Source organism: Stutzerimonas stutzeri (genome assembly GCF_002909485.1).
In the GTDB taxonomy this organism is placed as follows: Bacteria; Pseudomonadota; Gammaproteobacteria; order Pseudomonadales; family Pseudomonadaceae; genus Stutzerimonas; species Stutzerimonas stutzeri_AH.
The window spans coordinates 1-56,029 of record NZ_PPXG01000010.1 but is presented as its reverse complement, the minus strand read 5'-3'; the positions used below and the strand labels follow the sequence as shown (position 1 = coordinate 56,029).

The window sequence follows — 56,029 nt, the reverse complement described above, 5'->3', positions numbered from 1 at the left end:
ATATTCAGGCCGAAGCGATCGCCTGCTATCGGATCTTCATCAGTGGCTTGCTGGACATCACCGATAACTTGCGCGAAGGCCAGGTCGCCCCTCCGGCCAATGTGTTGCGTTATGACGGCGACGATCCCTATCTGGTAGTCGCTGCAGACAAGGGTACGGCGAGTTTTTCCGACATCGCCAATGGGATTGCTGCCGAGTATGACTTCTGGCTCGGTGATGCGTTTGCTTCGGGCGGCTCAGCAGGCTACGACCACAAGAAGATGGGCATCACCGCGCGCGGCGCCTGGGTTTCCGTGCAACGCCATTTCCGCGAACGCGGCATCAATGTGCAAACCGATGTCATCAGTGTCATCGGCGTAGGTGATATGGCGGGCGACGTGTTCGGCAACGGTTTGCTGATGTCCGAAACCCTGCAACTGGTCGCGGCGTTCAACCATCTGCACATCTTCATCGATCCCAATCCCGACCCTGCGCGCAGTTTCATCGAGCGCAAGCGCCTGTTCGACTTGCCGCGCTCGTCGTGGACCGATTACGACGCCTCGTTGATCTCCGAAGGCGGTGGCATCTTCCCGCGGTCGGCCAAGCGGGTGGCGATCACGCCACAGATGAAAGAGCGCTTCGCCATCGAGGCGGATCAGCTTACGCCGGCTGAACTGATCCATGCGCTGCTCAAGGCACCGGTGGACCTGTTGTGGAACGGCGGTATTGGGACCTATGTGAAGAGCAGCGGCGAGAGCCACGCCGAAGTCGGCGACAAGGCCAACGATGCGGTGCGGGTCAATGGCGCCGATCTGCGCGCCAAGGTAGTGGGTGAGGGCGGCAACCTCGGCATGACCCAGCTGGGACGCGTCGAGTACGCGCTGCATGGTGGCTCGAGCAATACCGACTTCATCGACAATGCCGGCGGCGTCGATTGCTCGGATCATGAAGTGAACATCAAGATCCTGCTCAACGAGGTGGTCAGTGCCGGTGACATGACCGCCAAGCAGCGCGATCAACTGCTGTTCGAAATGACCGACGCCGTGGCCGAGCTGGTGCTGCAGAACAACTACAAGCAGACCCAGGCGCTTTCTCAGGCGCAGCATCGTTCGCGTGAACGGGCGGCTGAGTACGTTCGGCTGATCAATGCGCTGGAATCTGCCGGCCAGCTCGACCGGGCACTCGAATTTCTGCCGACCGATGAAGCTCTTGCCGAGCGTGCGACGATCGGCAAGGGGCTGACCCGACCAGAGCTATCGGTGCTGATCTCCTACAGCAAGATAGAACTCAAGAAGGCGTTGCTCGATTCGCGCGTGCCGGATGACGATTACCTTGCTCGGGAAATGGACAGTGCGTTTCCGCAGCAGTTGGCTGAGCGTTTCCGCGAGGCGATGCTGCAGCACCGCCTCAAGCGCGAAATCGTTGCCACCCAGATCGCCAATGATCTGGTCAACAACATGGGCATCACCTTCGTCCAGCGCTTGAACGAGGCAACCGGCATGAGCGCGGCGAATGTCGCCGGCGCCTATGTCATCGTGCGCGATATCTTCCACCTGCCTCATTGGTTCCGGCAGATCGAGGCGCTGGATCATAAGGTGCCCGCCGAGCTGCAACTGGCCCTGATGGATGAGCTGATGCGCCTGGGCCGCCGCGCGACGCGCTGGTTCCTGCGCAATCGTCGTAGCGAGTTGGATGCCGCACGCGACGTCGCTCATTTTGGTCCGCGGGTAGCCGCCCTCGGTCTGAAGCTCGATGAGCTGCTGCAGGGGTCGACCCGTGACCGTTGGCAGGAGCGCTATCAGCGTTACACCGAAGCAGGTGTTCCGGAGCTACTGGCGCGCATGGTAGCTGGCACCAGCCATCTGTACACGCTGCTGCCGATTCTCGAGGCCGCTGACGAAACCGGCCAGGTGCCCGCGCAGGTGGCGGCAACCTACTTTGCCGTCGGTGGCGCGCTGGAGCTTCCCTGGTATCTGCACCTGTTGACCAATCTGCCCGTGGCCAACAATTGGCAGGCCCTGGCGCGTGAAAGCTTCCGCGACGACCTCGACTCACAGCAGCGCAGCATCACGGTATCGGTGCTGCAGATGGAGAACGGTCCGGAGGCGATCAGCGAGCGGGTCGACGCCTGGTTGTCTCAGCGACCAGTACTGCTGGAGCGCTGGCGCTCGATGCTGGCCGAGCTGCGCGCTGCCAGCGGCAACGACTACGCCATCTATGCAGTCGCCAGTCGCGAGCTGCAAGGGCTGGCGCAGTCGGTAGGGCATGGCTGACGGCCGTGAGATTCCTTCTGCGGACGATTTGTCCGCAGAAGGTCAGGCCTCAGGCGATCAGACAGCGCACCGTCCCTCAGGACGGTGCGCTGTTTTTGCGTTGTAGGTCTGAGTTAAACGGTATTAAGAGTCGGAGGTTTAGTCTTGCGCCGGTAGCCCGACCTTAAAGCGAGTGATCTGCGGCAGATCACGCAGATAGCGGATCAAGTCCGGTGCTCCAGCCAGCTTCAAACCCTCGCCTATAGCATTGGCTGTGGGATCGCGCTTTTCCAGCAAAAGCAGCTCCGAGTTGCTGGCGTCGCGCAACAGCGTCAAGCGAGCGTAGGGGACTTGGCTGTCGAGAAGCAGGGCCATGAATTCACGATCGCTCCAAGCCTGAGCTGGCATGGTCACGGCGTGATATTCCGCGTCCAGCGCATGAATGCCCGCACGGTCGAGCCGGTAGTCGGTTACGTCCGCTGGTAGCATCACTTCCAGGCCGCGAAGCCTTGCATAGGCTACAGCGCAGGCAAAGGCTTCGAGGTGGTATTCGCCAGCCCAGTAAAGGCGCTCGCCGAGCCAGCTTGCCTGGCGTACGTCAATCGGTAAGCCTTTGTCGAAACCGGGCAGGGCGGTGCCGAGCGTCCGCAGAAAATCCTTGTAGCTGATGATGCGCACCTGTCGGCAGGCCGACGTGGTGGCGAACGCTTCGAAGGTGGGGTAGCTCGACTGGTCCTTACACTGCCCTCCAAAACCGTCGATCTGACGCAGGTCAAGCTGCGACTGAACGCAATCCTTGCTGATGAGACGGGTCAGTGCGCTATGAGCACGCGCCTTGTCTTCCTGCACCGGGCCGGAAAGAGCACTGCGCGGCAGTTCAAGCAGGCGCTGCAGGCAGGGCCCGTCGTTCCAGAAGATGCTTGGTTCAGGCTCGGGCATTCGAGTGAAAGGCAGCTGCAAACTGCTAGCTCTTTCCTGAATGGGAAGCGAAGCCTTGGAGCGCAGCCCGAGGCGTTGCGCAAGTCTGGCGATTTGAGATGTCAGTAAAGGCATGGGCTCGGGCAGGCTCATCATGATGCTTGAGCTCTCAGGGCTACGGCCGAAGTGTGGCAGACCCGCAGCAATAGCGCACGGGCTTTGAGCCACCTGCGGCTCGATCCTGTCCTGTAAGCCTGGCCGATTATCGGGTGTCGATGTGGCAATATCGCTGAATAGATCATTGAGGAGCCTCCATGCCAAATCTGGTGCTGGATATCGCGCTGTCCGCCGAACGAATGAAAGCGGTGTATCAGGGCCATGCGAATCGAGTCCTGATTCGAAGCCGCGACGGGACGCGAGTCAGCCTTCCTGCACATCATTTACGCCCGTTTCTGACACATGAAGGCGTATATGGTTCCTTCGAGATTGAATTTGACGGGCAAGGTCAACTACTACGCTTGCGCCGTCTTAAATAGTCGCTGATGCAGTGCGGCATTTCGTACTGCTGGCCACCGCTGAACTTACCTTGGGCTGCTATACTCCGCGTCCACATTTACCGAGACTTTAGGCTGCGTATGTATAACCTGGCCCGCCAGCTTTTGTTCAAGTTATCTCCGGAAACTTCCCATGAACTTTCCCTCGAGCTGATTGGCGCAGGTGGCCGTCTCGGGCTCAATTCAATGTTTAGCAAGTCGCCGGCAACTTTGCCGGTACGGGTGATGGGGCTGGATTTCCCCAATCCTGTTGGCCTGGCCGCAGGCCTGGACAAGAACGGCGAGGCTATCCGTGGTCTTTCGCAGCTCGGCTTCGGCTTCATCGAAGTGGGAACCGTGACGCCGCGCCCGCAACCGGGCAATCCCAAGCCGCGGATATTCCGGCTGCCGGAGGCCGAAGCGATCATCAATCGCATGGGTTTCAACAACCATGGAGTCGATGCACTTCTGGCTCGGGTAGAGGCCGCCAAGTTCAAGGGCGTGCTGGGTATCAATATTGGCAAGAATTTCGATACCCCCGTCGAGCGTGCGGATGAGGATTACCTGCTGTGTCTGGACAAGGTCTATCACCATGCCAGCTACGTCACCGTAAACGTCAGCTCGCCGAATACGCCCGGTTTGCGCAGCCTGCAATTCGGCGACTCGCTCAAGCAATTGCTCGAGGCGCTCAGGCTGCGCCGTGAGGATCTCGAGATCATGCATGGCAAACGGGTCCCGTTGGCCATCAAAATCGCTCCTGACATGACCGATGAAGAAACCGCTCTGGTAGGGGAGACGGTATTCCAGGCCGGGATGGATGCGATCATCGCCACCAATACCACCCTCGGCCGAGAAGGCGTCGCCGGGTTGGCGCATGCCGACGAAGCAGGCGGTCTTTCTGGTGCCCCTGTGCGAGACAAGAGCACCCATACCGTCAGGGTTCTGGCTCAGACGCTCGGGGGGCGGCTGCCGATCATTGCGGTGGGCGGTATCACCGAGGGCCGGCACGCGGCAGAGAAGATTGAGGCGGGCGCCAGCCTGGTCCAGCTTTACTCAGGTTTCATCTACAAGGGGCCGGCATTGATCCGCGAGGCGGTGGATGCCATTGCGGCGCTGCGCTCACAAGCGCGTTGAGCGCTCTGGCTGCTGAGTTGGGGCTCCTTGTGGAGCCCCTGGGCTTTTAGCCCGCCGCCCGGGTCGGGCGTGCTGTTTCAAGTCGGATGGATCGGTGGGTCAGCCGACCGCGTGGAGTTCGTTGAGTCTATGTAGACCGGCTGTGCCGGTCAGGCCATCCCAGTTGTCGCCGCGACCCTCCCGCCAGCCGTTAATCCAGGCTTGGCGAACGTTGGGATGGGAAAAGGGACAGAGGTCGCGAGATTTGCCATGTATGCCGTGTTGATAACCGCGCAGAAATGCTCGTTCCATCGGATCACGCTTGAGTCTTCTCATTGGGTATTGCCCTCAGTGGTTGACTGGTGTTCCTGTGGCCTCATGGCGAGGCCGGGCAGATAGACTGCCAATGAAGCGCGCTGCCGGCGTGGCGCGCCTCGCCGGCATCATTGCGATGCCGGCCTGAGGTAAGTTCTAACCCAATGGCCTAGAGGCTGGAATGATCGTTTTGTCATAAGTAGGTAACGAATCTATGGTTCTACCCATAAGCCGGTGAAGGCGAGACGTGTAAAGCCCATTGCTGAGCTGCTTTCACCGCTGCCCTGAGGTTTTTTTCGTTCCTTTCTTTTTATTTTTTTTGCTGGGCTTGTTCCGACGAAAGGGTCGTGACGGTCCGACGCACCTTTTGTGGAAAAGCCATGACCGATCGCCGTGAACTGATCCTTACCTGTCCCAAGGGGCTCGAAGGCCTGCTGCTTGAAGAAGCCACCGCATTAGGGCTGGAGGAGGCTCGCGAGCAGACTTCAGCCATCCGCGGCTTTGCTGGGCTTGAGGTGGCCTACCGACTGTGCCTTTGGTCGCGCCTGGCTAACCGCGTGCTGTTGGTGATCAGTCGCTTTCCGACGACCGATGCCGAGACGCTCTACCAGGGCGTTCATGCGGTCGACTGGGCGGACCATATGCTGCCGCAGGGCAGTCTGGCCGTAGAGTTCAGCGGTCGCGGCTCCGGTATCGACAACACTCATTTCGGTGCGCTCAAGGTAAAGGATGCAATCGTTGATCGGTTGCGCACTGCTTCGGGCGAGCGCCCGAACATTGATAAGCTCGATCCGGATTTGCGCGTGCATCTGCGCCTCGACAAGGGGCAAGCCGTGCTCTCGCTGGATCTGTCCGGACACAGTCTGCATCAGCGTGGCTACAGGCTGCAGCAGGGCGTCGCACCACTCAAGGAAAACCTCGCTGCCGCAATTCTGATCCGTGCGGGCTGGCCACGTATTGCCGCTGCTGGTGGTGCGCTGGCGGACCCCATGTGCGGCGTCGGCACCTTTCTTGTTGAAGCAGCAATGATGGCGGCAGACATTGCACCGAACCTCAAGCGCGAGCGTTGGGGGTTCAGCTCGTGGCTGGGGCACGTCCCAGCACTTTGGACCCGTCTACATGGCGAAGCACTAGAACGTGCAGAGGCAGGGCTGGCGAAACCACCATTGTGGATTCGTGGCTATGAGGCCGACCCGCGACTCATTCAGCCGGGCCGCAACAACATCGAGCGTGCTGGGCTGGCGAACTGGATCAAGGTCTACCAGGGCGATGTCGGTGACTTCGAGCCGCGCCCGGACCAGAATCAGAAGGGCTTGGTCATCTGTAATCCGCCTTACGGCGAGCGCCTGGGCGACGAAGCGAGTCTCCTTTATCTCTATCAGAATCTCGGTGAACGTTTGCGCCAGGCATGTTTGGGGTGGGAGGCGGCTGTGTTCACTGCTGCGCCAGATCTCGGCAAGCGCATGGGCATCCGCAGCCACAAGCAATATGCCTTCTGGAACGGTGCGCTGCCGTGCAAGCTACTATTGATCAAGGTCGAGCTGGATCAGTTCGTCACCGGCCAGCGCAGCACCGCAAGCGAGGAGCATCATGCTCAGCAGCAGGCGCCAGTGGAGCAAGCGCGCCTCAGTGAAGGCGGGCAGATGTTTGCCAATCGCCTGCAGAAGAACCTACGCCAACTTGGCAAATGGGCACGTCGCGAGGGCATCGAGTGCTATCGCCTGTATGACGCCGACATGCCGGAATATGCGCTGGCAATCGATCTGTATCGCGACTGGGTGCACGTACAGGAGTACGCTCCGCCACGCTCCATCGACCCGGAAAAAGCGCAGATACGCTTGCTGGACGCCTTGGCGGCGATTCCGCAAGCGCTGGGTATTGCGCGTGAGAAGGTGGTGGTCAAGCGTCGCGAGCGTCAGACCGGCACGCGTCAGTACGAGCGCCAGGCCTCTCAGGGGGAGTTTCTTGAAGTCGCAGAGGGTGGCGTCAAGTTGTTGGTCAATCTTACCGATTACCTCGATACCGGACTGTTCCTCGACCATCGCCCACTGCGCCTGCGCATCCAGCGTGAAGCGGCCGGCAAGCGTTTTCTCAACCTGTTTTGCTACACCGCGACTGCCACGGTGCACGCTGCCAAAGGCGGTGCGCGCAGTACCACCAGCGTCGACCTTTCGAAAACCTATCTCGATTGGGCGCGCCGCAACCTCTCGCTAAACGGGCTTTCGGACCGACAGCGACTGGAGCAGGGGGACGTGATGGCCTGGTTGGAAGAGGATCGTGATGAATACGACCTTATCTTCATCGACCCACCGACCTTCTCCAACTCCAAGCGCATGGAAGGTGTGTTCGACGTGCAGCGGGATCACTTGGCTTTGCTCGATCTCGCCATGGCGCGGCTGGCGCCGGGCGGGACACTGTATTTCTCCAACAACTTTCGCAAGTTCGTGCTGGATGCGAGCCTGAGCGATCGCTATGCCGTTGAGGAAATTACTGCCGCAACGCTGGATGAGGATTTCCGTCGCAATCCGCGGATCCACCGCGCCTGGAAGTTGCAGGCACGGTGATAGTGTCTACAGCTGGTCTGCCGCCGGCTTCGTAAATGGCTGCTTAGCGCTGAAGGCAGGCCACCGGGCCTGCCTGGTTCGCAGCCTCAGCGCTGTGCGGTGCTCTCGCTGCGCTGGTTGTACAGGCTTACCAGTACCTGGTCGAGAATCGACGAGGCGCCCCAAGGGCGGGGATGGTTCAGGATGGCGACAACTGCCCAGACATTACCGTCACCGTCGCGACTGTAACCTGCGATAGCGCGGACATTGTTCAGGGTGCCCGTTTTGATATGCGCCTTTCCTGCGACCGGCGTATTGCGAAGGCGTTTACGCATGGTGCCGTCCACGGCGGCCAGCGGCATCGATGAGATGAACTCGGCAGAGTAAGGGCTACGCCAGGCGGCCTGTAGCAAGCTGCCAAATTCTCGCGCGCTGACGCGTTCAGCACGCGAGAGCCCCGAGCCGTTCTCGATCACCAGGTGCGGGGAAATGAGCCCTTTCTTCGCCAGCCACTGGCGGATGACCCGTTGTGCCGCCTTGGCGTCATCACCATCTGCCTCGTTACGGAACTCCGCACCAAGGCTTAGGAATAGCTGCTTGGCCATGGTGTTGTTGCTGTACTTGTTGACGTCGCGAATGATCTCGGTGAGATCCGGGGAATAGGCTCTGGCCAGCAGGCGCGCTTTGCTGGGTACTGTGGCGACGCGGTCACGGCCCAGGATGCTGCCGCCGAGTTCACCCCAAATGGCGCGAACGGCACCTGCGGCATAGCGTTCATGATCCAGCAGTGCCAGGTAGGTCTGGGCGCTGCAGCCGTCGGCGAGTTTGCCCGTAACCACCACAGTGACACCATCACCATCTGGAACCGGGTTATAGAGCACCTCGGGCCAGCCGGGGCATTTGGCTGCAGGCAGCGCTTGCACGCGGTTGTCGATGCGCACGCTGGCAATGGGGGGCTCGATCGCGATGTTAACCTTGCCGCCATCGTTGCGGACGATGAAGCGCAGCGCCTTGAGGTTGACCAGAAGCGAGTCCGGACCGACCAGAAACGGTTTGTTCTGATCACCTCCGTCATCATCGAATATCGGCAGGTTGGGCTGGACGAAGTGGCTGCGGTCCAGTACGAGGTCACCGGTGACCTTATTCACCCCATTGGCGCGTAGATCACGTAGCAGCAACCAGAGCTTCTCCATGTTCAGCTTTGGATCGCCGCCGCCTTTCAGGTAAAGGTTGCCGTTGAGCGTGCCGTCCACCAAAGGACCGTCGGCATAGAACTCGGTTTTCCACTGATGATTAGGTCCGAGCAGATCAAGTGCCGCAAAAGTGGTGATCAGCTTCATGGTTGACGCAGGATTGACCGACACATCCGCATTGATGAAGGTCGGCACGCCGTCGCCGGTGAGTGGCAATATCACCACCGAGAGTGCATCACTGTTGATTTTATTGGCCTTCAGCGCCTGCTCGACGCGGGCTGGCAGCGTTTGATTAACGCCGGCTGCGTGCAGTGGAAGGGCCATTGGTAAAACGAGCGCGAAGAGGCTGATGCCGCGAAAAATCCGGTTCATGGACGAGCGCCTCTGGGCAGGCACGAGGAGTGACTGGCAATACGATTTTGCATGCGATTTCCCACTACTCTAAGGGAACGAATGCGGGCCATTATGCCCGGGCTGTAGAGGCGCTGTGCCGCTATCCGATAAGCGTAGCTGTGCCAGCTGGGTTACTGCAAAAAATAGATGCACAAGAGGCACTGCGATGGCGTCGCTAGTTTTCGTCGATCATCGCCTTAGTACAGGGTTACTGTTAGAGTGCGCGCCGTCATCAAGTAAAAATAGGATCGATCCAATGGCTACAAATCGTTCGCGTCGTCTGCGCAAGAAACTCTGTGTCGATGAGTTCCAGGAACTGGGCTTCGAGATCAATCTCACCTATCGCGAAGGGATCGAAAGCAAGGCTGTGGATGACTTCCTCGAAGCCTTCATTGATGAAGCCATGGAAGCCAACGAACTCGGCTACATCGGTGGCGAAGACTATGGTTTTGTCTGCCTGGGCCGCCGTGGATCAGTCAGCGAAGAGCAGCGTGCGGCGGTGGATGCCTGGCTGAAAGGTCGCACCGAGCTGGCTGAGTACAGTGTTAGCCCGCTGATGGATGTGTGGTACCCGGAAAACCCGATCAGGACTCAGGCGTAGGTTTCTCGTCAGATTCTGGTGCTGCCGGCTGGGTTTTCCTGAGCGATCGCCTAGCCAGCAGTATGTGAAGCCAGTGCATCAACGTAGCGATCAATAATGCCACAGCCACGCCAATGGCAGCATTTATGAGCCGTATCTGTGGCAGATTCCAGTCCTGGGCTAGGGTTTCCGCCAGCAGCAGAAACAGCAGTGTCGTCTGCAGCACGAACAGCCCGTAGTGATTTGCCTGAAATGCCCTGCCGAGCACCACGAGCGGCAGCAGGATCATCACCATCAAGGGCGGGTCGGCCAAGCCATGGCCGATATAGATCAGAATGGCTGCGGCGGCCAGTATCCCCAGGGCTGCCTGCAGTGCCCGCACAAAGCTGCGCTCTAGATCCATCTGCAACGTGGTGAATACAGCCAGGGTTAGCCAATAGCCTCTCGGCAGTTGAGCCATATTGACGATGACGCCCCCCAACGCCCCGGCCAGCATGTAGGTCAACGCATGCACACGCCATTGCCGGATAGGCGTCCGCCTGGCATGTCGTCGCAACACCCGCAGGATGCTCATCAGTCGGGGCATGTACGGCCACATCCGTAAACCATGCATCCCGCGCATCCCGAATGCCAGCAAGGTCACCCAAAGTCCCCCAAGCGCGAACAGCATGGCAATCGCATAAGGATTGTTGAAATCGCCTATGCCGTATTGCCCTTGGCCGAGACACAGACAGATCGCCAAGCCGATGCCGAGCTTGCCGGCTTCGCTTCCGTAGCGTTGCAGCCAGGCCAGCAGCAGGCCATAGAATGCGAACAGGCCGAGACTGATCAGTGGATGGGTTGCCGACCAGAAACCCAGTCCGGCGCTACCGGCTCCCAAGGCTATGAGCAGCAGCATGCGCAGCATACCGAAGCGATGGAGGGGATTGGCCTTGGCAGCCTGAAACGCGCCTACTGTCGCCCACAGGAAGCCTGGATGGCCACTGAACAACCCAAGTAGTAATGGCAAGGCGCAACCGAAGCCGGCAACCATGGCCGCGCCCCAGGCGGGGCGAGCAGGATGCCAATGGATGCTTTCTCGCAGCAGGCGCTTCACGTGGTCAAACCGGGCTGGAGCGGCCGGTCATCTCACCGGCCATTTCCGTGGCATAGCTGTCGGTCATGCCAGCGATGAAGTCGATCATTCGCAGGAAGGACTGATAGAGCGGCAGGTCCGGCGAAGGCGCGCTACGACCCAAAAGGTCGAGGATTCGCTGGTTCTTGAACGAAGGGGTGCCGCCGCGATGCCGCTCCAGGGCTGCGCCGCAGAAAGCGTTTAACAATATCTCCAGCGTCGTGTAGGCACCAATCTCGTGCAGAGTCTTACGCTTATCCTGGAAGATCTTCTCCCGGGCCATCGCTTTCGCTTGCAGCACGCAGTCCTTAGCAGGACCGTGCATGTGTTCAACGAGATCGCCTGTTAGCTCACCACGCAGCAAACTGCGCTGCTGCTCGACGAACGCGGCCGCCGCAGCATTGGTCAGGTGTTCGATGGCCTTGCCGCGCAGAATAGCTAACTTGCGCCGCCTTGAGTCATTGGGGCCTAGCTGGCGATAGGTTTCCGGGATGTCATCGCCGACCAGCGCGAGTAGCAGCGCCTCGACTTCCGAATAGTCAAGCAGCTCCATCTCGAGGCCATCCTCAAGATCGATCAGCCCGTAACAAATGTCGTCTGCCGCTTCCATTAGGTAAACGAGCGGATGGCGTGCCCAGCGTTGGTCCGCTACCTTGGGCAGGTTGAGCTTCTGTGCGATCTGCTCAAGTAATGGCTGTTCGTTCTGATAGCAGCCGAACTTGTGCTTCTTGTAGCCGAGCGCCTCCGCGTGTCGGGAGGTCCATGGATACTTGAGGTAGGTGCCAAGCGTGGCATAGGTCAGCCGCGTCCCACCGTCGAACTGGTGATATTCCAGCTGCGTGAGCACGCGAAAGCCCTGGGCGTTGCCCTCAAAGTTGAGGAAGTCCGCGCGCTGTGCGTCGCTCATGTCGTCGAGCCATCCCCGGCCAGCTGCTTGCTGGAACCAGCAGCGAATGGCGTCTTCACCGGAGTGGCCGAAGGGTGGGTTGCCAATGTCGTGAGCCAGGCAGGCAGACTGGACGACCATGCCAAGGTCCGCAGGGCTGCACCATTCAGGTAGGTCTTCACGCAATACTTCGCCGACACGCATGCCCAGCGATCGGCCTACGCAGCTGACTTCAAGCGAATGGGTGAGGCGGGTATGGATGTGGTCGTTGCTCGATACCGGATGAACCTGTGTCTTGCGCCCGAGGCGGCGGAAAGCTCCGGAGAAAATGATGCGGTCGTGATCCTTGTGAAACGGACTGCGGCCTAGTTCGTCGCTGCTTTGAGCAGATTTACCGAGTCGTTCGCGGGTGAGCAATGTGTGCCAGTCCAAGGACCATCTCCGTATTGCCATAATCGGGCTGGGGGGAAACTATCATAACCGCCATGACCCCGATGGGTACTAATCGCACTAGTGAGCGGGAAGGTACCCTCAATACGCACAGCAACGCCCCGGCCGATATGGCCGGAGCGGGCTGTTTATGAAGAGGTTCAGGCTCGACGGTATTAGCGCTACCTTCCGCGCAATTTTTGCTGGCGTTTGATCAGTGGATAAAGCGTCAGTGCGACCCGAGCCAATTTCCCGATCTTTCCCATTCGCCGACCGAAGAGCGCCAACACCACTGTCGCTGCAACCATCATCGGACCTTTTCCCGAAGAAGGCTCGGATGATGGGTTGTGTGAGGTCATGAAACTCCTCACATGCTGCAAAGGATGAGACAGAGGCTGCACGTGGTAAAGCATCTGCTGGCGATGCATTTCCATACGCAGTCTCACAAGATCCTTGCGCATGCTCAGATTATTAGACGTGCTCAACGGTCCGCTCATGGCAGTAATCGCTCCCGATTGCGTTCCAGCTCTTCCAGGGTTGCCTGGAACGGCGCGGCGCATTGTTTGGCGAGGGAAACTGCACGACTTATGCAGATGATCATGACCACTGCGTAAGTTGCGCAGAGTCCAAGAATCGCAGCCATCCGATGGGTTTCCCAGAAGGCGATGACGATCGCTGCTGAAAGACCAACTAGAACCAGCAGCCCTAGAATAAGGCTGACACCAGCCAGGAGAAATAGCCGAAACGTACGTGCTTTCTCTTCCTGTAGCTCAATGCCTACGAGCTCGAGGTGGCCCTGCAGCAGACCGACGAATGCGCCGCCCAGCTTTTTCAGCGATGGCTTAGGGGCCTCGGCGCCGGGCTTCGCTTCCATTGGTGTCTCTCCCATCAGCGACGTGAAATCAGGCCAAGCAGGAAACCGACGCCGGCAGCGATGCCGATCGATTGCCACGGGTGTGTATGTACATATTCCTCTGTGCACTGGATGGCAGCTTGGCCTTGATCACGCATCGAAGATTCCCGTTCTTTTAGCATCTCGCGAGCTTTGGCAATGTTCGCGTTAATCTTGCCGCGCAGCTCTTCAGTTTGGCCGCCTGCAGTTTCCTGGGTGTGCTTGAGCAAGCGCTCGGTATCACCGATGAGAGTATGAAATTCCTCAATCAGCGCGTTTTGTGCGGCCTGCAGGTTACGACGGTGGGCGGACGTATCGATTAGCGGACGGTTGCTTCCAGCAGGACCCTCAGGGATCGGGGTGTTGTCGTTTGTGCCGAAAGTGGACTCGGTAGACATTCGCAGCTCCTTCATGAATCTTGCAGGGACGAAAGGTCCGTTGCCTAAAGTTTCGAGCGTAGCGTTGGCGCAAGGTTCCCTGTTTCGTTAGCACCGGTTGGTAGGCGTGCAGAGTGTAGTGTTGGCGTCACCGTCGCGCCTATTAACTTCAAAGCGTCCTGGCAAAAGAAAACCCGCCGGAGCGGGTTTTCCTATCTACAACACGCTAAGTGCCGTAGCCGCATTTACATCAGCGGAATGGTGTAGCTGACGATCAGACGGTTTTCGTCGACGTTGGTGCCGCGGTTGTAGTTGTTGCGAGCAGTCGCGTTACGCCATTTGACGTTCAGGTTCTTCAGCGTACCTTCCTGGAAGGTGTAACCGATATCCATGTCGCGCTCCCACTGCTTGCCTTCGGTGCCATTCGCGCGCTCGAAGTTGTCGCCAGTGATATAGCGGGTCATAAATGTCAGGCCAGGCACACCAATGGAGGCGAAGTTGAAGTCATAGCGAGCCTGCCAGGACTTCTCGTCAGCGTTGGCGAAGTCATTGATCTGGACGTAGTTGACCAGGAATGGATCGGTAGAGCCGCCAACATATGCAAAGCCAGTGTCGCCGCTCATCTTCTGGTAGCCAAGACCGAAGCTGTGGCCGCTCAGCGAATAAGTGACCATAGCGCCAAGTGCTTTGTTGTCGACGTTCGAGCTGCCGTCGTCCTTGGAGCGCGAATAGCGCAGGTCAGTTTTCAGAGACTGGCCATCTCCAATAGGCAGAACATGTACGAGGTTGTACGTATGCTGCTTATAGAGGTCTTCCAGGTTGCTGTAGTAGTAAGTAGCAGTCAGGTCTTTAGATACCTGGTAGCTACCACCCAAGAAGCGGAAGTCATTGGACTCGTTGGGAGTGCCGGCGTCTACGGTGATACCACGACGGCCGCCGGTGTTCAGCGCCATCACTTGGTTGTTCGTAGAGTCACGATGGTTGATGCGGTTTGCATAGCCTGCATCCAGAGTCAGCCCTTTGATCTCTTTTGAAATGATCTGGGCGCCCTGCATGGTTTGCGGCAGCAGACGGCTGTCGCTGGTGCCAATTGCCGGGTTCTTGAACTGCAGTGTGCCGACCTTTAGAACTGTTTCGGAAACTTTCGCTTTACCCGTCAGGCCAAAGGACGACCACTCGCCGGGTGCTTCGTTGCCGTATGAGCTAGGCATCAGGCCGCTACCGCCAGTGTCTTCACTGGAGTACAACTTGACACCCTGCAGCGCGAGAGCGTCGACGCCAAATCCTACAGTACCTTCGGTAAAGCCGGATTCAACACGCAGCAGGAAACCCTGGCCCCACTCTTCCTGCTTGCTCTGGCCAGGATCTTCACGGTAATCACGGTTGAAATAGAAGTTACGCAGCTCCAGGCCAGCCTTGGTGTCTTCGATGAAGGCGGCTTGGGCCATGGTTGGGATAGCCAGTGTTGCTCCCAGAGTGGCGAGGGCCACGCCCCGGGCGATGGGGGTCTTGAGCATTTCTTATTTCTCCTCGTTGGATGATGCTCTGAAGTCGCTCTTTACGGCGCCATGCAATAAAACATTACAGAGGTTTTTCAACCTTTAGACTTTAGTCGCCAAGTCCCGCAAGTCAACGTGCTAGACGGTCGCAGCCTGCCAAACATCCGGCGCCGACTGTGATCTGTTAGTGCACTGCATAAGCTTGGCGATTAAAGACTAACGGGTATTGCCGGGCAATCTGCGTTGCCGCGGGTCGCAGCATCCTAGCGTTTTGCTAGGGCTGAGTCGAATGGCGTTCGCACAATCGCCTGATGAGTGGGGGCGAATTCACATTTCCGACAGCTATTTAGCTAAAGCGCTGCCCATAACCAATGGCGTACCTTGGAGCCCTTGCTAGAATCTCTTTCACGGAAATTGTGAGAGAACCAAATGCTGCTGCCGGAATGCCAACTTTTCGGGACCTCAGGCTGCCATCTTTGCGAGCAGGCTGAAGAGGTCCTCATGCCTTTGGTTGAGTATGGGTTGCTCGTTGAGCTTATTGATATCGCGGAAAGCGTTGAGGGGGTAGAGGTTTACGCTTTGCGAATCCCCGTCCTCCGCCGTGTTGATACCGGCGCCGAGCTAGATTGGCCGTTCGAGGCTGAACAGATAGTGAGCTTTTTACAGGCGCCCGCGTAATAGGGCACGAATTTCGCGCACAAAAAAACCGGTCAAAGACCGGTTTTTTTAGTTCAGCTGCATATATGAAGCTGAACCCGGGATATGGTCGGAGCGACTGGATTCGAACCAGCGACCTTCTCGTCCCGAACGAGACGCGCTACCAAGCTGCGCTACGCTCCGAAGATGGCGCGCATTCTACAGAAAAACTTTTGTTGCACAAGGTGTTAGGCGGGGGATTTTTGGAAGGTCTGCCGAGAAAAGGTTGTTTCGGTTTCCTCCGCGCGCTACCGCCACGGTAGCGCGCGGGTCAGCTTTTAGAGTTCTCTAACGGTCCGCACTTGATCTTTGTTCACCTTGCCAGGCTTGCCATCGATCTGTTCGTACTCATAGAAACCGGATTCCTCGTCGTAATCGGGGTGGTCCAGGGTCTGAATTTCCCGCCCATCGTTGAGGGTGATTACACTGGGATTGGCGCAGCCTGCGAGGACTCCGAAGCCCAAAGCAAGAAAGAGGGCTGGAATAGTATGTTGACGCATGACGCTGTTCCTTCTGCGGGTATTGATACCCATGGGACGAAGCGTACTAGGGCGAAGTTCCCCCGGTCACTCCGGCCATTGCGAGCAGCTGCGGGGTGTTCAGGTTTATCAAGCGGCTGTCATCGTCCGCAACCCGCAGCTCACGAGCCCCCAGCTGGAGCAGAAGGTTCTTCGGACTCCGTTCGCCGGCCAGCCAAAGCGCGTCGACCTGACTCAATAGTTCGATGGGAATGATGCTGAACAGGGGCTCCCATTGCTCGCCGTGTCGAAGCATCACAGGCCTTTCGGGCGCTTCAATGGCTGTTCGATACAGGGAGTGTAGTAGCGCGCGGTCTACCATGGGGGTATCGCACGGCAGCACCATCATCCATCGGTTGTGTGCCAGGGCGAGGCCGGCTCGTATCCCGGCCAGCGGGCCCGGATATCCGGCATCCGTATCACTGACCAGTCGGTCCGCATAATCCGCATAAAGCGATTGGTTTCGATTGCAAGACAGCAGTAGTTCGTCGGTCATGGGGCGGGCGACGTCGCGCAACCAGGCGATCAGCGGACGGCCTTGCCATTTGATCAGCCCCTTGTCATGCCCGCCCATTCGGCGTCCGCGACCGCCTGCAAGCAGCAAGATAGAGCAGGAGGGTAGCTCGGGATCAGACATGAAGGTGCTCGCGCAAAAGACTGCGATATAACACTGCCGCCTGTACATCGACAACCGGTGCATTTAGCACCCTTGCCTGAATCGACGCAGTAGGGCTCGGCGGCCGTGTGTTGACTAAACCAACGATAAAATCTGTTGTCTATCTCCTCCATCCGCTTTTCCAAGGACGCAGCGGACGCCGCCTGCTTAAATTGGCCGACACAAGGAGAAGAACGCAATGCAGGAAAGAAATGTTTGGGTTGATTACGCCAAGGCGATCGGAATTATTCTCGTGGTTTACGGCCACGTGGCTCGCGGCGTTTTCAATGCAGGACTCCCCATGGATGAAGCGAGTTTTGTGCTTGTGGACAGCATTATTTACAGCTTTCACATGCCACTGTTCTTCTTCCTGTCTGGGCTGTTCTTCTTTGACTCGCTGCAGAAGAGAGGCAAGGGCGGACTGATCATCAATAAAGTGGATACAATCGTCTATCCATTTATTGTTTGGTCTCTGTTGCAAGGCCTGTTCGAAGTAGGCCTGTCGAATTACACGAATGGCCAGGTCACCTTGGCCGAAGTTTTTTCGCTGCTGTGGATGCCTAGGGCCCAATTTTGGTTCCTTTACGCGCTTTTCCTTGTTTTCGTGGTTTGTACGTTCCTCTACGCAAAAGCTGATCGTCGGTATTTCTTGCCATTCGTGGTGTTATTTGGCGTGCTGTTTGTATTTCAGCAGGACCTGACCATTAACAATATGACGCGCTTTATCCTAGGCAATACAGTTTTTTTCGCTCTGGGCGTTTGGTTTAACGAAGTTAAAGCTTTCTTCCTCGCACGACACACTCAGTTAACCTTTTTCTTCGGTGCATTGTTCGTGGTCGGGCAATACCTGTTTCACGTGACATTTGGCATGAACTACACAGATGGTGGGCTGCCCATGCTTGCGCTGGCTACTCTATCCATCTTTTTCATGGTTGCTTTGTCAATGTGGCTCGGGCAGTTTCGAGCCGACTGGTTTTTGTTCATCGGTGCTTCCTCGATGACCATATACCTGATGCATATTCTTGCGGGCAGCGGTGTGCGGGTGGTGCTCAGCAAGTTCCTCGGCATCGACTCAATTGCAATGCATCTCGTAATCGGAACGCTGATCGGAATTGCCGCTCCGCTGATTGCTCAGGTGGTGATCAATCGTTACAAGCTGCATTTTCTCCTTACGCCGCCCAAGCGTATTTCGGCGTCCCGTTTTCATACGGGAAGGGCGCTGACGTAATAAGCCTATAAATCCTTTAGCCGCCGGCCCAGCAAGCTATCCATGCTGAGCCGGGGCGGACACGTGCTTTTGCACTACCCAGGGCGAGATCGTCAGCCGCAGTTGATTCGTTCGATTTTCATGGCTGAGTCGGTGTTGATGTTCAGCCGTTGCGAATTGTATTCAAGGGTCACAATGTCGTCGGGGCGAAGAATTCGAGCTGTGCTTGCGCCTGCCTGGTCCCGTGCTTGGTTCAATAGTTCCGGGGTGGCAATCTGCCCAATTAAATGCCTCACTGCGTCGGAGTCGCATCTGGTTGGCGGTTCAGTTGCAGTGTCCGGCGCCGCGGTTGTGCTGGATTGGCAGCCCGCGATCAGCGCTGCAGCCATAGCCAGCGCCACTGGAATAAATGTGTTGATTCGACTCACGAGAGCTCCTTTGTTCGCCATTTCTGAGAAGCTAACTATTATCAAAGTTACGAGCAGGCTGGTAGGCCCAATTTAAACGCGGCTGATGACCTCTGAGGTAGCGTCAAAAAGAGCAGCGATGATCGGGAACCGAAGCGGCATTGACTCGTCATATCTTCTGATGGCGCTTTGCAACCCCTCGCGTAACGACAATTAAGGAGTTTCCTCTATGTTCACCTCCCCACTACTCAAGCGTGTCGCGACAGTTCTGGCTGCCTTGCATATATTGCTTGTGGCGCAGATCCCGATGGCGCAGGCGGCGATGATTGGCACCCCGGAAGTCGTTGCAGAACAGCAGCAACAAGTGGATCGACAACAGCTATTGACCATGTTGGACGATCAGGATGTTCAAAAGAAGCTTGAATCAATGGGGGTTGAGCGTGATCAGGTAGAAAAACGCATCAACAGTCTGACGGCGTCAGAGCTAGCCCAGTTCAATCAACAGCTTGATCAAGCGCCTGCCGGAGCGGGTGTGGTGGGGGTGATCGTGTTGTTTCTGGTGATTTTCATCATCACTGACATGCTGTGCGCCACTAACATCTTCAACTTCGTCAACTGCGTCAACCGTTGATCCAGCGGTTTTTCATACTGCTGCTGATCGGATTGGTCGGGGGCTGTGCTCGGACGACTGTGACGCTTGTCGAAGATGCACAGCTCCCGGTGCGCGCCGAGCTGGTCGATGTGCCGTTCTATCCGCAGGAAGACTATCAATGCGGGCCTGCTGCTTTGGCGACCGTGCTATCGCAGCGGGGCGTCCCTGTAACGCCAGATGCACTGGTAAATCAGGTTTATATCCCCCAGCGTAAAGGCAGCCTGCAGGTGGAGATGGTGGCTGCTGCCCGCTCCAACGGCCTTCTCGTTTACCCGCTAAGCCCCCGCCTGAATGATCTACTTACCCAAGTCGCGGCGGGTAATCCGGTTCTGGTACTACAAAATCTTGCGTTTGATCGTTGGCCGCAATGGCATTTCGCTGTTGTGGTGGGCTATGACCTTGCAGAGCAAAAAATCGTTCTTCGCTCCGGTACTACGAAACGCTGGGTGGGCAGCTTTCGCGAGTTCGAACGATCTTGGGCTAAGGGCGGCCGCTGGGCTGTAGTGACGCTCAATCCAGATCAAATTCCGCATGGTGCCCAGGAAACGGTTTGGCTGCGCAGTGCGAGCGATCTTGAGGAGGTAGGGCAGCTCGCTGCGGCCCGGGTGGCGTACGAGGTTGCTGCGGAGCAATGGAGCTCGGCATTGGCGCTTTTCGCGTTAGCGAACAGTCAATACGCGGCGGGAGAAAAAGCAAGGGCGGAAGAGTCATTACGTGCCAGTGTTCTGCGTGACCCGCGTTTCGCCATCGGTTGGTTCAATCTATCCCAGGTGATGGCGGAGCAGGGGTGTGCGGCCGGCGCCAGACACGCGCGAGAGTGCGCCGTCCGTCTAGCGCCCGATGATAAGCGATTCCAGGCAACGCTACCGGCGCAGGACGGTGAGGCGGCAGCGCTGCAGTGCCGGCCAAGCCCGTTGTGTTCTTCTCCCTGATGCGTGATTAGAAACCAAGTTTGTCCCGCAAGGTGTAGTACATCGCGCCGAGTGCGCTGAGCGGAATTTGGAAGCGCTGGCCGCCGGGAAACGGGTAGTGGGGCAGACTAGCAAATGCGTCAAATCGCGTTGCCTGACTGCTTAGCGCTTCGGCGATTACCTTCCCGGCAATATGGGTATACGTTACGCCGTGGCCGCTGCAGCCCTGCGAGTAGTAGATGTTTTTTCCTAGCCTCCCTACTTGTGGCAAGCGTGATAGGGTCAGTAGAAAATTGCCGGTCCATGCGTAGTCAATTTTCACCTTCTCCAGCTGCGGGAAGGTCTTCAGCATCTTCGGTCGGATAATAGACTCGACATCTGCCGGATCACGGGCTCCATAGACGACGCCCCCGCCATAGATAAGGCGTCTGTCGGCGGACAATCGATAGTAGTCGAGCAGGTAGTTACAATCCTCAATGCAGTAATCCTGCGGCAGCAGGCTCCGGGCGAGTTCCTCTTCGAGCGGCTCGGTTGCTATAACTTGAGTTCCGCAGGGCATGGATTTAGCTGCCAGTTCTGGAATCAGGTTGCCCAGATAGGCATTGCCTGCCACCACAACAAATTTAGCGCGAACGGTCCCCGATGGGGTGTGCACCAGTGGTGTTTCGCCGCGATCAATGCGAATGGCGGGGGAGTTCTCGTGAATGGTTCCGCCCAGAGACTCAACGGCTGCCGCTTCGCCGAGTGCTAGATTCAGCGGGTGTATATGGCCGCCTTGCTTATCGAGCATGCCCCCCACATAGCGGTCGCAAGCTACGACCTGCCGTATATGTTGATCATCGAGTAGCTCCAGATGCCGATATCCATATCGCTCCCATAGCGCCTTCTGGTGTTCGAGGTGGTGCATCTGCTTTTGATTGAAGGCGGCGAATACCCCTCCGTCTTTCAAATCGCACTCGATGCCATAGTGGCCAATGCGTTCACGGATAATTTGGCCCCCTTCGAATGCCATTTCTCCAATTAGCTTGGCAGCCGAGGCGCTGACGCTGCGCTCAACGCTGTCCAAATCGCGGCTGTAACTATTGACGATTTGGCCACCGTTGCGGCCAGACGCTCCAAAGCCAACCTTTTTTGCTTCCAGCACCACTACGCTGAAGCCGTTTTCGAGTAGAAAAAGCGCTGTGGATAGGCCCGTGTATCCGGCGCCGATGACGCACACGTCGACCTGTTTGTTTTCCTGCAGCTCCGGTCGAGAATTTGCCGAATTTGCCGTCGCAGCGTAGTAGGAGGTGGGGTATCCGTTGTGCGGCATATTGGGCCCTCTGTTCTGAATTTTTTACGCATGCTAGCGCTTAAGCGCATTGCCCGCCAGGCACTAGCTTATGCGGAAGCAGCTTTTCAAAATTTCTAAATATCAGTGGGTTAGCAAAAAAACCGCTTGACACTTTTTTCTTTGGCTTTAGAATGCGCCCCCATCGAAGGCACATAGCTCAGTTGGTTAGAGCACCACCTTGACATGGTGGGGGTCGTTGGTTCGAATCCAATTGTGCCTACCAATTCGAATAAAAGGGTCGCGCATGCGACCCTTTTTTTTGGCTGCTTGTCAGTGCTTCGGCTTTCTGAAAGTATCGCCAGTCTTGTTCTTCCAGTGACTTCGGTTCGGTAGAGAGTGAGCCCCTCAGGCGCCTGCCATTGTGCGGCAGGCATGCTCGCTGAATCGCTTTACTGGCTCATCCCAACCCATGTGGCCTTTGGTACGGGTCACCACTAGGAGAGGAGGCGCCATGCCCACCATTACTCTTCCCGATGGCAGTCAGCGTTCGTTCGATCATTCCGTTTCTGTGGCTGAAGTAGCTCAGTCCATTGGTGCTGGTCTCGCTAAGGCGACCGTTGCTGGTAAGGTCGACGGCAAGTTGGTCGATGCCTGTGATTTGATCGAAAAAGATGCCACGTTGCAGATCATAACGCCGAAGGATGCGGAAGGGCTGGAGATCATTCGCCATTCCTGTGCGCATTTGATCGGGCACGCTGTGAAGCAGCTCTATCCGACGGCTCGGATGGTCATCGGGCCGGTCATCGATGAGGGCTTCTATTACGACATCGCATACGAGCGACCTTTTACCCCCGATGACGTCGCCGCCATCGAGCAGCGTATGAAAGAGCTGATCGATCGAGATTACGACGTTGTCAAGAGGGTGACGCCGCGGGCAGAAGTGATAGAGGTGTTCGCGTCGCGGGGTGAGGATTACAAGCTGCGTCTGGTAGACGATATGCCTGACGAGCAGGCTATGGGCTTGTATTACCACGAAGAATACGTCGATATGTGCCGTGGTCCGCATGTGCCGAACACGCGTTTCCTGAAGTCCTTCAAGCTTACCAAGCTGTCCGGCGCGTACTGGCGCGGTGACGCGAAAAACGAGCAGTTGCAGCGTATCTACGGTACGGCATGGGCTGACAAGAAGCAGCTTGCTGCCTATATCCAGCGCATCGAGGAGGCCGAGAAGCGCGATCATCGCAAGATCGGCAAGCGCCTGGATCTGTTCCATACTCAGGAAGAAGCCCCGGGGATGGTGTTCTGGCATCCGAACGGCTGGACGCTCTATCAAGTGCTAGAGCAGTACATGCGTCAGGTGCAGCGTGAAAATGGTTACCTGGAAATCAGGACGCCCCAGGTGGTCGATCGAGTGCTTTGGGAGAAATCCGGTCACTGGGCGAATTACGCTGAAAACATGTTCACGACCCAGTCGGAGAATCGTGATTATGCTATCAAGCCGATGAATTGTCCGTGTCACGTTCAGGTTTACAATCAGGGCTTGAAGAGCTATCGCGAGCTTCCGCTACGTTTGGCGGAGTTCGGTGCTTGCCACCGCAACGAGCCATCCGGTGCGCTGCACGGCATTATGCGTGTGCGTGGTTTTACGCAGGATGATGCGCATATCTTTTGTACGGAAGAGCAAATGCAGGCGGAGTCGGCTGCATTCATCAAGCTCACCCAGGCGGTATATGCCGATTTTGGTTTTTCGGAGATCGAGCTGAAGTTGTCGACTCGCCCCGAGAAGCGTGTGGGCTCTGATGAGCTTTGGGATCGTGCTGAGGCTGCGTTGGCCTCGGCGCTGGAAAGTGCCGGCCTACCTTATGATCTGCAGCCTGGTGAGGGTGCGTTCTACGGACCTAAGATCGAGTTCTCCCTGCGCGATTGTCTCGGGCGGGTATGGCAATGCGGCACGCTGCAATTGGATTTCAATCTGCCGGTGCGTCTCGGTGCGGAATACGTCAGTGAGAACAATGATCGACAGCATCCGGTCATGTTGCACAGAGCGATCCTTGGATCTTTCGAGCGTTTCATTGGTATTCTGATCGAGCACTATGAAGGGGCTTTCCCTGCATGGCTCGCGCCGACGCAGGCGGTGATCATGAATATCACCGATAAGCAGGCTGCTTTTGCCGCTGAAGTCGAAAAAACGCTCCTCCAAAGCGGGTTTCGTGCCAAGTGTGACTTGAGAAACGAAAAGATCGGCTTTAAAATCCGCGAGCATACTTTGCTCAAGGCTCCTTATCTCTTGGTTATCGGGGATCGGGAGGTTGAGACACGATCCGTTGCTGTGCGCACCCGCGAAGGCGTCGATATGGGGTCCATGCCCCTCGATCAATTCGCGCAGATGTTGACACAGGCGGTTTCCCGGCGTGGTCGCCAAGAATTGGAGTAATGACTATTAAGCGTGAAATGAGACAGGATAAACGAGCTGCACCCAAGGCCCCGATCAACGAGAATATCTCGGCTCGTGAGGTCCGTTTGATTGGTGCTGACGGCGAGCAGATTGGCATCGTCTCGATTGATGAAGCGCTGCAAGTAGCAGAAGAAGCCAAGCTGGATCTGGTTGAGATTTCTGCCGATGCGATTCCGCCGGTATGCCGGATCATGGATTACGGCAAGCATCTGTTTGAAAAGAAAAAGCAGGTAGCTGCGGCGAAGAAGAACCAGAAGCAGATTCAGGTTAAAGAAGTAAAGTTTCGTCCAGGGACGGAAGAAGGGGACTACCAGGTCAAGCTACGCAACCTGGTGCGTTTCCTGAGTGACGGGGACAGGGCCAAGGTATCATTGCGATTCCGCGGTCGTGAGATGGCCCATCAGGAGCTGGGGATGGAATTGTTGAAGCGGGTCGAAACCGATCTCGCTGAATATGGTTCGGTCGAACAGCATCCGAAGATGGAAGGACGCCAGCTGATCATGGTCATCGCTCCCAAGAAGAAAAAGTAACCCCCAGGGCACTGGCAGGCCTTGCGGTTATTTGTAATCACCCACAATGTGGAGTACCGAACATGCCAAAGATGAAGACTAAAAGTGGTGCTGCGAAGCGCTTCAAGAAGACTGCTAACGGCTTCAAGCACAAGCACGCTTTCAAGAGCCACATCCTGACCAAGATGTCCACCAAGCGTAAGCGTCAGCTGCGCGGTTGCTCGCAAGTGCACCCGTCCGACGTTGCAAAGGTGGCGCGCATGCTGCGCGTTCGTTGATTCGGTCAAGACTCAGAGGAATAACTCATGGCTCGTGTTAAGCGTGGCGTCGTTGCCCGTCGTCGTCACAAGAAGATTCTGAAACTCGCCAAAGGCTACTACGGAGCGCGCTCGCGCGTATTCCGCGTTGCCAAGCAGGCGGTAATCAAGGCTGGCCAGTATGCCTACCGTGACCGCCGTCAGCGGAAGCGTCAGTTCCGCGCTCTGTGGATCGCCCGTATCAATGCTGGTGCTCGTGTCAACGGTCTGTCGTACAGCCGTCTGATCGCCGGTCTGAAAAAAGCGGCCATCGAGATCGACCGCAAGGTTCTGGCCGATCTGGCAGTGAACGAAAAAGCGGCGTTTGCTGCGATTGTCGAGAAAGCCAAAGCTTCTCTGGCTTAAGCCCCGGCAATCACGAATCTTCGGATTCGTTGCAACGTCATCAATAGGGGAAGAGCCTTGTGCTCTTCCCCTATTTCGTATCTGAGAGGGGGCTTTTGCAAAAAGGCGCGTGTCCATCGGCCGCTTCAGGAAGGTGATCAGCGCGGTTCTGCAAGAACCTCTGGAGGTTGTGTAAATGGAAAATCTGGATGCACTGGTCTCGCAAGCGCTTGAGGCCCTGCAGCAAAGCGAAGACATTGCGGCCCTTGAGCAGATTCGCGTCCAGTATCTGGGCAAGAAAGGCGAGCTAACGCAGTTAATGCAAACATTGGGCAAGCTTTCCGCCGAGGAGCGACCGCAAGCTGGCGCTTTGATCAATGCTGCGAAGGGGCGGGTTCAAGATGCCTTGAGCGTGCGTAAGTCGGACCTTGAGCGCGCTGCCTTGGATGCCAAGCTGGCAGCAGAGCAAATAGATGTGACGTTGCCTGGTCGCGGCCAGGCAAGTGGCGGATTGCACCCAATCTCTCGAGCTTTGGAGCGGATGGAGCAAATATTCAGTCGCATTGGTTATACCGTTGCCGAGGGGCCTGAAGTCGAGGATGACTATCACAACTTCGAGGCACTCAATATCCCTAGCCACCATCCTGCTCGGGCAATGCACGACACCTTCTATTTCAATGCCAACACGGTTCTTCGTACCCATACGTCCTCCGTACAGGTCCGGACGATGGAGTCGCAGCAGCCGCCTATACGAATTATCTGTCCAGGTCGCGTTTATCGATGTGACTCCGATCAGACGCATTCCCCGATGTTCCATCAGGTTGAAGGCTTGCTGATCGACGAGGGCGTCAGTTTTGCGGACCTCAAGGGCACTATCCAGGCGTTCCTCCGGGAGTTCTTCGAGGCTGATTTGGAGGTGCGTTTCCGCCCCTCGTTCTTCCCTTTCACTGAACCCTCGGCCGAGGTTGATATTCGTCGTGTCATAACCAAGAACGGCGAAACCAAATCCGATTGGTTGGAGGTTTTGGGTTGTGGGATGGTGCATCCGAATGTTCTGCGGATGTCTGGCATCGATCCGGATCGATATCAGGGCTTTGCTTTCGGAATGGGTGTGGAGCGGCTCGCGATGTTGCGCTACGGGGTTACGGATCTGCGTATTTTTTTCGACAACGATCTGCGCTTTCTTGAGCAGTTCCGCTAAGACATGACCCGGTAGTTTCCAGGAGAACAGCATGAAATTCAGTGAACAATGGCTGCGGAGCTGGGTCAATCCGCAGGTTTCCCGCGATGAGCTGGTTGCCCGTTTGTCCATGGTCGGGCTTGAAGTCGACGCCGTAACACCGGTCGCAGGCAGTTTCAGTGGTGTGGTTGTCGGCGAAGTGTTGGAAACTATGCCGCATCCCGATGCCGACAAACTGCGGGTGTGTCAGGTCAGCAATGGCAGCGAAACCTTTCAGGTGGTGTGCGGCGCGCCGAATGTGCGACCAGGCCTGAAGATCCCCTTTGCCATGATTGGTGCCCGGTTGCCGGGTGATTTCAAGATCAAGAAGGCCAAGCTTCGCGGCGTTGAGTCCAACGGCATGCTGTGCTCGGAAACCGAGTTGCAGGTGGGTAGTGACGATAGCGGTCTGATGGAGCTTGCCAGCGATGCACCAGTTGGTACTGATTTCCGTGAGTTTCTTGGCCTCGATGATATAAGCATCGAGATTGGCCTTACCCCCAATCGCGGGGATTGTCTGTCCATTGCTGGCTTGGCGCGCGAAGTCGGGGCGATCTATGACGCGTCGGTCAGTCCCGTGGAAGTTGTCGACGTACCGGCCTGTCATGACGAGTCGCGTACAGTCGAGGTCCTCGCCCCCGCGGCGTGCCCGCGTTATCTCGGGCGTGTCATTCGGAACGTCGACCTATCCCGTTCAACGCCCCTGTGGATGGTTGAGCGTTTGCGTCGTTCCGATATTCGTAGTGTCGACGCAGTTGTCGATGTAACCAACTACGTGATGCTTGAATTGGGCCAGCCTTTGCATGCTTTTGATCTCGCCGAGATCAAAGGTGGCATTCGGGTTCGAATGGCTGAAGAGGGTGAGAAGCTGATCCTGCTGAATGGCCAGGAGATCGCTCTGCGCGCGGATACATTAGTCATTGCGGACCATCAGCGTGTGCTCGCTATCGCTGGCGTAATGGGGGGAGAGCACAGCGGTGTCAGTGTCGCTACGCAGAGTATCTTCCTGGAGAGCGCGTTCTTCGACACCATTGCTCTGGCCGGAAAAGCGCGGTCCTATGGGTTGCATACGGATGCATCGCATCGTTACGAGCGTGGCGTTGACTCCCTGCTTGCTCGCAGAGCAATGGAGCGCGCGACCGGTTTGCTGTTGGACATCGTTGGTGGTGAGGCGGGGCCGATTGTCGAGGCGGTCAGTGAGCGCGAATTGCCCACTGTTGCTCCGGTAACGCTGAGGGCTGAGCGCGTCACCCAGATGTTGGGTTTGGAGATGGAGGGCGTCGAGGTAGTGCGCCTGCTGACATCGCTGGGTCTCACGGTGACCGAGGAAAGCGAGCGCCATTGGCAGTTTGCTATCCCGAGTCATCGTTTTGATATCAGTCTTGAAGTTGATCTGATCGAAGAGCTGGGTCGTCTGTATGGCTACGACCGACTGCCGGTGCGTTATCCCCAGGCCCGGCTTGCGCCTGAGGCAAAGCCCGAGGCTCGTGCCGAGTTGCCATCGCTTCGGCATCTGCTGGTGGCCCGCGGTTATCAGGAGGCAATCACCTACAGCTTCATCGATCCCAAGCTATTTGAGCAGTTCAATCCTGGTGTGGAGCCGTTGCAGTTGGCCAACCCGATATCTGCTGATATGGCGGCCATGCGGGCATCGCTCTGGCCGGGGCTGGTCAAGGCGATGCAATACAACCTCAATCGTCAGCAGTCACGAGTGCGCTTATTCGAAGCGGGGCTGCGCTTTGTTGGTCAGTTGCAAGAGCTTGAGCAAGAAAGCATGTTGGCTGGCGTGCTCACCGGAAGCCGGCAGCCCGAAGGCTGGACGAACTCCCGTGAGGGGGTGGATTTTTACGACATTAAGGCAGACGTCGAAGCGCTACTGGCTTTTGCTGGAAATGCTGGCGCGTATCGTTTCGTTGCGGGGGAGCACCCGGCGCTGCACCCGGGGCAGACCGCGCGTATCGAGCGCGCTGGACGACTGGTTGGATTCGTGGGAAGCCTCCATCCCGAGCTGGCAAGCTCCTTGGGTATTGATCAGCCGGTTTACATGTTTGAGCTGAAGATCAGCGAGATTGCCGAGGGGCGAATGCCTTCCTTTGCAGAGCTGTCGCGATTCCCCGAAGTTCGACGCGACCTTGCCGTGTTGGTTGCGCGAGATATCGCAGCCCAAGATATCCTGAGCTGTATTCGTGATGCTGCGGGCGAGAATCTGACTGACCTCAAGCTTTTTGATGTCTATCAGGGCAAAGGTGTTGATCCTCTTAGCAAAAGTATGGCAGTTGGCTTGACCTGGCAGCACCCATCGCGCACTCTAAATGACGATGAGGTGAATGGTGCGATGCAGCAAATCCTCACCTCCCTGGAAGAAAGGTTCAACGCCACGTTAAGGAAATAGCGTATGGGGGCTCTGACGAAAGCTGAAATGGCGGAACGTCTATATGAAGAGCTGGGCTTGAATAAGCGCGAGGCCAAGGAGTTGGTCGAGCTGTTTTTCGAGGAGATCCGTCAGGCGCTCGAGCATAACGAGCAGGTCAAGTTGTCCGGATTCGGCAATTTTGACCTGCGCGATAAGCGCCAGCGCCCTGGGCGTAATCCGAAAACAGGTGAGGAAATCCCAATCACGGCGCGGCGCGTCGTGACGTTCCGTCCAGGGCAGAAGCTCAAAGCGAGAGTCGAGGCCTATGCTGGAACCAAGTCATAACGACGAGCTGCCGGCAATTCCGGGCAAGCGCTATTTCACCATCGGAGAAGTCAGCGAGCTCTGCGCGGTTAAGCCTCATGTACTGCGCTATTGGGAGCAGGAGTTTCCTCAGCTCAATCCTGTGAAGCGTCGCGGTAACAGGCGCTATTATCAGCGCCAGGACGTCTTGATGATTCGTCAGATCCGTGCGCTCCTTTATGAGCAAGGGTTCACTATCGGCGGCGCTAGGCAGCGTATGTCTGGGGAAGAGGCTCGCGACGATACTACGCAATACAAGCAGCTGATCCGGCAGATGATTTCGGAGCTGGAAGAAGTTCTGCAGGTATTGAGGAAATAGTCAGCGCGACGCCTAAAAAACTTTCACATATTCAGATGCTTAATGTATAGTTCGTTCCGCTTTCAGCAGTGCTGTTGGCATTAGTCGGGGCGTAGCGCAGCCTGGTAGCGCACTTGCATGGGGTGCAAGGGGTCGAGTGTTCGAATCACTCCGTCCCGACCAAATCGATAGATGAAAAAGCCCGGTTCGGAAACGACCGGGCTTTTTTGTTTGTGCGGATATGTTGGCGCGAGCGCCGCATCCGGTTCGATCCTTTCTGATGGGGCTGGGCGTGTATCTGAAGAGGAAGACTGCCATGCGTGAGCGTTTGCTGGCCGCGGAGAAGGTGAAGTCAATCGAGTGGCTGGGCGGGCGTCTGAAGCTGCTTGATCAGCGCAGGCTGCCGGTCGAAGAGATTTGGCGTGGATACGACTCCGTCGCGGCGGTTGCTGAGGCGATTCGGGATATGGTGGTTCGGGGGGCTCCAGCAATCGGGATTAGTGCAGCCTACGGTCTTGTATTGGCTGTTCGCGCTCGCGTTGGTGAGGGTGGTGACTGGCGACAGGCGCTGGAGGAGGATTTCAAGGTCCTTGCCGATTCCCGTCCCACTGCGGTCAATCTGTTCTGGGCGCTGAATCAGATGCGTGAGCGTCTTGTACGCCTCAAGCCCGGTGAGGATCCTTGCGCGGCGCTGGAGGCGCAGGCCATTTCAATACATGAAAGCGATCGCGAGGCGAATCTCGCGATGGCTCAGCTCGGTGTCGACCTCATTCGGCGCCATCAGGGTAATCCCCAGAACTTTCTCACCCATTGCAATACCGGGGCGCTGGCCACTGGTGGTTTTGGTACTGCGCTTGGCGTAATCCGGGCCGCTCATCTCGAGGGTTTGGTAGAGCGAGTTTATGTCGACGAGACCCGTCCGTGGTTGCAAGGCTCTAGATTGACGGCATGGGAGCTGCTGGGTGATGAGGTGCCTGCCACGTTGAATGTCGATTCGGCGGCTGCTCATCTGATGAAATCGAAGGGAATATCCTGGGTGATTGTCGGTGCGGACCGCATCACGGGCAACGGCGATGTGGCGAACAAGATCGGCACTTATCAACTTGCGGTGCTGGCAATGCACCACGGTGTGCGATTTATGGTTGTGGCACCAAGCTCGACAATCGATATGGCCTTGGAAAGTGGTGACGATATTCCTATCGAGGAGCGCGCTGGCAGTGAGCTACTCGAAGTCAATGGGCAGCGTTTCGCGGCTGATATCGAGGCATTCAATCCGGTGTTCGATGTGACTCCCGCCGACCTCATCGACGCCATCGTGACCGAGAAGGGGGTGGTAGAGCGCCCTAACGCTGCGAAAATGGCTGAGCTGATGAGCCGTAAACGATTGCACTGAGTTGACATGGCCAGGGGCGATCGTGCGCGGGTGATTTGCGCGCCGGCCGGGTTTTGCTCCGTGCAGGGCTCAGCTTATAGCAGCCGTCTGTGTTACTATCCCGCGCTTATTACAGGACCCTGCTGACTATAAGGAACCAGGCTTCCATGGGCGAACTGGCCAAAGAAATCCTCCCGGTCAATATCGAAGACGAGCTCAAGCAGTCCTACCTTGATTACGCCATGAGCGTGATCATTGGCCGTGCGCTGCCGGACGCGCGCGATGGCCTGAAACCGGTACACCGCCGCGTGCTGTTCGCCATGAGCGAGCTTGGCAATGACTGGAACAAGCCGTACAAGAAATCCGCCCGTGTGGTCGGTGATGTGATCGGTAAGTATCACCCTCACGGCGACTCCGCGGTGTACGACACGATCGTGCGTATGGCGCAGCCGTTCTCGCTGCGCTACATGCTGGTCGATGGTCAGGGCAACTTCGGTTCGGTCGATGGCGACAGTGCCGCGGCAATGCGTTACACAGAAGTGCGCATGGCCAAGCTGGCGCACGAGCTGCTGGCTGATTTGGAAAAAGAGACCGTCGACTGGGTGCCTAACTACGATGGCACCGAGCAGATTCCGGCAGTTATGCCGACGAAGGTGCCGAACCTGCTGGTGAACGGCTCCAGTGGTATTGCGGTAGGTATGGCAACCAACATCCCGCCGCATAACCTGGGCGAAGTCATCGATGGCTGTCTGGCGCTGATCGACAACGCCGATATCACCATTGATGAGCTGATGCAGTTCATTCCGGGTCCCGATTTCCCCACTGCCGCCATCATCAATGGCCGTGCCGGGATCGTCGAGGCATACCGCACCGGGCGTGGCCGCATTTATATCCGTGCACGCGCCGATATCGAAGATATCGACAAGGTCGGTGGCCGTCAGCAGATCATCATCACCGAGCTGCCTTATCAGTTGAACAAGGCACGGTTGATCGAGAAGATCGCCGAGCTGGTGAAAGAGAAGAAGATCGAAGGCATTACCGAACTGCGTGACGAGTCCGACAAGGACGGCATGCGGGTGGTAATTGAGCTGCGTCGCGGCGAAGTGCCTGAGGTGATCCTCAATAATCTATATGCGCAGACTCAGCTGCAGAGCGTGTTTGGTATCAACGTGGTCGCGCTTATCGACGGCCAGCCGCGCACGCTGAATCTCAAGGAGCTGCTGGAAGCTTTCGTTCGCCACCGCCGTGAAGTCGTAACCCGGCGTACCGTCTATGAGCTACGCAAGGCGCGTGAACGTGGCCATATCCTTGAAGGCCAGGCGGTCGCGCTATCCAATATCGATCCCGTTATCGCGGCGATCAAAGCCTCGCCGACTCCCGCTGAAGCGAAAGATGCACTGATCTCCACTGCTTGGGAATCGAGTGCTGTCGAGTCGATGGTCGAGCGTGCGGGTGCCGACGCTTGCCGACCGGAAGGCCTGGATGCGCAGTTTGGCCTGCGTGACGGAAAGTATTACCTGTCTCCGGAGCAAGCTCAGGCGATTCTGGATCTGCGTCTGCACCGCCTGACCGGGCTCGAGCACGAGAAACTGCTCAGCGAGTATCAGGAAATCCTCACTCAGATCGGCGAGCTGATCCGTATCCTGACCAGTCCGGTCCGTCTGATGGAGGTCATTCGCGAAGAGCTCGAGGGCGTGAAGCGCGATTTCGGCGATGCGCGGCGTACCGAGATTCTCGAGTCTCGTCTGGACCTGACACTGGCAGACCTGATCACTGAAGAAGAGCGTGTCGTCACCATTTCTCATGGTGGCTATGCCAAGTCCCAGCCGCTGGCCGCTTACCAGGCACAGCGCCGCGGTGGCCGTGGCAAGGCTGCAACCGGTGTGAAGGAAGAGGACTACGTCGAGCATCTGCTGGTTGCCAACAGCCATACCACGCTGTTGTTGTTCTCCAGCAAGGGCAAGGTGTACTGGCTGAAGACCTACGAGATTCCGGAAGCATCGCGTACCTCCCGCGGGCGCCCATTGGTCAACCTACTGCCGCTGGACGAGGGTGAGCGAATCACCGCCATGCTTCAGGTGGACCTGGAAGCGCTGCGTAAGCAGGCAGCCGAAGGTGAAGAGGACCTGGACGAAACCGAAGGCCTTGTCATTGAGCACGATGATGCTGACGACGCTGAAGGCGATGATGCAGACAGCGATGAGAAAGATGAGCCAACCGGTTCATACATCTTCATGGCTACTGCCAAAGGCACGGTCAAGAAAACACCTCTGGTGCAGTTCAGCCGGCCGCGTAGTTCCGGCCTCATTGCGCTGAAGCTGGAGGAGGGTGACACCCTGATCGCAGCGGCAGTGACCGATGGCGCCCAGGAAGTCATGATGTTCTCCGATGGCGGCAAGGTGATCCGTTTCAAGGAAAGCAAGGTCCGTATCATGGGCCGAAACGCCCGGGGTGTGCGCGGCATGCGGCTGCCTGAAGGGCAGCAAATCATTTCCATGCTGATTCCAGAGTCGGGCGCGCAGATTCTTACCGCATCCGTGCGTGGCTACGGCAAGCGCACGTCAATAGACGAATTCCCTCGCCGTGGTCGTGGCGGTCAAGGCGTGATCGCCATGGTCACCAATGAGCGCAACGGTCCGCTGGTCGGTGCGGTTCAGGTGCTAGAAGGTGAGGAGATCATGCTGATTTCCGATCAGGGCACGCTCGTGCGGACCCGAGTTGATGAAGTGTCGTCGCTGGGTCGCAATACCCAGGGCGTTACGCTGATCAAGCTGAGTAAGGGTGAGCATCTTGTTGGTCTGGAGCGAGTGCAGGAGCCATCTGAGGACGATGTGCTGGAAGACATCGAAGCACTGCTCGATGATGACGCTCTCGAAAAGGAAATGCCTGTGCTTAGCACCGAACCAAGCGAGGACGAACTGCTCGGCGGTGCTGGCGACGTTTCTCCGGACGTGGTGCCGACTGACGACGAAGATTGAGTGGCGAAAGCTATCGCCAACAGCGGGACACCGGGCAGGTGGTAGCGCGGCGGTCGGTAGAGATATCGACCGTTGAGTCCCGGGATTCAATATCGAGCAAGAGCGAGAGAACAGAGTGAGCAAACGCGCCTTTAACTTCTGTGCCGGTCCGGCTGCGCTTCCCGAAGCTGTCCTTCAGCGCGCCCAGGCGGAGCTTCTTGACTGGCATGGCAAGGGCCTGTCCGTCATGGAGATGAGTCATCGTAGCGACGAGTACACCGCTATCGCGGAGAAGGCCGAACAAGACCTGCGTGAACTGCTGTCAATTCCGTCCAACTACAAGGTTCTCTTCCTGCAGGGTGGGGCCAGTCAGCAGTTTGCTGAAATTCCGCTGAACCTGCTGCCGGAAGATGGGGTTGCCGACTACATCGATACGGGGATCTGGTCGCGCAAAGCGGTCGAGGAGGCACGTCGTTTCGGTAACGTCAACGTAGCTGCGAGCGCCAAGTCGCTTGATTACTTTGCCATTCCTGGGCAGAACGAGTGGCAGCTCAGTGAGCGCGCTGCGTATCTCCACTATGCAAGCAACGAGACCATCGGTGGCCTGCAGTTCGATTGGGTTCCGGACCTGGGGGACACGCCTCTGGTTGTCGACATGTCTTCGGACATCCTGTCGCGGACAGTCGATGTATCGAAGTTCGGACTTATCTACGCCGGTGCACAGAAAAACATTGGCCCGTCCGGGCTGGTGGTCGTCATCGTTCGTGAGGATTTGCTCGGTCGTGCGCGCTCTGCTTGCCCGACCATGCTCGACTACAAGGTCGCGGCGGATAACGGCTCGATGTACAACACGCCTGCGACTTTCTCCTGGTACCTTTCGGGGCTGGTCTTTGAGTGGCTGAAGGAGCAGGGTGGCGTCGAGGCGATGGAGCAGCGCAATCGCGCCAAGAAGGAAATGCTCTATGGTGCCATCGACGCCAGCGACTTCTACACCAACCCGATCGCCATCAATGCGCGCTCGTGGATGAACGTACCGTTCCGTCTGGCTGATGAGCGTCTGGACAAGGCGTTCCTTACGGGCGCAGACGCGCGTGGCTTGTTGAATCTCAAGGGGCATCGATCCGTTGGCGGCATGCGCGCTTCGATTTATAACGCCGTCGGCCTGGATGCGGTTGAAGCACTTGTAGCCTACATGGCCGAGTTCGAGAAGGAGCACGGTTGATGAGCGACGCCGATCAGCTGAAGGCCCTGCGGGTTCGAATTGACAGCCTCGACGAGCGGATTCTTGATCTGATCAGCGAGCGTGCTCGCTGTGCCCAGGAGGTCGCCCGGGTCAAGACCGCAGCGCTGGCCGAGGGCGAGTCGGCGGTGTTCTATCGGCCCGAGCGCGAGGCATGGGTGCTCAAGCACATCATGGAGCTCAATCGCGGTCCGCTCGATAACGAGGAAATGGCGCGGCTGTTCCGCGAAATCATGTCTTCGTGCCTAGCTCTCGAGCAGCCGTTGCGGGTGGCTTATCTCGGGCCGGAAGGGACGTTTTCTCAGGCGGCGGCGCTCAAGCACTTCGGCCATGCAGTGATCAGTAAGCCGATGGCGGCCATCGACGAGGTGTTCCGCGAGGTCGTTGCCGGGGCTGTGAATTTTGGCGTTGTGCCGGTGGAGAACTCCACCGAAGGCGCGGTCAACCATACGCTGGATAGTTTCCTCGAGCACGACATCGTGATCTGCGGCGAAGTGGAGCTGCGTATCCACCATCATCTGCTGGTGGGCGAGACAACAAAGACTGATCGCATCACACGCATCTACTCCCATGCACAATCGCTGGCTCAGTGTCGAAAATGGCTCGACGCACATTATCCAAACGTTGAGCGAGTGGCGGTTTCCAGTAACGCCGATGCGGCCAAGCGGGTAAAAAGCGAGTGGAATTCGGCAGCTATCGCCGGCGACATGGCTGCCCAGTTGTACGGTCTGAGCAAGTTGGCAGAGAAGATCGAGGATCGTCCGGATAACTCCACGCGGTTCCTGATCATCGGCAGTCAGGAAGTGCCGCCGACTGGCGACGACAAGACCTCGATCATCGTATCGATGCGCAACAAGCCTGGTGCGCTGCATGAGTTGCTGGTGCCGTTCCATGCCAACGGAATCGACCTTACTCGTATCGAAACGCGACCATCGCGTAGCGGCAAGTGGACCTACGTGTTCTTTATCGATTTCCTGGGGCACCACCAGGATCCGCTGATCAAGGATGCGCTGGAAAAGCTTGGGCAGGAAGCTGTCGCCCTGAAGGTGTTGGGCTCTTATCCCAAAGCGGTTCTTTAATTGCGGTTGCAGGTGGCGGGCGTGTGGGGTGACAGGCGACCGGCTTGTACCTGCTGCCAGGCGCCTGCGGCCTGAGGCCTTTTTATGAGTTGTGATTTCCTCGCCCTGGCGCAGCCTGGGGTGCAGAAACTGTCTCCGTATGTGCCGGGCAAGCCGGTTGACGAGCTGGCGCGAGAGCTGAACTTGGACCCGGCGGGAATCGTGAAGCTGGCCAGTAACGAGAATCCGTTGGGGCCGAGTCCGAAAGTGCTTGCCGCGATTAAAGCCGCGCTTTCGGAGCTCACCCGTTATCCAGACGGTAACGGTTTCGCGCTCAAGCAGCGGCTGGCCGAGCGCTATGAAGTAGGGATCAATCAGGTCACGCTGGGCAATGGGTCCAACGACATTCTGGAGCTCGTGGCGCGCGCCTATTTGGCGCCAGGCCTCAACGCCGTGTTCAGTGAGCATGCGTTCGCTGTCTATCCGATTGCGACGCAGGCGGTCGGGGGCGAGGCACGTGCCGTACCGGCCAGGAACTGGGGTCACGACCTCGACGCAATGGCGGCGGCCGTTGATGACAACACCCGTGTTGTTTTCCTCGCCAACCCCAACAATCCCACCGGAACCTGGTTCGATGCTGCTGCGCTGGGTGGATTTCTCGCGCGCGTACCGGAGCGTGTTCTGGTGGTGCTGGACGAAGCCTACATTGAATATGCCGAAGGGCAGGAGTTGCCGGATGGCCTGGTGTTTCTGGCCGACTACCCGAACCTGCTGGTTTCGCGCACCTTCTCCAAGGCTTATGGGCTTGCTGCGCTGCGGGTCGGCTACGCGATCAGTTCGCCGGTGATCGCCGATGTGCTGAATCGCGTCAGGCAGCCATTCAACGTGAACAGTCTGGCGCTGGCAGCGGCTTGCGCAGCGCTGGATGACGTCGATTATCTGCTTGCCAGCCGCAAGGCGAATGATGCCGGAATGCTTCAGCTGGAAGCCGGTTTCCGTCAGCTGGCTTTGGATTGGATTCCTTCTCGGGGCAATTTCATCGCGGTGGACTTCGCCCGTGACGCTGCACTGATCAATCAGGCGCTGTTGCGCGAAGGGGTGATTGTGCGCCCTATGGCCGGATACGGTATGCCAACGTTCCTGCGTGTCTCAATTGGCACCGAGCAGGAAAATGCACGCTTTCTCGATGTGCTGCGCCAGGTGCTCGCTCAGTGAATCACGCTCGTCACGTGCAGCAGCCTTCGCCTATTGTGAATCGCCTGGTGGTGATAGGCCTTGGGCTGATTGGCGGCTCGTTCGCCAAAGGCTTGCGCGAGGCTGGCCTTTGTCGCGAGGTGATCGGCTTCGACCTGGATGCACGCTCGCGTGAGCTAGCGGTCGAACTGGGCGTGGTGGATCGCTGCGCCGAGACGCTTGCAGAGGCTTGTCATGGGGCTGAGGTGATTCAGCTCGCCACGCCTATTCTCGCCCTTGAGCGGCTGCTCGCCGAGCTGGCAAACATTGAACTGGGCGACGCAGTGATCACTGACGTCGGCAGCGCCAAGGGCAATGTCGTGCGCTGTGCGCGTAAAGTGTTCGGCAACATGCCACCAAGGTTCGTGCCGGGCCACCCCATCGCCGGCTCCGAACTCAGTGGCGTGACGGCGGCGAACAGCACGCTGTTTCGGCGGCACAAGGTGATCCTGACGCCGCTGGAAAATACCGATCCGCAAGCGCTCACGCTGGTGAGCAAGCTTTGGTCGGCGCTGGGTGCGGATGTCGAGCATATGGAGGTGACGCATCACGATGAGGTGCTGGCTGCCACTAGTCATTTACCGCATCTGCTGGCCTTCGGACTGGTTGATTCGCTCGCCAAGCGCCATGAGAATCTCGAGATCTTCCGCTACGCGGCAGGTGGTTTTCGCGATTTCACCCGTATCGCCGGTAGCGATCCGGTGATGTGGCACGACATCTTTCTCGCCAATCGCGAGGCAGTGCTGCATACCCTGGACGATTTTCGTGCCGACCTCGACGCGCTGCGCGCCGCGGTCGATGAAGGCGACGGGCACAAGCTGTTGGGCGTTTTCACTCGCGCCAAGGCTGCCCGGGAACATTTCAGCAAAATACTGGCTCGCCGAGCCTATGTGGACGTTATGCATTCCAATGACCTCGTTTTTCTCGCCAATCCTGGCGGCAGCCTGACTGGCCATCTGCGTGTCCCAGGCGACAAATCCATCTCTCACCGCTCGATCATGCTTGGTTCCCTTGCCGAGGGCGTAACGGAAGTCGAAGGCTTCCTGGAAGGAGAAGATGCTCTGGCCACCATTCAGGCGTTCCGGGACATGGGCGTCGTCATTGAGGGCCCGCATCAGGGGCGCGTGACGGTCCATGGTGTTGGTCTGCACGGCCTCAAGGCCCCGCCCGGGCCGATCTACCTGGGCAACTCAGGAACCTCCATGCGGCTGCTGTCCGGTTTGCTCGCGGCGCAACCGTTCGATACGACGTTGACGGGTGATGCGTCCCTGTCCAAGCGGCCGATGAACCGCGTTGCCAAGCCGCTGCGCGAGATGGGGGCCGTGATCGAGACGGCACCGGAAGGGCGTCCGCCGCTGACCATTCGCGGCGGCCAGCGTCTGTCCGGCATGCATTACGAAATGCCGATGGCCAGCGCGCAGGTCAAGTCCTGCCTGTTACTGGCCGGCCTGTATGCAGCTGATCAGACCTCGGTAACCGAACCGGCTCCGACGCGTGATCACACCGAGCGGATGCTTCGCGGTTTCGGCTATCCGGTGACCGTCAAGGGCAGTACTGCGGTTGTTGAACCAGGACACAAGCTGCGTGGTACCCATATTGAAGTGCCTGCCGATATTTCTTCAGCGGCATTCTTCATGGTGGCTGCGAGCATTGCGCAGGGTTCAGAGATCGTGCTTGAGCACGTTGGCGTGAATCCGACCCGTACAGGGGTGATCGACATCCTCAAGCTGATGGGTGGTGACATCTCTCTGGAGAATCCTCGCGAAGTGGGCGGTGAGCCAGTAGCAGACATCCGTGTTCGTGGCGCTCAGCTCAAGGGTATCGATATTCCCGAGGATCTGGTTCCGCTCGCTATCGACGAGTTCCCGGTGCTCTTCGTTGCGGCTGCATGCGCGGAGGGTCGCACCACCCTGCGTGGCGCCGAGGAGCTGCGAGTCAAGGAGTCCGATCGAATCCAGGTAATGGCGGACGGCTTGCAAGCGCTTGGCATCAAAGCTGAACCGACCCCAGACGGGATTGTCATCGAAGGAGGTGCGATTGGCTCCGGCGAAGTCTGGGCGCATGGGGATCATCGCATCGCCATGTCGTTCAGCGTGGCTGCATTGCGCGCCAGCGGTCCGATTCGGGTCCACGACTGTGCCAACGTAGCAACTTCGTTCCCCAATTTTCTTGCACTGGCGCAACGTGCCGGCATGCGGGTTCACTCGGAGGGTGGTTCATGATTAGGCCCGTACCGGTCATCACCATTGACGGCCCGAGCGGATCAGGGAAGGGGACAGTAGCCGCACTACTCGCCGGAGAACTCGGGTGGAACTTTCTCGACTCCGGCGCCTTATATCGATTGCTGGCATTTGCTGCGCGCAATCACGGTGTCGACCTAACCAACGAAGAAGCGCTAAAGGTGCTAGCCGAACACCTCGACGTTCAGTTCGGTGCTGCTCGCGACGGGCACGGCATGATCATCACCTTGGAAGGGGAGGAGGTCACTGAATCCATCCGCAACGAACAAGTGGGTGCCGGTGCATCTCAGGTAGCCGCGTTGCCGGTGGTCCGCACGGCCCTGCTGCAACGGCAGAAGGCATTTCGCGAGGCTCCCGGCCTGGTGGCTGATGGGCGCGACATGGGGACAGTGGTTTTCCCCGACGCGCCGCTGAAGATATTTCTTACTGCGAGTGCAGAGGAACGTGCTCGCAGACGCTTCTTGCAGTTGAAGGCTCGCGGTGATGATGTTAATCTCGCGAGTCTTCTTGAGGAGATCCGGGAGCGCGACGAGCGTGATACCCAACGTGCGGTGGCACCGTTGAGGCCGGCAGACGATGCCGTTCAACTGGATTCCACTACGCTCTCCATCGAAGAAGTGCTGCAAAAGATTCTGAGCGAAGTCGCCGAGCGCGATTTGGCTGGATGAACGGAATGCCGAAAGGCGGCCAAACGGACCTTGAGCTGGCGCAGTCGTTACGATGTGCCTCTCGGGGCCGTTAACAAGGAGGCATGTGGGAGACCAGATCCAGTCCCACAGGCCTTTTTTTATATGAATGAACCCACATTGTCTGGAATGTGGAGATTGGGCGGGTCCTCGTCCGAAAACAGCAGGAATAAACATGAGCGAAAGCTTTGCAGAACTTTTTGAAGAAAGCCTAAAAACCCTCGACATGCAGCCGGGTGCCATCATCACCGGCATCGTGGTCGACATCGACGGTGACTGGGTCACTGTTCATGCCGGTCTGAAGTCCGAGGGCGTCATCCCGGTCGAGCAGTTCTACAACGAGCAGGGCGAGCTGACCATCAAGGTGGGTGACGAGGTCCACGTTGCTCTGGACGCGGTTGAAGATGGCTTTGGCGAAACCAAGCTGTCCCGTGAAAAGGCCAAGCGCGCGGAATCCTGGATTGTTCTGGAAGCAGCTTTCGCCGCCGAGGAAGTGGTCAAGGGCGTTATCAACGGTAAGGTTAAAGGCGGCTTCACTGTCGACGTTAACGGCATCCGTGCGTTCCTGCCAGGCTCCTTGGTCGATGTCCGTCCGGTGCGTGATACCACTCACCTGGAAGGCAAAGAGCTCGAGTTCAAGGTCATCAAGCTGGACCAGAAGCGCAACAACGTTGTCGTTTCCCGCCGCAGCGTGCTGGAAGCCGAGAACAGCGCCGAGCGTGAAGCTCTGCTGGAATCCCTGCAGGAAGGTCAGCAGGTCAAGGGTATCGTCAAGAACCTCACCGACTACGGTGCGTTCGTTGACCTGGGTGGCGTCGATGGTCTGCTGCACATCACCGACATGGCCTGGAAGCGTATCAAGCATCCGTCCGAGATCGTCAACGTTGGCGACGAGATCGATGTCAAGGTGCTCAAGTTCGACCGCGAGCGCAACCGCGTATCGCTGGGCCTGAAGCAGCTGGGCGAAGACCCATGGGTTGCCATCAAGGCTCGTTACCCGGAAGGCACCCGTGTTCAGGCTCGCGTTACCAATCTGACCGACTACGGCTGCTTTGCCGAGCTGGAAGAAGGTGTCGAAGGTCTGGTACACGTTTCCGAAATGGACTGGACCAACAAGAACATCCACCCGTCGAAGGTCGTACAGGTCGGCGACGAAGTGGAAGTCATGGTTCTGGACATCGACGAAGAGCGTCGTCGTATCTCCCTGGGTATCAAGCAGTGCAAAACCAACCCATGGGAAGACTTCTCCGGCCAGTTCAACAAGGGCGACAAGATCTCCGGCACGATCAAGTCGATCACCGATTTCGGTATCTTCATTGGTCTGGACGGCGGCATCGATGGTCTGGTTCACCTGTCCGACATCTCTTGGAACGAGCCGGGTGAAGAAGCCGTTCGCCGCTTCAAGAAGGGCGACGAGCTGGACACCGTCATCCTGTCGGTCGACCCGGAGCGTGAGCGCATCTCCCTGGGCATCAAGCAGCTGGAAGACGATCCGTTCTCCAACTACGCCGCCGTCAATGACAAGGGCAGCATCGTTCGCGGTACCGTGAAAGAAGTTGACGCCAAGGGCGCCATCATCGATCTGGGTAACGATATCGAAGCTACTTTGAAAGCTTCCGAAATTAGCCGTGACCGCGTTGAAGACGCGCGCAACGTGCTGAAGGAAGGCGACGAAGTCGAAGCCAAGATCATCAGCATTGACCGCAAGTCCCGCGTGATCAGTCTGTCCATCAAGTCCAAAGACGTCGAAGACGAAAAGGATGCGATGAAAGAGCTGCGCACCAAGCAGGACGTAGAAAGCACTGGCCCGACCACCATTGGTGATCTGATCCGTGCTCAGATGGAAAACCAGAACTAAGTTCGGGTTCTTCATAATAAAGGGCGACTTCGGTCGCCCTTTTTTGCGTCTGTAAGAAAGTGATCTGAAGATGAAGCCATCCGGTCGGATCTCCGAATCCTCGTCTAGCCTTTGGTTTTCTCCATGGCAAGCGCCTGGTTGACTGCCAGCCAGCCATCCACGGCCTGTTCGCCGACATCATCGAAGGCGCGTTGAAGCAGGCGGACCTGTTCCCTGCGCAAGGCCTGCTCGAGCTTCGCTCCCTCTGCGGTAAACCGCAGCATGCGCTTTCGCTTGTCATCCTCTGCAGTAAGGCTTTCCACCAGATGCATCTCGATCAACTGGCGCAGCGGCGTATTCAATGCCTGTTTGGAAACGCCAAGATAGCTCAGCAGCTCCTTGACGCTTAGGTCCGGGTAGCTCGCGATAAAGAACAGAATGCGGTGATGCACACGGGACAGGCCGCGGCGGGCGAGCATTTCGTCAGGCTTGGCCGTGAAGGCCTGATAGCCGAGAAAGAAGCTCTCCATGATCTGGCGCTGTACTGCGCTTTTTTTTAGGTCAGGCATATTGACGTATTTATCGTGAGAGGCGTAATTTCGGTCAAGAAGTTTGACTTATTTTGCAGCGCCTCGCATCTGGTATGAAAATGGCCTTCTCCGAACGCATTACTCGCCTTAAAAGTTCCCTCATTCGTGAAATCCTCGCTGCAGCCCAGCGCCCGGAGGTGATGTCCTTCGCTGGAGGACTGCCGGCCGAGGCGATGCTGCCTGCGGTCGATTGGGCCGAGCTGCCGGCAGGCATGGGGCAGTACGGCATGAGCGAAGGCGAGCCCGCCTTGCGTGAAACCATTGCCGCCCAAGCGCGAGAACTTGGCGTACCTTGCGAGGCTAGCCAGGTGTTAATCGTCAGTGGCTCGCAGCAAACACTGGATCTCGCATCGAAGTTGTTTATCGACTCGGGCACGGAGGTATTGGTTGAGGCGCCGACCTATCTTGCCGCGCTTCAATCCTTTCAGCTGTTTGGCGCACACTGTCTGGCTGTCCCGCAACAGGCTGATGGCCCGGACCTGAAAGCGCTGCGCGCCATGCTGGAACAGCACACGCCCGCTTTCGCTTATCTGATCCCCACCTTCCAGAATCCATCTGCCGTTCGCTACAGCGAGGACAAGCGTAACGACGTTGCCAGCTTGCTCGACGAGTTTGGCGTGACTCTGCTTGAGGATGAACCATACCGTGAGCTGGTATTTGATCAGGGCAGTGCCAGGCCAATCGTCTCGCGACTGAAGCGTGCCAGCTGGATGTACACCGGTACGGTATCGAAGACGCTGCTTCCTGGCTTGCGAGTGGGCTATCTGATTGCCTCACCGGACCTATTCCCTTATTTGCTGCGGCTTAAGCAGTCAGCTGATCTGCATACCAACCGGATCGGTCAATGGCAGGCGCTGCAGTGGCTGGGAAGTGAACGTTATCAAGAGCATCTTGCGCAGCTGCGGGACTTCTATCGTGTCCGCCGTGACGCAATGCAGGCTTCGCTCGACGAGCATTTTGGTGATCTGGCGACCTGGGAGCTGCCGCAGGGTGGACTGTTCTTCTGGCTGACCCTGAAGCGGCCGCTGGATACGCGAACGTTGCTTGCCCAGGCGCTCGCCAATGATGTGGTGTTCATGCCCGGCGAGCCGTTCTTCGTGGACCCAGACGCCAATCCCGGTTATCTGCGGCTGAATTTTAGCCATGTTGCGTCTGAGAGAATGGAGGAAGGGCTACGTCGGCTCGCGCAAGTTATCCGTAATGCCAGTGCATTGGAAGCCGCTTGAAGGATATTGCAAACCCGCATCGCGGGTTGATCGGAGGGGAGACCATGTTGAAAGTCTATGGCGATTACAGGTCGGGTAATTGCTACAAGATCAAGCTGATGCTTCATCTGTTGGACCAGCCTTACGAATGGATTCCGATCAATATTCTACGGGGCGAGTCTCGCTCCGAGGAGTTTCTCAAGAAGAATCCAAACGGCAAGATTCCGGTGCTGGAGCTTGAAGATGGCGCATGCCTTTGGGAGTCCAATGCAATTCTGAACTATCTTGCGGAGGGCAGTGAGTTCCTGCCTACAGATCCACGCCTGCGCACCCAGGTACTGCAGTGGCAGTTCTTCGAGCAGTACAGTCACGAGCCCTTTCTTGCGGTTGCTCGTTACATCAAGGTCTATCTCGGCATGCCGGAGGACCGCCGTGAAGAGTATGAGGCCAAGCAGCTGGACGGGTATCACGCGCTGAACGTGATGGAGCAGCAACTGCTGCGTACGCCCTATCTGGTGGGGGAGCATTACTCCATCGCGGACGTGGCGCTATATGCCTATACGCACGTGGCCGAGGAGGGAGGTTTTCAACTGGATGCCTATCCCGCGATTCGCCAATGGTTGCAGCGAGTCGCCAGTCATCCAAGGTATATCGGCATGTACGATTGAAAACAAACAGGGCCGCAAGGGCCCTGTTTTTTCTGTACGCCCGATGTTACTTGACCAGTCCGAGAAACTCGCTGCGAGTTGCGGCGTTGTCACGGAACTGACCGAGCATCACCGACGTAACCATCGATGAGTTCTGCTTCTCGACACCGCGCATCATCATGCACATGTGCTGGGCTTCGATGACAACGGCCACACCTGATGCACCGGTAACCTGCTGCATCGCTTCGGCGATTTCGCGGGTCAGGTTTTCCTGGATCTGCAACCGGCGCGCGTACATATCTACGATCCGGGCAACCTTCGACAGGCCGAGTACCTTGCCGTTGGGGAGGTAAGCGACGTGCGCCTTACCAATGAACGGCAGTATGTGATGCTCGCACAGCGAATACAGCTCGATATTCTTGACCAGCACCATCTCGCTGTTATCTGAACTGAACAGCGCACCGTTGGTGACTTCTTCAAGGGTTTGCTGATAGCCCTTGCATAGGTACTGCATGGCTTTGGCAGCACGCTTGGGCGTGTCGAGCAGACCTTCGCGGCTAACGTCCTCGCCAAGTTGGCCAAGGATCGCGGTGTAGTGTTGTTCCAGAGACATTGAAACTACCTGTCAGGCTTCATGAGGGCGCGAACGCGAAGGGTAGGGGGCGGCCGCTTGGCTGGCAAGTATATCGAGCGATACGGCGTGCGGTTCACTCGTCCCGGCCTTCAAGCATGGTGCGTTTGAGCATTACGTACAGAGCGCCGGTTCCGCCATGGCGTGGCAGGCAGGATGTGAAGCCAAGCACCTGCGGGTGCTGCCGCAACCAGGTGTTGACGTGGCTCTTGATCAACGGGCGCTTGCCGTCGACCCGCGCAGCCTTGCCATGGGTGACGCGGACGCAACGCACTTCGAGTCGGGTGGCTTCGGCAATAAAGTCCCACAGTAGCTCGCGGGCTTTCTCGACGCTCATGCCATGCAGGTCAAGGCTCCCCTCGAACGGGATCTGGCCCGCCTTGAGTTTGCGGACCTGACTGTCCTGCACCCCGTCGCGAGCCCAGTAAAGCTCGTCTTCGGCGCCGACATCTATGACGAACTGATCTGATAGCCCGTCGACGCGAGTGGTCTCGTTGCTAACGGTGGCGTTGCTGCGGCGAATCGCAATCTGTTCGCGATTATTACGTGCTTTGCCGGTCTCGGCGCGGTCGTGCTTGATCGGCTTGACGCCGCGCACCGCCGATTTGAAGAGAGAGAAGTCGTCTTCTTGCATGGGGCCTCCAAACAGGGTGGCAGTTTACCCCAGCCACTGCGCCTGGCGGATGAGCGTTCCGCCCAGGCGTGTCATTTGTTTGGGGCAGATCATGCATGCGCAGCTGCTGTATCTATTGCTGGATAGGCCGGGCAGCTCAGCTGGCCTTCAGATCGTGAATCCCTAAAGCGCTAGCGCCGCTACGTCTTGCACACAAACGGCAAAGTTGTCGGCGAGAATAGTCATCTCGATTCGGTGCACCTGATCTGCGTCGATGCTGCCATCGCCCATGGGCAGGTTCCGCGTGGCGCAGGCGCTATCGACCAGCGTGCAGCGATAGCCGTAATCCTTGGCAGCTCGAACGGTAGTGCTGATGCTCGAGTGGGTCATGAAGCCGCAAACAATCAGGTCCAGGCGCCCGAGCTTCTGCAGCAGGTCATGAAGTTCGGTACCGGAAAAGGCGTTCGGAAGGCGTTTGGCAACTACTGCCTCTCCTGGCTGCGGTGCAGCCTCGGGCATGATCTGTCCGCGGAAACCCTGCGGGTCAAAAAGGCCGCCGCTGATACCCAGGTGATGCACGTGCACGATTGGCGCACCGGCCTCACGCGCAGCGGCCAGGAGGCGAGTGATTTCCGGCAGTGCCCGGTCCAGCGCAGGCAGGGCCAGAACACCGCTGCGGTACTCTTCCTGAACATCGATGACCAGCAGTGTGGCATTCGTCAGCGTGGCCGGGTTATAGCTGCGGCCACTGAGCTGAAGCATGGTCTGTGGCTTGGTCATTTTCGGCTCCTTGTGCTTTGAGGGGGCTGATTGTGGCGCCAGAATGCGCGGATGTGAACCGTCCGGCTCATGTTTCGCTGGGTGAAGTCCTGACTGCTCGGTCTAATCGGGATTCTGCTTCGCCTGCCAAGAAGAGCCCGAGCTCCTGGCGCGGTTCGAAGAGCGAACTGGGCGTAGTGGCGATTCGAAAAACGGGATGAGCCATGGCCACTACCTGAGCCTTACGAGCAGTGGCATAGCTGCGTTTTTCGTATGCCTGCTACACTCGCGCCCTTTTTATAGGAGACGTCATCTTGACCGCTTCGCTCTCCCGCTTACGTACGCTACGTGACCATATTCGCTGGGCTGTCAGCAGATTTCAGGCCGAGCAGTTGTTCTTCGGTCATGGCACCGACAATGCTTGGGATGACGCGCGCCAATTGGTGCTAGGTGCACTTCACCTGCCGTGGGAAATGTCCGATAGCTATCTGGACTGCCGTCTGGAGCTCGATGAGTGTGAGCATCTACAGAATCTGCTGCGTCGTCGAATTGAGGAGCGCGTGCCAACGGCCTACCTTCTTGGGCAGGCGTGGTTCTGCGGTTTGCCCTTCATCGTCGATGAGCGTGTGTTGATCCCGCGGTCGCCGATAGGTGAGCTGATCGAGCATCGTTTTGAGCCGTGGCTACCCGATACGCCGACGCGGATACTCGATCTGTGCACCGGGTCAGGCTGTATCGGCATCGCCTGCGCATACGAGTTTCTTGCAGCGGAGGTGGTTCTCGCTGACCTATCGTTCGATGCGATCGAGGTGGCGAATCGAAACATCGAACATCACGGACTCGAGGATCGGGTTTACACAGTGCAAAGCGATGGGTTCGACGGGCTGCCCAATCAGCGCTTTGATCTGATCGTTTCCAATCCTCCGTACGTCGATGCCGAAGATTTCGACGACATGCCCGATGAGTTTCATCATGAGCCGCCCTTGGGGTTGGCTTGCGGTGAAGATGGGCTGGATCTGGTGCGGCGTATGCTCGCGCAGGCCGCTGATCATCTCACCGATGACGGCATCCTGATCGTCGAAGTGGGGAATAGCCAGGTTCATGTGCAGGCACTGTATCCTGAAGTGGATTTCACCTGGCTGGAGTTCTCATGCGGCGGACATGGCGTGTTCCTGCTCGCGGCTCAGCAGTGCCGAAAGCATCAGGCGCTGTTCCGCGCACGTCTTGCGGGAAGCTGATCAGCTGAGAACCGGGGTTAGGTCGAGGTGGCCGTGACTAGGCATATGCTGCGTGCCAAGGAGGCTGGGCGCTGTGCGGATTTTTCCGCCGATGCTGAGCATTTGCGTCGCCGAGTGGTCTGTTGCATGTGGTGTCTGATTGGAAGGCGGCGCGCGATATCTTCGCTCATCGCCGACTGATCATTGTCGTGCTCGCGCTACACGTCGTTGAGCCCTTGCATTCAAGCGGACGGACCATGCCAGGCATTACGGTAGAACCCATCACCTTTTCGTTGTTCGGCGCGTTGGGCGACCTGGCGCTGCGTAAGCTGTTTCCAGCCCTGTATCAGTTGGATCGTGCTGGCCTACTGCATGCCGATACCCAGATTCTCGCGCTATCGCGCGAGAGCGGTGAGCCGGCCGCCCAGAAGGCACGGATTGAGCATGCGCTGCGTGCTCGGGTTCCTGCTGGTGAGCTCGATGAGCCGGCTCTCGAGCGTTTCGGCGCCCGACTGCACTATCTGGCAATGGATTTTAACCGGGCTGAGGATTACGCGGCGCTTCGTGGCTGTGTGCCGGTCGAGCAGCCCCTGATTGCCTATTTCGCTACGCCCGCGGCCGTCTATGGTGACATCTGCAGGTTCCTGGCTTCGGCAGGGCTTGCAGAGCAGGCGCGGGTCGTTCTGGAAAAACCCATCGGCCACGATCTTGTGTCCTCTCGCGTTATCAACGATGCGGTCGCCGAACACTTTCCGGAGAGTCGCATCTATCGTATCGACCATTATCTCGGCAAGGAAACGGTACAGAACCTCATCGCGCTACGCTTCGCCAACAGCCTATTCGAGACGCAGTGGGACCAGCACCACATCTCCCATGTGGAAATCACCGTGGCCGAAACAGTCGGCATCGAAGGGCGCTGGGGCTATTTCGATCAGGCCGGTCAATTGCGCGATATGGTTCAGAACCATCTGCTGCAGTTGCTCTGCTTGATCGCCATGGATCCTCCAAGCAATCTGACCGCCGACAGCATCCGTGATGAAAAGGTGAAGGTACTCAAGGCGCTGGCCCCGATTACCGCGCAATCCATTCATCAGCGGGTGGTGCGGGGCCAGTATGCCGCCGGCAACGTTGCCGGCGTCTCGGTACCCGGCTATCTGGATGAAGAGAACTCGAACGCCGAAAGCGGCACGGAAACCTTCGTGGCGTTGCGTGCCGACATCTGCAACTGGCGCTGGTCAGGAGTGCCTTTCTATCTGCGTACCGGCAAACGTATGGCGCAGAAGCTGTCGCAGATCGTCATTCATTTCAAGGAACCACCTTTCTACATTTTCGCGCCTGAGCAGCGAGCGCTGATCAGCAATCGCCTGATCATTCGTCTGCAGCCTGACGAGGGCATTTCGCTACAGGTGATGACCAAAGAGCAGGGGTTGGACAAGGGCATGCACTTGCGCAGTGGGCCCTTGCAGCTGAATTTCTCCGAGACCTACAAGAGCACCCGCATTCCCGATGCCTATGAGCGCCTCCTGCTCGAGGTCATGCAGGGCAATCAGAACCTTTTCGTGCGCAGGGATGAAATCGAGTATGCGTGGCAATGGTGCGATCAGCTCATCGAAGGCTGGAATCGTCTTGGCGCAGAGCTCAAGCTTTATCCCGCTGGTTCCTGGGGGCCAGTCGCTTCGATTGCACTGATCACACGCGATGGGAGGGCGTGGTATGGCGATCTCTGAACTGGATATTCCTACCGGAGTGGTGGCACATAGTTCGGCCAGTCCGCAGCGGCAGGCCGAGTTGATGGCTGACAGTGTGGCCAAGGCGCTTGTCTATGCAGTGCAAACCCATGGCGTCGCGAGTTTGGTCGTGTCCGGCGGGCGCAGTCCGATTGCATTCTTCGAGCTACTTTCAACCCAGGAGCTGGACTGGTCGAAGGTGCAGATCAGCTTGGCTGATGAGCGCTGGGTGTCTCCGGATGATCCGGCCAGTAATGAAGGGTTGGTGCGACGTCACCTGCTGAAGAACGCGGCCCGTGAAGCGCGGCTGATCGGGTTGTACCAACCTACCGATTCTGTGGAGCAGGCTGCATTGCTTGCCGACCGTGCACTTGGGCAACTGACTCGGCCCATCGATGTGCTGGTACTGGGAATGGGGGACGATGGCCACACGGCTTCGCTGTTCCCGGGCAATCCTGGGCTCGCACACGCGCTACGGGAGGACTGCCAGGAGCGCTGCCTACCGATGCAGGCGCCGTTTGCACCGCAGGCTCGTCTAACGATGACCTATCCGCTTTTGGCGTGTGCGCGGAAGCAGTGCCTAGCCATCCAGGGCGCCGACAAACTGGAAACCTTGCGCGCGGCTCTCATTGCCGACCCGCTGCAGATGCCGATCCGTGCATTCCTGCATTCCCCGCTCGAAATCTATTGGTGCCCGTGAGGCCCGAGGACTTTCGCATGACCATGGACCAGAAAAACGCTCTGATAGAACGAATCTGTGTAGATGCGCGGATCTTGCCAGTTATCACCATCGGCGGCGAAGAGCAGATCCTGCCCCTTGCTGATGCATTGGCTGCGGGCGGTCTACGTACGTTGGAGATCACCTTGCGATCAAGTTACGGCCTGGCCGCCATTCGACAACTGCGTGAAGAACGTCCAGGCCTTTGTGTTGGCGCCGGCACCGTGCTGAACCGACGCATGATGGATGAGGCTGAAGCAGCGGGTGCGCAGTTCATCGTCACGCCAGGTTCTACGCGGGAAATCCTCGAGGCAGGAGTCAGCTGTTCTGTGCCGCTGCTGCCCGGCACCAGTAGCGCATCGGATGTCATGGAGGGCTACGCGCTCGGTTATCGTCGCTTCAAACTCTTTCCGGCTGAGGTCTGTGGTGGCATCGCTGCATTGAAGGCATTTGGCGGCCCTTTTGCGGATGTTCGTTTCTGCCCCACCGGCGGTGTAACAGCTGGCAACGCCCCACAATACCTGGCATTGCCGAACGTAATGTGTGTTGGTGGTACCTGGATGATAGATAGCACGAGCCTCGCCAGCGGTGACTGGTCAGCTATTCAGCAGCGAACGGCTGAGGCGCTGGCGGCTTTGCGCTGACTCCACCATGGCTGTTCCGCAGTGCTGCTACGCTGTCCTAGGTGCGTAGCAGCAACTATGCGCGTATGATTCGCGCCCTTTCAATCGGATTGCCACACCGGGAGGTGCCCAGATGACCGAGCACGAAGAAACAAGCACTCATGTAACTCACGGCGAAAAGCTGCAGAAAGTCCTGGCCCGTCTGGGCATGGCGTCGCGTCGCGACGTTGAAAAATGGATCGCCGAAGGTCGAGTCAAAGTCAACGGCGCTATCGCCAGCCTTGGCCAGCGTGTCGATTCGCACGATGCGATTGCTGTCGATGGCCGCCTGCTAAAGCGCGAAGAAGCGAATGAAATTGTTCGTCGCGTACTGATCTATAACAAGCCTGATGGTGAGATTTGCACACGCAACGATCCGGAAGGGCGCCCCACGGTTTTTGATCGGTTGCCGCGCCCCAAGGAAGGCCGTTGGATCAACATCGGCAGGTTGGACATCAATACCACTGGCCTCCTGCTTTTCACCACTGACGGTGAGCTGGCCAACCGCCTAATGCACCCATCATATGAAATGGACCGCGAATATGCGGTGCGGGTGCGCGGGGAGGTCGATGACGAAATGATCGACAGACTCAAAACTGGTGTGATGCTGGAGGATGGTCCGGCGCGCTTTACCGATATCCAGGAAGCACCTGGCGGTGAAGGATTCAATCATTGGTACCACTGCGTAGTGATGGAAGGCCGCAATCGCGAGGTTCGACGGCTCTGGGAATCTCAGGGCCTGGTTGTGAGCCGGTTGAAGCGGGTTCGTTTCGGTCCGGTATTCATGACTTCCGATCTGCCGATGGGGCGCTGGCGCGAGATGTCGCAAAGCGAGGTGGACATCCTCAGCCAGGAAGTGGGTCTCAAGCCACTCGCCTTGCCAAGTATGAAAGCCAAGGCCAAGGAAAAGATCGACCGTATGCAGCGCAAGGTGGCTAAACCACTGAGTCGGGGCGACCGTCGGCCCCGAGTGTTGCGCTCGGCGAACGAGGCTGATTCGCCTGCGTCGGAAAAGTCACGGGCACCACGGAACGACCAGAGTGGGCGTAAGCCGCATGCTAGCGGCGAGAAGTCCCGTGGAACGCCGGTCGCAGAGCGCCCAGGTGAATCGCGTAAGGGTGGGAGGCGCAATGATGGTGCTGGGCGTTCGCCGGGGCTAGCCAATAAGCCCGCAGGTGACGGCCAGCGTCCTGGTTTCGGGCGTGACCGCAACAAGAAATCCTAAAGAGTTCTAGTGCTGCGCAGAGGGATAGCGACTGTCCCACTGCGCAGTGCATTGCTCTATTGGCACTCCGGCGTTATTGAGCGTCGAAAGCCTGACCATTGATCCCGGCACTGTCCGGGCCCATTAGGTATAGGTAGACAGGCATGATTTCGGCGGGAAGCGGATTGACGATCGGATTCTCTCCCGGGTAGGCCTTGGCGCGCATGTCAGTGCGGGTTGCGCCGGGGTTGATGCTGTTAGCTCGGACCGGTGAGGTGTCGTCCATTTCGTCTGCCAGCACCTGCATCAATCCCTCGGTAGCAAACTTCGACACTGCATAGGCACCCCAGTAGGCGCGCCCTTTGCGGCCAACACTGCTTGATGTGAAGACTACCGATGCGTCCTTGGCCAGCTTGAGCAACGGGAGCAGGGTACTGGTCAGCATGAACATCGCGTTCACATTTACCTGCATCACCCGCATGAAGTTGTCGCCGGACAACTGCTCGAGAGGCGTGCGCGGCCCCACGATTGCCGCATTATGCAAGATGCCGTCGATATGCCCGAATTCGCGTTCGACCATAGCGGCCAGTCCATCATATTGATGAGGCAGCGCGGTTTCCAGATTCAACGGGATGACTGCGGGGCGGGGGTGCCCCGCCGCTTCTATATCGTCATAGACGCGGTTTAGATTTTCTTCGTTCTTACCGAGCAACAGCACCGTAGCTCCGTGAGCGGCATAGGCCTTAGCTGCGGCTTCTCCGATGCCGCGACCGGCCCCGGTAACCAGAATGATGCGCCCTTCGAGGAGGTCGGGGCGGGCGGAGTACTCGAACATCGGGATGCCTCGTAAATCGATATTAATATTTGGCGCTCGGCAGCCGCTGCCGAGCGGATAGCATCGGGGAGGTTGCGCTATTGCCAATTCAGCAGGCGCACAACGCTCGATCCAGAACTCGACGCAGCTCCAACGGATGATCGATCACAACATCCGCGCCCCAGTTACCGGGGTTGTCCTCGGGGTGGATGTAGCCGTAGCTCACCGCGGCCGTTCTGCTTCCGGCGGCGCGGCCGGATTCGATATCCCGCAGGTCGTCGCCGACGAACAGCACTGCAGATGGATCGAGGTTGAGTTTTTTGCATGCCAGGAGCATAGGCTCGGGATCCGGCTTGCTATTTTTGACGTGGTCAGGACAGATCAGAACCGCAGAGCGGGAGGCTAGGCCCAGCTGATGCATGATTGGTTCCGCAAAACGCAGTGGTTTGTTGGTCACAACCCCCCAAAGCAGGTTTGCCTGCTCAATCTCATTGAGTAATTCGGCCATGCCTTCATAGAGGTGGCTGTGTACTGCGCAATTTTCCTGATATCGCTCGAGAAACTCGAGACGCAGTTCTTCGAACTCGAGCGATAGCGGATCAACGTCGAATGCGCTGAGCACCATGGCTCTTGCTCCGCCAGACACCACATCACGAATCTGTTGTCCCGCAACGGGCGTCAGACCACGGGCAATTCGCATGGCTTGCGCGACGGCGATGAAGTCGGGAGCGGTATCGAGCAGAGTACCGTCCATGTCGAACAGAACAGCGCGCAGGCGCATCATGCCTCCTTGATGGTCTGAACCATATAGTTGACATCGACGTCCGCGGACAGCTTGTAGTGCTTGGTGAGCGGGTTATAAGTTAGGCCGATTATGTCTTTGACTGCCAGGCCGGCGTCGCGGCTCCAGGCACCCAGTTCCGATGGCCGGATGAATTTCTTGAAGTCGTGGGTGCCTCGCGGAAGCAACTGCAGCACGTACTCTGCGCCAATAATGGCTAACGCGTAGGCTTTCGGATTGCGGTTGATCGTGGAGAAAAATACCTGTCCGCCTGGCTTGACCAGTGCACAGCAGGCGCGGATGACCGATGCCGGATCAGGTACGTGTTCCAGCATCTCAAGGCAGGTGACGACATCGAATTGTTCTGGTGCTTCCTCTGCCATCGCTTCGGCAGTGATCTGCCTATAATCAATGTCAAGCCCGGACTCGAGAAGGTGTAGGCGCGCTACCGACAGCGGAGCTTCGCCCATATCTATGCCGATTACCTTGGCTCCGCGCTGGGCCATGGATTCGCTCAGAATTCCACCGCCACAGCCAATATCGATGACCTTCTTGCCTGCTAGCCCAACGTGTTCGTCTATCCAGTTCACTCGAAGCGGGTTGATCTCGTGCAGCGGCTTGAACTCGCTTTCGCGGTCCCACCAACGATGCGCAAGGGCTTCGAATTTGGCGATTTCAGCGTGGTCGACGTTGCTCATGATCCGGTCCGTTTGAAGGCTGAGGGAGAAGCTTGAGCTGCAAACGCTCATGTTGCCAGCTTCGGATAGATGGTGGGTGCATCAGCCGCCCACAGTTTGTATGTCAGTTTGTCGCGATAACAGGTTCTATATGGACACGAACGCGTCAAGACTTGTCCGTCCCTGCGATCCGTTCAGCCCATTGGCGGGCATTGGCTATTATCCGCTGCTCATCCATGCGGGTCAGGCTGCCATTATCAAGCAGCTGCTTGCCGCCGACCCACACATGCCGGACCGTGTCCCTGCCGGTGGAGTAGATCAACTGGGAGACGGGGTCGTATATAGGTTGTTGAGCTAGGCCCGAGAGGTCGAACGCGACCAGATCTGCGAACTTGCCGACCTCCAGCGATCCGGTATGGTCGTCCAGCCCCATGGCCCGTGCTCCGTTGAGCGTAGCCATGCGTAGCGCCCGATGAGCGTCCAGTGCTGTAGCCGATCCGGCGACTGCCTTTGCCAGCAGGGCGGCGGTGCGTGTCTCGCCTAGCAGATCCAAATCGTTATTGCTCGCGGCGCCGTCGGTTCCGATCGCAACGTTGATTCCAGCTTCCCAGAGGCGTTCCACGGGACAGAAGCCGCTGGCGAGCTTGAGGTTGGATTCAGGGCAGTGAATGACGCTGCAATTATGCTCAGTGAGCAGTTCGATATCTTCATCATCGACCTGCGTCATGTGCACCGCCTGGAATCGCGGCCCGAGTAGCTGAAGTCGTGCAAGCCGCGCTAAGGGTCTCTCGCCACTCTTCTGCAGCGCCTCCTGAACCTCATGGGCAGTTTCGTGGACATGCATATGAACCCCTGCGTCCATCTCCGCCACCAGTATGCGAATGTTCTCAAGCTTGTCGTCCGTGACTGAATACGGCGCGTGCGGTCCGAAGGCAACCGTGATGCGCGGGTGGTGCTTAAGGTCGTCGAAGAGTGCGACGCCATTGCGCAGCGCTTCGTCAGCGTCCCGGGCACCGGGGATCGGAAAGTCCAGGACGGGAATGGTGATCTGTGCTCGCACGCCATACTTGTGCACGAGCGCGCTTACGACGTTGGGATAGAAGTACATGTCTGAAAAGCACGTGATGCCGCTTTTCAACTGTTCGGCAATGGCAAGCTCGCTGCCGCTTTGGACGAAAGCTTCGTCAACCCACCGGGTTTCAGCCGGCCAGATATGGTCTTTAAGCCAGCGCTGTAAGGGCAGGTCATCGGCGAGGCCGCGAAACAGGGTCATGGCTGCATGCCCGTGTGCGTTAACGAGGCCAGGTGCGAGCAGCATCCCCTCTAGATCGCGCGTTTCATTGGCCGCATATTTAAGTGCTTCAGCTTTCGGTGCGATAAGCGCGATACGGCCGTCTCGAATTCCGAGCCCGTGCCCTTTCAGTACCACCCCTGCAGGTTCTACCGGAACCAGCCAGGTTGGAAAGAGAAGCAGATCTAGGGGGGCGCCGCTTTGCGGGGACATGAGAAGCCATGACTTAGTAGAAAGGCGTTAGTGTAATGGCTGAAGGGCCCAGTTTGAAGAAAGGCAGTGAGGCGTCAGGGCTGCATGCAATCCATCATTTATATAGGTGGCCTTTGGATGTGCGCCGGGCGTGGCCAAACGCATAAAGTCTGAATTAACGGTTGACGGTAGTTTTCAGGCCCCTATAATGCGCACCACTTCCGGCGCAGTCCTTAAGCAAAACCTCTTGCAAATCAAAAGGTTAGCGAGATAAAAGGGTTGCACTGGTGGCGGATTCGAGTAGAATGCGCCGGGCTGGCAGGGCGGTGGTTTAGCGCTGCTGGTGGCTTCGGTCAGGTTGATCGGAAGCGGTTGAAAGAGGTGGTTGACAGCGGTTTTGAACGCTGTATGATTCGCCTCCCGCTGATGAGAGACGCAAGTTGATCTGAAGCGCAAGCGGTTGAGAAGAAAGAAAAACTTCTTCAAAAACAGCTTGACAGGTAAC

General features: G+C 57.8%; 54 protein-coding genes and 3 tRNA genes (1 of these 57 cut by a window edge). 34 read left to right on the top strand and 23 right to left on the bottom strand.

The genetic code is table 11. From position 1 onward, the window contains the following. On the top strand, positions 1-2,252 hold the 3' portion of the coding sequence (locus tag CXK91_RS20575) for an NAD-glutamate dehydrogenase (RefSeq protein ID WP_103457874.1). Its footprint begins 2,599 nt before the window's first position; the window shows 2,252 of its 4,851 coding nt (coding positions 2,600-4,851); its start codon lies off the left edge, out of view; its stop codon occupies positions 2,250-2,252. Between the two features lie 138 nt (positions 2,253-2,390). Here the strand turns inward: CXK91_RS20575 and CXK91_RS20570 are convergent, their stop codons facing one another. Next, positions 2,391-3,305 (bottom strand): DUF6685 family protein, encoded by a 915-nt coding sequence (locus tag CXK91_RS20570; RefSeq protein ID WP_103457873.1) that lies wholly within the window; start codon positions 3,303-3,305, stop codon positions 2,391-2,393. A gap of 158 nt (positions 3,306-3,463) precedes the next feature. Here CXK91_RS20570 and CXK91_RS20565 point away from each other — a divergent pair, with 158 nt between their 5' ends. Both CXK91_RS20565 and CXK91_RS20560 read left to right on the top strand, forming a co-directional pair. Then, positions 3,464-3,685, top strand: a complete 222-nt coding sequence (locus CXK91_RS20565; RefSeq protein ID WP_103457872.1) for a DUF2835 domain-containing protein — start codon at positions 3,464-3,466, stop codon at positions 3,683-3,685. Between the two features lie 99 nt (positions 3,686-3,784). Continuing rightward, positions 3,785-4,816: a quinone-dependent dihydroorotate dehydrogenase gene (locus tag CXK91_RS20560; protein WP_103457871.1), complete on the top strand. Its 1,032-nt coding sequence runs from the start codon at positions 3,785-3,787 to the stop codon at positions 4,814-4,816. Between the two features lie 99 nt (positions 4,817-4,915). Here CXK91_RS20560 and rmf read toward each other — a convergent pair whose 3' ends face one another. Then, positions 4,916-5,131 (bottom strand): ribosome modulation factor, encoded by a 216-nt coding sequence (gene rmf, locus CXK91_RS20555; RefSeq protein WP_003280740.1) that lies wholly within the window; start codon positions 5,129-5,131, stop codon positions 4,916-4,918. A 359-nt stretch (positions 5,132-5,490) separates the two neighbouring features. Here rmf and rlmKL point away from each other — a divergent pair, with 359 nt between their 5' ends. Beyond that, positions 5,491-7,674, top strand: a complete 2,184-nt coding sequence (gene rlmKL, locus CXK91_RS20550; protein ID WP_103457870.1) for a bifunctional 23S rRNA (guanine(2069)-N(7))-methyltransferase RlmK/23S rRNA (guanine(2445)-N(2))-methyltransferase RlmL — start codon at positions 5,491-5,493, stop codon at positions 7,672-7,674. 86 nt (positions 7,675-7,760) lie between these two features. Here rlmKL and dacB read toward each other — a convergent pair whose 3' ends face one another. Beyond that, positions 7,761-9,218 (bottom strand): D-alanyl-D-alanine carboxypeptidase/D-alanyl-D-alanine endopeptidase, encoded by a 1,458-nt coding sequence (gene dacB / locus CXK91_RS20545; protein WP_103457869.1) that lies wholly within the window; start codon positions 9,216-9,218, stop codon positions 7,761-7,763. Between the two features lie 277 nt (positions 9,219-9,495). Here dacB and CXK91_RS20540 point away from each other — a divergent pair, with 277 nt between their 5' ends. Further along, positions 9,496-9,840 (top strand): YggL family protein, encoded by a 345-nt coding sequence (locus CXK91_RS20540; protein ID WP_103457868.1) that lies wholly within the window; start codon positions 9,496-9,498, stop codon positions 9,838-9,840. Here the strand turns inward: CXK91_RS20540 and CXK91_RS20535 are convergent. The 6 genes from CXK91_RS20535 to CXK91_RS20510 all read right to left on the bottom strand — a co-directional run bounded on the left by CXK91_RS20535 (position 9,824) and on the right by CXK91_RS20510 (position 15,034). Then, a complete protein-coding gene (locus tag CXK91_RS20535; protein WP_103457867.1) occupies positions 9,824-10,915 on the bottom strand; it encodes an FUSC family protein in 1,092 nt (363 codons plus the stop codon). The genes CXK91_RS20540 and CXK91_RS20535 overlap by 17 nt on opposite strands. 4 nt (positions 10,916-10,919) lie before the next feature. Beyond that, positions 10,920-12,251: a deoxyguanosinetriphosphate triphosphohydrolase gene (locus CXK91_RS20530; protein WP_103457866.1), complete on the bottom strand. Its 1,332-nt coding sequence runs from the start codon at positions 12,249-12,251 to the stop codon at positions 10,920-10,922. A 179-nt stretch (positions 12,252-12,430) separates the two neighbouring features. Continuing rightward, positions 12,431-12,745 carry a hypothetical protein gene (locus CXK91_RS20525; protein WP_103457865.1) on the bottom strand — a complete coding sequence of 105 codons (315 nt, stop codon included), beginning with the start codon at positions 12,743-12,745 and terminating at the stop codon, positions 12,431-12,433. Further along, a complete protein-coding gene (locus CXK91_RS20520; protein ID WP_103457864.1) occupies positions 12,742-13,122 on the bottom strand; it encodes a phage holin family protein in 381 nt (126 codons plus the stop codon). Before CXK91_RS20520 ends, CXK91_RS20525 begins: the two co-directional genes overlap by 4 nt. A 14-nt stretch (positions 13,123-13,136) precedes the next feature. Then, complete coding sequence (locus tag CXK91_RS20515) at positions 13,137-13,538, bottom strand: DUF883 family protein (protein ID WP_103457863.1); 402 nt, start codon at positions 13,536-13,538, stop codon at positions 13,137-13,139. Between the two features lie 224 nt (positions 13,539-13,762). After that, a complete protein-coding gene (locus tag CXK91_RS20510; protein WP_103457862.1) occupies positions 13,763-15,034 on the bottom strand; it encodes an OprD family porin in 1,272 nt (423 codons plus the stop codon). Between the two features lie 414 nt (positions 15,035-15,448). Here CXK91_RS20510 and CXK91_RS20505 point away from each other — a divergent pair, with 414 nt between their 5' ends. After that, the gene (locus CXK91_RS20505; RefSeq protein WP_103457994.1) at positions 15,449-15,694 is read left to right on the top strand and encodes a glutaredoxin family protein; all 246 of its coding nucleotides are present in this window, start codon (positions 15,449-15,451) and stop codon (positions 15,692-15,694) included. Positions 15,695-15,779: 85 nt separating this feature from the next. Here CXK91_RS20505 and CXK91_RS20500 read toward each other — a convergent pair. The 3 genes from CXK91_RS20500 to mobA all read right to left on the bottom strand — a co-directional run bounded on the left by CXK91_RS20500 (position 15,780) and on the right by mobA (position 16,867). After that, positions 15,780-15,856: transfer RNA gene (locus tag CXK91_RS20500), tRNA-Pro, on the bottom strand. A 134-nt stretch (positions 15,857-15,990) separates the two neighbouring features. Beyond that, positions 15,991-16,212, bottom strand: coding sequence for a YgdI/YgdR family lipoprotein (locus CXK91_RS20495; protein ID WP_103457861.1), 222 nt, complete (start codon positions 16,210-16,212; stop codon positions 15,991-15,993). 46 nt (positions 16,213-16,258) lie between these two features. Beyond that, positions 16,259-16,867, bottom strand: coding sequence for a molybdenum cofactor guanylyltransferase MobA (gene mobA / locus CXK91_RS20490; RefSeq protein ID WP_103457860.1), 609 nt, complete (start codon positions 16,865-16,867; stop codon positions 16,259-16,261). A gap of 217 nt (positions 16,868-17,084) precedes the next feature. On the opposite strand from mobA, the gene CXK91_RS20485 reads away from it, so the two are divergent. Beyond that, the gene (locus CXK91_RS20485; protein ID WP_103457859.1) at positions 17,085-18,113 is read left to right on the top strand and encodes an acyltransferase family protein; all 1,029 of its coding nucleotides are present in this window, start codon (positions 17,085-17,087) and stop codon (positions 18,111-18,113) included. Positions 18,114-18,205: 92 nt separating this feature from the next. On the opposite strand, the gene CXK91_RS20480 is transcribed toward CXK91_RS20485, so the two are convergent. Continuing rightward, complete coding sequence (locus tag CXK91_RS20480; protein WP_181003990.1) at positions 18,206-18,541, bottom strand: I78 family peptidase inhibitor; 336 nt, start codon at positions 18,539-18,541, stop codon at positions 18,206-18,208. A 187-nt stretch (positions 18,542-18,728) separates the two neighbouring features. Here CXK91_RS20480 and CXK91_RS20475 point away from each other — a divergent pair, with 187 nt between their 5' ends. Both CXK91_RS20475 and CXK91_RS20470 read left to right on the top strand, forming a co-directional pair. Then, on the top strand, positions 18,729-19,130 hold the full coding sequence (locus CXK91_RS20475; RefSeq protein WP_103457857.1) for a PA2779 family protein: 402 nt from the start codon (positions 18,729-18,731) through the stop codon (positions 19,128-19,130). After that, a complete protein-coding gene (locus tag CXK91_RS20470; RefSeq protein WP_103457856.1) occupies positions 19,127-20,083 on the top strand; it encodes a PA2778 family cysteine peptidase in 957 nt (318 codons plus the stop codon). The genes CXK91_RS20475 and CXK91_RS20470 overlap by 4 nt, the downstream gene beginning before the upstream one ends. Positions 20,084-20,090: 7 nt before the next feature. Here CXK91_RS20470 and CXK91_RS20465 read toward each other — a convergent pair whose 3' ends face one another. After that, on the bottom strand, positions 20,091-21,374 hold the full coding sequence (locus CXK91_RS20465; RefSeq protein ID WP_103457855.1) for an NAD(P)/FAD-dependent oxidoreductase: 1,284 nt from the start codon (positions 21,372-21,374) through the stop codon (positions 20,091-20,093). Between the two features lie 167 nt (positions 21,375-21,541). Between CXK91_RS20465 and CXK91_RS20460 the strand changes: the two genes are divergently transcribed. The 18 genes from CXK91_RS20460 (at position 21,542) to rpsA (ending at position 41,817) form a co-directional block, all read left to right on the top strand. Next, a tRNA-Val gene (locus CXK91_RS20460) sits at positions 21,542-21,618 on the top strand. A 228-nt stretch (positions 21,619-21,846) separates the two neighbouring features. After that, positions 21,847-23,769 (top strand): threonine--tRNA ligase, encoded by a 1,923-nt coding sequence (gene thrS / locus CXK91_RS20455; RefSeq protein WP_103457854.1) that lies wholly within the window; start codon positions 21,847-21,849, stop codon positions 23,767-23,769. Further along, on the top strand, positions 23,769-24,320 hold the full coding sequence (infC, locus tag CXK91_RS20450; protein ID WP_015276805.1) for a translation initiation factor IF-3: 552 nt from the start codon (positions 23,769-23,771) through the stop codon (positions 24,318-24,320). Before thrS ends, infC begins: the two co-directional genes overlap by 1 nt. A 62-nt stretch (positions 24,321-24,382) precedes the next feature. Continuing rightward, positions 24,383-24,577, top strand: coding sequence for a 50S ribosomal protein L35 (gene rpmI / locus CXK91_RS20445; protein ID WP_003282568.1), 195 nt, complete (start codon positions 24,383-24,385; stop codon positions 24,575-24,577). Positions 24,578-24,604: 27 nt separating this feature from the next. Then, entirely contained in the window at positions 24,605-24,961 is a 357-nt protein-coding gene (gene rplT, locus CXK91_RS20440) for a 50S ribosomal protein L20 (RefSeq protein WP_003282569.1), read from the top strand. A 175-nt stretch (positions 24,962-25,136) separates the two neighbouring features. Further along, complete coding sequence (gene pheS / locus CXK91_RS20435) at positions 25,137-26,141, top strand: phenylalanine--tRNA ligase subunit alpha (protein WP_103457853.1); 1,005 nt, start codon at positions 25,137-25,139, stop codon at positions 26,139-26,141. Between the two features lie 31 nt (positions 26,142-26,172). After that, entirely contained in the window at positions 26,173-28,551 is a 2,379-nt protein-coding gene (pheT, locus tag CXK91_RS20430; protein WP_103457852.1) for a phenylalanine--tRNA ligase subunit beta, read from the top strand. Between the two features lie 3 nt (positions 28,552-28,554). After that, complete coding sequence (gene ihfA, locus CXK91_RS20425) at positions 28,555-28,857, top strand: integration host factor subunit alpha (RefSeq protein WP_003282572.1); 303 nt, start codon at positions 28,555-28,557, stop codon at positions 28,855-28,857. Then, the gene (locus tag CXK91_RS20420; protein WP_103457851.1) at positions 28,838-29,194 is read left to right on the top strand and encodes a MerR family transcriptional regulator; all 357 of its coding nucleotides are present in this window, start codon (positions 28,838-28,840) and stop codon (positions 29,192-29,194) included. The genes ihfA and CXK91_RS20420 overlap by 20 nt, the downstream gene beginning before the upstream one ends. 85 nt (positions 29,195-29,279) lie before the next feature. Next, positions 29,280-29,356 (top strand) — tRNA-Pro (locus tag CXK91_RS20415). A gap of 133 nt (positions 29,357-29,489) precedes the next feature. Then, positions 29,490-30,566, top strand: a complete 1,077-nt coding sequence (gene mtnA, locus CXK91_RS20410; RefSeq protein ID WP_103457850.1) for an S-methyl-5-thioribose-1-phosphate isomerase — start codon at positions 29,490-29,492, stop codon at positions 30,564-30,566. 146 nt (positions 30,567-30,712) lie between these two features. Further along, on the top strand, positions 30,713-33,523 hold the full coding sequence (gene gyrA, locus CXK91_RS20405; protein WP_103457849.1) for a DNA gyrase subunit A: 2,811 nt from the start codon (positions 30,713-30,715) through the stop codon (positions 33,521-33,523). A 115-nt stretch (positions 33,524-33,638) separates the two neighbouring features. Continuing rightward, positions 33,639-34,724: a 3-phosphoserine/phosphohydroxythreonine transaminase gene (serC, locus tag CXK91_RS20400; protein WP_103457848.1), complete on the top strand. Its 1,086-nt coding sequence runs from the start codon at positions 33,639-33,641 to the stop codon at positions 34,722-34,724. Next, positions 34,724-35,821, top strand: a complete 1,098-nt coding sequence (gene pheA / locus CXK91_RS20395; RefSeq protein ID WP_103457847.1) for a prephenate dehydratase — start codon at positions 34,724-34,726, stop codon at positions 35,819-35,821. The genes serC and pheA overlap by 1 nt, the downstream gene beginning before the upstream one ends. 84 nt (positions 35,822-35,905) lie before the next feature. Further along, positions 35,906-37,015 carry a histidinol-phosphate transaminase gene (hisC, locus tag CXK91_RS20390; RefSeq protein ID WP_103457846.1) on the top strand — a complete coding sequence of 370 codons (1,110 nt, stop codon included), beginning with the start codon at positions 35,906-35,908 and terminating at the stop codon, positions 37,013-37,015. Continuing rightward, positions 37,012-39,255 carry a bifunctional prephenate dehydrogenase/3-phosphoshikimate 1-carboxyvinyltransferase gene (locus CXK91_RS20385; protein WP_103457845.1) on the top strand — a complete coding sequence of 748 codons (2,244 nt, stop codon included), beginning with the start codon at positions 37,012-37,014 and terminating at the stop codon, positions 39,253-39,255. Before hisC ends, CXK91_RS20385 begins: the two co-directional genes overlap by 4 nt. Next, positions 39,252-39,941 (top strand): (d)CMP kinase, encoded by a 690-nt coding sequence (cmk, locus tag CXK91_RS20380; protein WP_103457844.1) that lies wholly within the window; start codon positions 39,252-39,254, stop codon positions 39,939-39,941. The genes CXK91_RS20385 and cmk overlap by 4 nt, the downstream gene beginning before the upstream one ends. A 193-nt stretch (positions 39,942-40,134) precedes the next feature. After that, the gene (gene rpsA, locus CXK91_RS20375) at positions 40,135-41,817 is read left to right on the top strand and encodes a 30S ribosomal protein S1 (RefSeq protein ID WP_103457843.1); all 1,683 of its coding nucleotides are present in this window, start codon (positions 40,135-40,137) and stop codon (positions 41,815-41,817) included. A 104-nt stretch (positions 41,818-41,921) separates the two neighbouring features. Here the strand turns inward: rpsA and CXK91_RS20370 are convergent, their stop codons facing one another. Next, the gene (locus tag CXK91_RS20370) at positions 41,922-42,365 is read right to left on the bottom strand and encodes a MarR family winged helix-turn-helix transcriptional regulator (protein ID WP_103457842.1); all 444 of its coding nucleotides are present in this window, start codon (positions 42,363-42,365) and stop codon (positions 41,922-41,924) included. A gap of 80 nt (positions 42,366-42,445) precedes the next feature. Between CXK91_RS20370 and CXK91_RS20365 the strand changes: the two genes are divergently transcribed. Next, a complete protein-coding gene (locus CXK91_RS20365; RefSeq protein ID WP_103457993.1) occupies positions 42,446-43,612 on the top strand; it encodes a PLP-dependent aminotransferase family protein in 1,167 nt (388 codons plus the stop codon). A 44-nt stretch (positions 43,613-43,656) separates the two neighbouring features. Beyond that, positions 43,657-44,259, top strand: coding sequence for a glutathione S-transferase family protein (locus CXK91_RS20360; RefSeq protein WP_103457841.1), 603 nt, complete (start codon positions 43,657-43,659; stop codon positions 44,257-44,259). Positions 44,260-44,305: 46 nt separating this feature from the next. On the opposite strand, the gene folE is transcribed toward CXK91_RS20360, so the two are convergent. The 3 genes from folE to CXK91_RS20345 all read right to left on the bottom strand — a co-directional run bounded on the left by folE (position 44,306) and on the right by CXK91_RS20345 (position 46,262). Then, positions 44,306-44,851, bottom strand: a complete 546-nt coding sequence (gene folE / locus CXK91_RS20355; RefSeq protein WP_103457840.1) for a GTP cyclohydrolase I FolE — start codon at positions 44,849-44,851, stop codon at positions 44,306-44,308. A gap of 94 nt (positions 44,852-44,945) precedes the next feature. Next, positions 44,946-45,503 carry a Smr/MutS family protein gene (locus CXK91_RS20350; RefSeq protein ID WP_103457839.1) on the bottom strand — a complete coding sequence of 186 codons (558 nt, stop codon included), beginning with the start codon at positions 45,501-45,503 and terminating at the stop codon, positions 44,946-44,948. Between the two features lie 162 nt (positions 45,504-45,665). Further along, positions 45,666-46,262 carry a cysteine hydrolase family protein gene (locus tag CXK91_RS20345; protein ID WP_103457838.1) on the bottom strand — a complete coding sequence of 199 codons (597 nt, stop codon included), beginning with the start codon at positions 46,260-46,262 and terminating at the stop codon, positions 45,666-45,668. 293 nt (positions 46,263-46,555) lie between these two features. On the opposite strand from CXK91_RS20345, the gene prmB reads away from it, so the two are divergent. The 5 genes from prmB (at position 46,556) to rluB (ending at position 51,790) form a co-directional block, all read left to right on the top strand. Continuing rightward, positions 46,556-47,479 carry a 50S ribosomal protein L3 N(5)-glutamine methyltransferase gene (gene prmB, locus CXK91_RS20340; protein WP_103457837.1) on the top strand — a complete coding sequence of 308 codons (924 nt, stop codon included), beginning with the start codon at positions 46,556-46,558 and terminating at the stop codon, positions 47,477-47,479. A gap of 236 nt (positions 47,480-47,715) precedes the next feature. After that, positions 47,716-49,185, top strand: coding sequence for a glucose-6-phosphate dehydrogenase (gene zwf, locus CXK91_RS20335; RefSeq protein WP_103457992.1), 1,470 nt, complete (start codon positions 47,716-47,718; stop codon positions 49,183-49,185). Beyond that, the gene (gene pgl / locus CXK91_RS20330) at positions 49,172-49,885 is read left to right on the top strand and encodes a 6-phosphogluconolactonase (RefSeq protein WP_103457836.1); all 714 of its coding nucleotides are present in this window, start codon (positions 49,172-49,174) and stop codon (positions 49,883-49,885) included. Before zwf ends, pgl begins: the two co-directional genes overlap by 14 nt. Positions 49,886-49,902: 17 nt before the next feature. Then, positions 49,903-50,547, top strand: coding sequence for a bifunctional 4-hydroxy-2-oxoglutarate aldolase/2-dehydro-3-deoxy-phosphogluconate aldolase (locus tag CXK91_RS20325; RefSeq protein ID WP_103457835.1), 645 nt, complete (start codon positions 49,903-49,905; stop codon positions 50,545-50,547). A gap of 112 nt (positions 50,548-50,659) precedes the next feature. Then, positions 50,660-51,790, top strand: coding sequence for a 23S rRNA pseudouridine(2605) synthase RluB (rluB, locus tag CXK91_RS20320; protein ID WP_103457834.1), 1,131 nt, complete (start codon positions 50,660-50,662; stop codon positions 51,788-51,790). A gap of 73 nt (positions 51,791-51,863) precedes the next feature. Here the strand turns inward: rluB and CXK91_RS20315 are convergent, their stop codons facing one another. The 5 genes from CXK91_RS20315 to CXK91_RS22815 form a co-directional block, all read right to left on the bottom strand. Beyond that, positions 51,864-52,604: a YciK family oxidoreductase gene (locus tag CXK91_RS20315; RefSeq protein ID WP_103457833.1), complete on the bottom strand. Its 741-nt coding sequence runs from the start codon at positions 52,602-52,604 to the stop codon at positions 51,864-51,866. A gap of 88 nt (positions 52,605-52,692) precedes the next feature. After that, positions 52,693-53,364 (bottom strand): N-acetylmuramic acid 6-phosphate phosphatase MupP, encoded by a 672-nt coding sequence (gene mupP, locus CXK91_RS20310; RefSeq protein ID WP_103457832.1) that lies wholly within the window; start codon positions 53,362-53,364, stop codon positions 52,693-52,695. Further along, a complete protein-coding gene (gene ubiG / locus CXK91_RS20305) occupies positions 53,364-54,062 on the bottom strand; it encodes a bifunctional 2-polyprenyl-6-hydroxyphenol methylase/3-demethylubiquinol 3-O-methyltransferase UbiG (protein WP_103457831.1) in 699 nt (232 codons plus the stop codon). Before ubiG ends, mupP begins: the two co-directional genes overlap by 1 nt. Before the next feature lie 145 nt (positions 54,063-54,207). After that, positions 54,208-55,545, bottom strand: coding sequence for a TRZ/ATZ family hydrolase (locus tag CXK91_RS20300; RefSeq protein WP_103457830.1), 1,338 nt, complete (start codon positions 55,543-55,545; stop codon positions 54,208-54,210). 174 nt (positions 55,546-55,719) lie between these two features. Further along, on the bottom strand, positions 55,720-56,029 hold a 310-nt coding region (locus tag CXK91_RS22815), incomplete at its 5' end, for a hypothetical protein (protein ID WP_103457829.1).

What these genes read in the sequence shown, in the direction of transcription:
- pheA (WP_103457847.1), top strand. Translation starts at nt 34,724, where the DNA reads ATGAGCGACGCCGATCAGCTGAAGGCCCTGCGGGTTCGAATTGACAGC.
- CXK91_RS20485 (WP_103457859.1), top strand. Translation starts at nt 17,085, where the DNA reads ATGCAGGAAAGAAATGTTTGGGTTGATTACGCCAAGGCGATCGGAATT.
- ubiG (WP_103457831.1), bottom strand. Translation starts at nt 54,062, where the DNA reads ATGAGCAACGTCGACCACGCTGAAATCGCCAAATTCGAAGCCCTTGCG.
- CXK91_RS20570 (WP_103457873.1), bottom strand. Translation starts at nt 3,305, where the DNA reads ATGATGAGCCTGCCCGAGCCCATGCCTTTACTGACATCTCAAATCGCC.
- ihfA (WP_003282572.1), top strand. Translation starts at nt 28,555, where the DNA reads ATGGGGGCTCTGACGAAAGCTGAAATGGCGGAACGTCTATATGAAGAG.
- pgl (WP_103457836.1), top strand. Translation starts at nt 49,172, where the DNA reads ATGGCGATCTCTGAACTGGATATTCCTACCGGAGTGGTGGCACATAGT.
- mtnA (WP_103457850.1), top strand. Translation starts at nt 29,490, where the DNA reads ATGCGTGAGCGTTTGCTGGCCGCGGAGAAGGTGAAGTCAATCGAGTGG.
- CXK91_RS20520 (WP_103457864.1), bottom strand. Translation starts at nt 13,122, where the DNA reads ATGGAAGCGAAGCCCGGCGCCGAGGCCCCTAAGCCATCGCTGAAAAAG.
- CXK91_RS20365 (WP_103457993.1), top strand. Translation starts at nt 42,446, where the DNA reads ATGGCCTTCTCCGAACGCATTACTCGCCTTAAAAGTTCCCTCATTCGT.
- rpmI (WP_003282568.1), top strand. Translation starts at nt 24,383, where the DNA reads ATGCCAAAGATGAAGACTAAAAGTGGTGCTGCGAAGCGCTTCAAGAAG.
- CXK91_RS20345 (WP_103457838.1), bottom strand. Translation starts at nt 46,262, where the DNA reads ATGACCAAGCCACAGACCATGCTTCAGCTCAGTGGCCGCAGCTATAAC.
- CXK91_RS20525 (WP_103457865.1), bottom strand. Translation starts at nt 12,745, where the DNA reads ATGAGCGGACCGTTGAGCACGTCTAATAATCTGAGCATGCGCAAGGAT.
- CXK91_RS20510 (WP_103457862.1), bottom strand. Translation starts at nt 15,034, where the DNA reads ATGCTCAAGACCCCCATCGCCCGGGGCGTGGCCCTCGCCACTCTGGGA.
- mobA (WP_103457860.1), bottom strand. Translation starts at nt 16,867, where the DNA reads ATGTCTGATCCCGAGCTACCCTCCTGCTCTATCTTGCTGCTTGCAGGC.
- zwf (WP_103457992.1), top strand. Translation starts at nt 47,716, where the DNA reads ATGCCAGGCATTACGGTAGAACCCATCACCTTTTCGTTGTTCGGCGCG.
- CXK91_RS20515 (WP_103457863.1), bottom strand. Translation starts at nt 13,538, where the DNA reads ATGTCTACCGAGTCCACTTTCGGCACAAACGACAACACCCCGATCCCT.
- pheT (WP_103457852.1), top strand. Translation starts at nt 26,173, where the DNA reads ATGAAATTCAGTGAACAATGGCTGCGGAGCTGGGTCAATCCGCAGGTT.
- CXK91_RS20560 (WP_103457871.1), top strand. Translation starts at nt 3,785, where the DNA reads ATGTATAACCTGGCCCGCCAGCTTTTGTTCAAGTTATCTCCGGAAACT.
- CXK91_RS20495 (WP_103457861.1), bottom strand. Translation starts at nt 16,212, where the DNA reads ATGCGTCAACATACTATTCCAGCCCTCTTTCTTGCTTTGGGCTTCGGA.
- CXK91_RS20565 (WP_103457872.1), top strand. Translation starts at nt 3,464, where the DNA reads ATGCCAAATCTGGTGCTGGATATCGCGCTGTCCGCCGAACGAATGAAA.
- CXK91_RS20475 (WP_103457857.1), top strand. Translation starts at nt 18,729, where the DNA reads ATGTTCACCTCCCCACTACTCAAGCGTGTCGCGACAGTTCTGGCTGCC.
- CXK91_RS20540 (WP_103457868.1), top strand. Translation starts at nt 9,496, where the DNA reads ATGGCTACAAATCGTTCGCGTCGTCTGCGCAAGAAACTCTGTGTCGAT.
- rplT (WP_003282569.1), top strand. Translation starts at nt 24,605, where the DNA reads ATGGCTCGTGTTAAGCGTGGCGTCGTTGCCCGTCGTCGTCACAAGAAG.
- rluB (WP_103457834.1), top strand. Translation starts at nt 50,660, where the DNA reads ATGACCGAGCACGAAGAAACAAGCACTCATGTAACTCACGGCGAAAAG.
- CXK91_RS20350 (WP_103457839.1), bottom strand. Translation starts at nt 45,503, where the DNA reads ATGCAAGAAGACGACTTCTCTCTCTTCAAATCGGCGGTGCGCGGCGTC.
- gyrA (WP_103457849.1), top strand. Translation starts at nt 30,713, where the DNA reads ATGGGCGAACTGGCCAAAGAAATCCTCCCGGTCAATATCGAAGACGAG.
- pheS (WP_103457853.1), top strand. Translation starts at nt 25,137, where the DNA reads ATGGAAAATCTGGATGCACTGGTCTCGCAAGCGCTTGAGGCCCTGCAG.
- CXK91_RS20420 (WP_103457851.1), top strand. Translation starts at nt 28,838, where the DNA reads ATGCTGGAACCAAGTCATAACGACGAGCTGCCGGCAATTCCGGGCAAG.
- rpsA (WP_103457843.1), top strand. Translation starts at nt 40,135, where the DNA reads ATGAGCGAAAGCTTTGCAGAACTTTTTGAAGAAAGCCTAAAAACCCTC.
- CXK91_RS20370 (WP_103457842.1), bottom strand. Translation starts at nt 42,365, where the DNA reads ATGCCTGACCTAAAAAAAAGCGCAGTACAGCGCCAGATCATGGAGAGC.
- CXK91_RS20325 (WP_103457835.1), top strand. Translation starts at nt 49,903, where the DNA reads ATGACCATGGACCAGAAAAACGCTCTGATAGAACGAATCTGTGTAGAT.
- hisC (WP_103457846.1), top strand. Translation starts at nt 35,906, where the DNA reads ATGAGTTGTGATTTCCTCGCCCTGGCGCAGCCTGGGGTGCAGAAACTG.
- cmk (WP_103457844.1), top strand. Translation starts at nt 39,252, where the DNA reads ATGATTAGGCCCGTACCGGTCATCACCATTGACGGCCCGAGCGGATCA.
- CXK91_RS20480 (WP_181003990.1), bottom strand. Translation starts at nt 18,541, where the DNA reads ATGGCGAACAAAGGAGCTCTCGTGAGTCGAATCAACACATTTATTCCA.
- folE (WP_103457840.1), bottom strand. Translation starts at nt 44,851, where the DNA reads ATGTCTCTGGAACAACACTACACCGCGATCCTTGGCCAACTTGGCGAG.
- CXK91_RS20465 (WP_103457855.1), bottom strand. Translation starts at nt 21,374, where the DNA reads ATGCCGCACAACGGATACCCCACCTCCTACTACGCTGCGACGGCAAAT.
- mupP (WP_103457832.1), bottom strand. Translation starts at nt 53,364, where the DNA reads ATGCGCCTGCGCGCTGTTCTGTTCGACATGGACGGTACTCTGCTCGAT.
- thrS (WP_103457854.1), top strand. Translation starts at nt 21,847, where the DNA reads ATGCCCACCATTACTCTTCCCGATGGCAGTCAGCGTTCGTTCGATCAT.
- CXK91_RS20300 (WP_103457830.1), bottom strand. Translation starts at nt 55,545, where the DNA reads ATGTCCCCGCAAAGCGGCGCCCCCCTAGATCTGCTTCTCTTTCCAACC.
- rmf (WP_003280740.1), bottom strand. Translation starts at nt 5,131, where the DNA reads ATGAGAAGACTCAAGCGTGATCCGATGGAACGAGCATTTCTGCGCGGT.
- CXK91_RS20360 (WP_103457841.1), top strand. Translation starts at nt 43,657, where the DNA reads ATGTTGAAAGTCTATGGCGATTACAGGTCGGGTAATTGCTACAAGATC.
- dacB (WP_103457869.1), bottom strand. Translation starts at nt 9,218, where the DNA reads ATGAACCGGATTTTTCGCGGCATCAGCCTCTTCGCGCTCGTTTTACCA.
- CXK91_RS20315 (WP_103457833.1), bottom strand. Translation starts at nt 52,604, where the DNA reads ATGTTCGAGTACTCCGCCCGCCCCGACCTCCTCGAAGGGCGCATCATT.
- infC (WP_015276805.1), top strand. Translation starts at nt 23,769, where the DNA reads ATGACTATTAAGCGTGAAATGAGACAGGATAAACGAGCTGCACCCAAG.
- rlmKL (WP_103457870.1), top strand. Translation starts at nt 5,491, where the DNA reads ATGACCGATCGCCGTGAACTGATCCTTACCTGTCCCAAGGGGCTCGAA.